The organism is Sinorhizobium terangae, assembly GCF_009601505.1.
In the GTDB taxonomy this organism is placed as follows: Bacteria; Pseudomonadota; Alphaproteobacteria; order Rhizobiales; family Rhizobiaceae; genus Sinorhizobium; species Sinorhizobium terangae.
In genome coordinates, this window is the sequence record NZ_WITC01000061.1 from 1 (window position 1) to 57551 (window position 57551).

The following is a 57551-nucleotide window of genomic DNA, read 5'->3' on the forward strand; positions in this document are numbered from 1 at the left end:
TTGCCAATCTCCCCCCTTGTGGGGGAGATGCCCGGCAGGGCAGAGGGGGATGGGCCACCGGCAGTTCTCCTACGCGCCCTTGAGCAACGATCGGATCAGATGCCCCTGCTGCCTTCCTCTCCTCACCCCGCCGGAAACGCCACCACGACTTTCAATCCGCGCCCGCCCTCGCCGTCCTCCAGGCGCGTCGTCCCGCCGTAAAGCGTGGCGATCTCCTCGACGATCGGCAGGCCGAGCCCGGTGCCCGGCGCCTCGTCGCCACCGCGCCGGAAACGCTTGAGCACCGCTTCGCGCAATTCCGGCCGGATTCCCGGTCCATTGTCCTCGACTTCGAGCACGACGGCATCGTCGCGCCCTTCGACGCGCACCGTGACCTCGGCGCCCCGCCCGGCATAAAGAAGCGCGTTCCCGATAAGGTTCTTCAGAAGTTCGCCGACGAGCAACGGCTCGGCGCGGATCCAATGTTCACCTTCGCCGGCGAAGCCGAGGTCGATGCCGGCTTCGCCGGCCGCCGGCACGTGATCGGCGGTGATCTCACGCGCGAGTCCGGCAAGTTCGATGCGCTCCAAACCGCGCGCCTCGTCCTTGCCCGCCGCGTCGATTTTCGCCATCAGCAGCAGTTGCGCGAGAATGCGCTCTGCATTCGCCACCGCTTCATCCGCCTTGCGCGCGGCCGCCTTCGTCTCTTCGAGCGAACCCGCTCTTTGCGCGAGCGCCAGCTGCGTGCGGATGATCGCGAGCGGCGTTCGCAACTGATGGCTAGCATTGCCGGTAAAATGGCGCAGCGCGTCGAGGGCCGATTGCAGCCGCACCATGAACGAGTTGACGGTGTCGACCAGGCCCTGAACCTCGCTCGGCACCCGCTCGCCGATCGGATGGAGGTCGTCGGGGCTGCGTTCGGCAATAGCGTCGCCAAGCCGATACAGTGGTCTCAGCGAAAAGGTGACGGCGATCCAGACGATCATGGCCGCGCCGGCGATCATCATGCCCAAGCGCAGGGCCGAGCGCAGAAGGATCGTCTGCGTCAGCTGCCGCCTCGCGATCGTCGTTTCGGCAACAGTGACGACGAAGGGAACAGAACTGACTCCGGTCGAGGCGGAACGCCGGAGTGCCGCAATGCGAATGCGTTCACCGCGGAAGACGGCATCGCCGAACGTTGCCGACTGGTCCTGACCCTCGCTCAGCGAGGGCAGCGTCTGGTAGCCGGTGATGAATTGGCCAGGCGGCCCGTCCACCCGGTAGAAGACCCGGTCCTGCGCTGCCGACGTCAGCATCTCCAGCGCGACGTAGGGAATGTCGACCTGAAGCGAGCCGTCCTCGGCGACGACAACGCGCTCGGCGATCGCGAGCGCCGAACCGGCAAGCACGCGGTCCGAGACGACGTTCGCCGTCTTGACCGCCTCCCGGTATGTGTCGGTCAGCGCCACCACGCCGATCACGGCGGTGGAGATCAGGAGCCAGCCGAGCAGCCTGCGCCGCAGCGAATAGACGACCGTCCTCATTCGGGGCTGGCCGTCTTGTCGAGGTAATAGCCGATGCCGCGCGCGGTGCGCACTGTCAGGCCGTACGGCGCCAAGCGCTTGCGGAGCCTGCTCACATATTGCTCGATCGCATTGGGGCTGAGATCGTCATCGAGGCCGGTGAGCGACTGGACGATCGCCTCCTTGGCGACGACCTTGCCGGCGCGCATGAACAGAAGTTCGAGCAGCCCGAGCTCCCGGGCGGGAATTTCGATCGGTACACCGCCTGCAGAAAAGCTGCGTGCCGTCAGGTCCAGTGTGACGTTGCCATAGCTGACGACCGATGCCCGCAGTCCTGCCTGACGGCGCAGCAGCACCCGCACCCGCGCCTCGAACTCGCTGATGTCGAAAGGCTTGATCATGTAATCATCGGCGCCGAGGTCGAGACCCTTCACCCGCTCCTCCGGGGTGCCGCGCGCAGTCAGGATCAGGACCGCCGCCCGGTTCTGTCGAGCCCGCATGGCACGCAGCACGTCGAGGCCATCCATTTCCGGCAGGTTCAGATCGAGGATTACCAGATCGAAGCTTTCCGCAGCGGCAACGGCATGCGCCGAGGCACCGTCGCTGACGACGTCGACCGCGTAACCGCTTCCGCGCAGGATCGCGGATAGGCCCTCCGCCAGGGCCTGATTGTCTTCAACGAGCAAGATTCGCAATGTCGCTCTCCCCCGAGCATTTTATCGGCCGCAAGCTCGCTTGTGAACGGCAGGCGGCTACTGCATAATTCCCTAAATCGCAATTGATTTAGGGAGAAAAACATGCAGCACTTCAAGCTGTTACGGCGTCTCTTGCGTGTCTGAACCGACGCGCGGCGCTGTAAGGCATTGTGGAATTATGCGATACCTGATCTCCCTGCTTCTCTGTCTCCTTCTTCCCGGGTTGTCGCATTCGGCGCCCGTATTCTTCCCGGCCCTCTCCGGAGACGACAAGGCCGCGGTTCTGGTGGTCTACTCCTCGCTCGACGAACCGCTCGCGAGGCCGATGATCCTCGGCTTTCAGAAGGCCAATCCGGACGTAGCGGTTCGCTACGAGGATATGCTGACGGGCGAGATCTACGACCGGATCGTCAAGGAGACGGATGCTGGCCAGAAGACGGCTGACTTCGCCTTCTCCTCGGCCATGGACCTGCAGGTCAAGCTCAGCAACGACGGCTATGCGCAACGCAGCGACCTGCCGATGAGCGGCCGCTGGCCGGTCTGGGCGAACTGGCGCAACACCGCCTATGCACTGACCTTCGAACCGGCCGTCTTCGTCTACCATAAGCCAAGCTTCAAGACCGAGCCGCCGCCTGCAACACGCGCGGAATTCGTCGACTATCTGAAGCGGAAGGGCAGCGCCGTCTTCGGCCGGATCGGCACCTATGATATCGAGCGCTCGGGCGTCGGTTTCCTCTTCATGTCGCGCGACCAGGAGCAGTTCGGCGACATCTGGAGCGTCATCCAGGCGATGGGGTCCGCGGGCGTAAAACTCTATTCGACCAGCCAGGCGATCGTCGAACGGGTCGCCGATGGCCGGTTCGTTCTGGGCTACAATATCCTCGGATCCTATGCCGCCGACTGGGCCTCGCGCCATCCCGATGTCGGGATCGTGCTTCCAAAGGACTATACAGTGGTGATGTCGCGCATCGGGCTGGTGCCACAGGCGGCCGCCTCTCCTGACCTCGGCCGCCGGTATCTCGAATTCTTCATGTCGAAGGAAGGCCAGACCATCATGGCGCGCGAACTGCAGATCCCGGCCGTCAGCCCGGATGTCGCGGGCGAGAACACTGCCAACACCATGCAGGAGATGCTCGGCGGGCAATTGCGGCCCGTTCCGGTCAGCCCGGGGCTGATGGTCTATCTCGACCAGGTCAAGCGCGCCCGCCTGATCGCGCGCTGGAACGAGGTGCTGAGGCTCCACTGAAATTTCGGCAGGCAGAACAAACCATTTACGCAATGCCGACTTGATGTCAGGTTAATGTCAGCTTTCTATGGTGGCTTAGGGATCGCTGATGATCCGTGGAGGCGGGCCGTCAGCAGCGCTTCGGGAGGAAATCACCACCACGGTCAGCGGCTGGCGCGCAAAAAACCAGCCACGCGTTTCTCCCGTACGCGACGATAATCAACGCACGCGCGATTGAACGCGCCCTACGGAGGACCGACCTTGAAACACTTCTTCCTGGCATCCATTCTCGTTGGCGCCCTGGCGCTTCCGGCATATGCCGCCGACTATACGATCATCGCGCCGGCCAACCCCGGCGGCGGCTGGGACCAGACGGCCCGTTCGCTGCAGACCGTCATGCAGCAGGAAGGCATTTCCGGCAATGTCCAGGTGCAAAACGTTCCCGGCGCCGGCGGCACCATCGGGCTTGCACAGTTCGCCAGCCAGCAGAAGGGCAACCCGAACGCCCTCCTCGTCGGCGGCTACGTCATGGTGGGCGCCATCCTCACCAACAATTCGCCCGTGACCCTCAAGGACGTGACGCCGATCGCCCGTCTTACCGGCGAGTATGAAGCGATCGTCGTCCCGGCCGCTTCCGAGATCAAGACTATGGGCGACCTCGTCGAGGCGCTGAAGAAGGATCCGGGCGCCGTCTCCTGGGCTGGCGGCTCCGCTGGCGGCACCGACCACATCGCCGTCGGCCTGATTGCCAAGGCGGCCGGCGTCGATCCGACGAAGATCAACTACATCGCCTATTCCGGCGGTGGTGAAGCGCTCGCCGCCATCCTGGGCAGCCAGGTGACCGCAGGCATTTCCGGCTATGGCGAATTCGAATCGCAGGTGAAGGCTGGGACGCTCCGCCTTCTTGCGGTCTCAAGCGCCGAACGCCTCCCAGGCATCGATGCACCGACGCTGAAGGAATCCGGTGTCGACGTCGTGGTTGAAAACTGGCGCATGGTCGCAGCCGCTCCCGGCCTCACCGATGAGCAGAAGGCAGCCGTTTCCGCCGACATCGAAAAGCTCGCCAAGTCCGCAGGCTGGCAGGAAGTCCTGAAGACGAAGGGCTGGCAGGACACCTACCTCGCCGGCGACGCCTTCAACGAGCAGCTCGCGAAGGACGTTTCCGCAACCGAAACTGTCCTCAAGGACATCGGACTGGTCAAATGAACAGGGGAAATCACCCTTCCGTCGAAACGCGCCGCCCTGACAGGGCGGCGCTCATCATCGCCGTCGTTCTGGCGCTCATCGCCGGCCTGATCTTCTGGGACGTTTCGCGCCTGGCCGGGCTCGCCGGCTATTCACAGATCGGCCCGACGACGGTTCCCTATGTGATCGCCTGCTGTCTCATCGGCCTCGCAATCTGGACCGCCGTCGAAGCAGTGAGGGGCGACTTCGGTCACGAGCGAGAGCACCAGGAGTTCGGCCCCGTATTCTGGATCGTCGGTGGGCTGGCCGCCCAGATGCTGCTCTTGAACACGCTCGGCTTTTCGATCGCAACCGGCATTCTCTTCGGCCTGACTGCACGCGGCTTCGGCAAGCGCAAGCTGTGGCTCACAATTCCGGTTGGAATTGCCTTCAGCTTCATCGTCTGGGTGATCTTCGCCAAGCTCCTGCAACTGTCGCTGCCCGCAGGGCCGCTTGAACGCCTGTTCTTCTGAGGGGGCCGACGACTATGGCTACTTTCGACTTCCTGCTCCAGGGGCTGCTCGTCGCCGCCCAGCCGATGAACCTGCTCTACGCTCTCATCGGCGTGACGCTCGGCACCGCCGTCGGCGTTCTGCCCGGGATCGGGCCGGCGCTCACGGTCGCGCTCCTCTTGCCCGTCACCTACAGGCTCGATCCGGGCGGCTCGCTCATCATGTTCGCCGGCATCTATTATGGCGGCATGTATGGCGGCTCGACCACCTCGATCCTGCTCAACACGCCGGGCGAAAGCTCGTCGATCGTCACCGCACTCGAGGGCAACAAGATGGCGCGCGCCGGACGCGGCGGCCCGGCATTGGCGACCGCTGCGATCGGCTCCTTCGTCGCCGGTCTCATCGCGACCCTGGCGCTCGCCTTCATCGCCCCCTATATCGTCAAGCTCGCGCTGGTCTTCGGTCCGCGCGAATATTTCGCGCTGATGGTGCTGGCCTTCGTCACGGTTTCGTCCGCCTTTGGAGACTCGACGCTTCGCGGCCTGACCTCGCTTTTCGTTGGCCTCACCCTCGCCTGCATCGGCATCGACCAGTTGACCGGCCAGACGCGCCTTTCCTTCGGCGTGCCAGATCTGCTCGACGGTATCGAGGTGACGACGCTTGCGGTCGCCATGTTCGCGATCGGAGAAACCCTTTACATCGCTGCCCAGGGCGATCGCGGCCCGGACAAGGTCGAAGCCGTCAAGGGCTCGGTCTGGATGAGCGCGATGGACTGGGCACGCTCTTGGAAGCCCTGGCTTCGCGGCACTGTCATCGGCTTCCCGATCGGGGCGATGCCAGCAGGCGGCGCCGAAATCGGCACCTTCCTCTCCTATGCGGCTGAGAAGCGCCTGACCAAACATCCGGAAGAGTTCGGCAATGGCGCGATCGAAGGCGTGGCCGGACCGGAAGCGGCCAACAACGCCTCGGCCGCCGGCACGCTGGTGCCGCTGCTCACCCTCGGCCTGCCGACGACGGCGACGGCGGCAATCATGCTGGCCGGCTTCCAGCAATATGGCCTCCAGCCCGGACCGCTGCTGTTTGCCACCAACCCGCAGCTCGTCTGGGGTCTGATCGCGAGCCTTCTGATCGCCAACTTCATGCTGCTGGTCCTGAACCTGCCGCTGATTGGTCTCTGGGTGAAGCTCCTGACCATCCCGAAGCCGTGGCTTTACGCGGGCATTCTTCTGTTCGCGACGCTCGGCACCATCGGCGCCAACCCGTCGGTATTCGAGCTCGGCATGCTGCTCGCCTTCGGACTGCTAGGTTACGTCATGCGCGTCTTCGGCTACCCGATCGCCCCGGTCGTGGTCGGCCTGATCCTCGGGCCTCTCGCCGAACAACAACTGCGCCGGGCGCTTTCGATCAGCCAGGGTGACTTCACCGTGCTCTTCACCTCGCCGATCGCGGCCGTGCTTCTGGTGATCGCGGCCCTCGCCCTTATCGTACCGCTCATTCTGAGAGCGCGTGGGCGCGGCCAGGTCTTGGCACAACTCGCCGCCAGCGAGGACTGACCCTTTCGCCTCCCAAGGCGGTTCACGGAGCGGGAAGAGGGAGGGGCAGCCCTCTTTCCGCTCCACTTTTTTCTTCCCCAATCTTTAAAAGCGCTCCCCTCATCGCGGTCTTGCTTGCGCTGCATGGCTGGGGTGAGCTTTTGTGCATTGCAAAAATACCCACTCGGACCCATCTTTTGCTCATCGGATAGAAAACGAAAGCGAGCAAAGAGATGACTGCCACCAGCAAAAACCGCATGGGTTTCATTGGCCGCGCCTTCGCCGTTCTCGGTGCTGCGAACGCTGCCGCCGCCGCCGTCGAAGGCCACCGCCGCCCGAACGCGCGCGACCTGCGCACCCTCGGCATCGACCCGGCGAACTTCCCGGATATGCGGCGCGGCTAACGCGCGCCGGCAGACACAAGTACGATCTTGGAGCGGTCTCGTTTGAGACCGCTAAAATTTTGCCCTGACGGAGCCGAGGACCGTGCGGCCCGGGCCGGGAATACCGAGAGCCAGGTCGAAGTCATTGTCGAATGCGTTCAGCAACTGCAAACCGACTTCCAGATGGCCGCTTGGAGACTCCCAGGTGATCGCGGCATCGGTGGTCGTATATGATTCCAAATCAATGCCGAAGGGCGCACCGACTCGCTCCCCGACAAATGTCTGCGCCACCGTCGCCCTGACGCGCGAAGGATGTACGACCGTCAGCCCCACTTGCCCACGATAATCCGGCACAAGCGGTACGGCGAATTCTCCCCCGCTCCCAGGTGTCAGATCGACACTATGGTTCCAGGTGAACGAACCAAAGGCACCCAGCCCATCGCCAATCCAATAGTTTGCGCTGACATGGACACGATCGATTTCACCACTCGTCGTGTCGAAGCTGCCGAGCAACTCAGGGATGTCCAGGGAGAGGCCGTCAAAGCGCTGATGTTGGTACTCGACCGAGGTGAAGAAGCGTTCCGACCATTCGGCTTCCCAACGCAGTGCCGCGGTTTTCACGTTGCCCCCGATGAACAAAGGCAGGTCGAGAGGCGTGAGCCCTACTGTCGAGACCGGGGCAAGCGTGTAGCGTGATGAAAACTGCGTGTCTTCGCGATAGAACGCGCGGAGCCAGTGATTTTCCACGGGCGACCAGGCAACGCCGATGCGCGGATCGACGCACGGGCAGTCGTCGGCCACATCTTCCAACCAATTCCCATAAACGCCACCCTGGAACTGGAGATCTTCCGACACGTCCCATGTGGCGTCGGTGTAGACCCGCGTTGCATTGCCTTCGTCGGAAAACCGATCGACGAAGAACACCCCTCCAGTGAGCAGATCCGTATAGACTGCCGAATCGCGCGTAGTAAACCGACCGGTCTCGGCCCCATAGCGAAGGGTGACGGGTCCGATTCCATACAGATGGCTTACGCCGATCGTCGCAGTTTCCTCTTCCGTTTCTTGCTCAACGCGATACGGGCCGATGCGGTCCACCAAATCGATGCTCTGGTCTACGTCCGTGTCGCCGATGACGCCGAACGCCTGCAGAAGATTGCGCTCGCCAAACGTGTGACTCCAGCCGATCCCAAGGTTGGAGGATCGAGTTTCTCTCGTGTCGAACGGCGTCGGCGACCACGTCTGCCCCGGAAAGCCGGTGTCGAGATCTATCATATCTCCGAACAGGTAGACATTGTCCTCCAAGGTCGGATGCATTCCGACGGCGAATGTCGCGCCGGTGATGTCATCGCGATCGTTCGTGCGCGGACTATCGGGCCGCAGTGCCTCCGCCTGAAGATAGTAGCTGATCGGCAGCGACGCGTAGCTCGTACCCTGCACAAGGACATCGCTCTTCCAGCCAAGCTCGCCCTCCTGCATGATCAGGCCGCCGCCGATGGCGGCTTCGAAAAAGCTGGTTCGTTCGAGTGAATTGCGGATCGTCGGCGACGCGACCGCAAGCGGATCAAGCAGAACGGCCTGCAGGTTAGAGGAAACGGTGGAACCTCCTGCCTGTGTGCGCTCGCTTGGAGAAAGCAGCGGTGCGAATCCTTCGAATGGACTGACCCGGCCCGCCGCAGCCTCATCGAGATAGGTAGTTGATCTGAAGGGATCGTAGGAACGATCTGCGTAGTATTGACTCCACTCGTTCAGGCCAACATTGTCGAGCGCAATTCCCAGGAAGGAGGAAACCTGGCGGTTGGCATCGTAGCCGCCATAGTAGCCGCCACGCGCCTGCCGACGGCGCAGGGCCTCGCGGGCCTCCACAATCGCTTCGTCGGCGCGGTACTGGTCAAGGGCGATGCCGGAGCGGATCAAGGGGATCGACGGATTATCCGGATCGAATCTATCCGCGTTGTCGAGCGCCTGAGCCGCCTCCTCGTCGGCACCCAACTGGTAGCTGCCAATCGCCAGGCCTATAAGGCTGTCCCCGTAGGTCGGGTTGACGGCGGAAGCTTCGAGCAGCGCCTTCTCGCCTTCCTCGGTCCTGCCGATCCGCAAGAGATAACGCCCCTTGGCCGCGAGAACAGCGTAGGAACGGGGGTCCAGCGCCTCGGCTCTGTCGATCGCGGCCTTGGCCGCCGCGATCTGGTCGTTGTCCATCAGGAAGCGCGCGTAGTTTGCATGGAGCGCCGCATTTTCCGGGTTCAGCTCGATCGCGCGGCGATGGGCAGCATCCGCCTCTCTGATCGCGCTGCGATCGCTTTGAACGATGCCCAGCTCGTTCCAGGCGGCATCGTCACCGGGCGCGATCTTGGTCGCACGCTTCAGATCCGCGAGCGCGCCGTCGAGATCGCTGGATACGGTTGCACGGAAGCGCGCGTTTGCGAGGAGATAGGCTGGCTCCTCCGGATCGATTGCTTTGGCGCGGGCAAGAGCCTCCCTCACCTCGTCTCGACGATCGAGCTGGAAAGCGAGATCGGCCCGCATCGCCGGCAGTCGCGCATCGTTCGGGAAGCGCTCTTCGGCCGCCTTCAGGATTTTTATCGCTTCCGCCTGTCCAAGGATGTGGGCGGCGGCGGTGGCGCGTGCCATCACAGCCACCGGGTCGTCGGCATAGGCGCTGGTCGCCGGCGGTGGCGTCTCTCGATCCGGATGTTCCAGGGCGCTCGCAAACCATCGGCCGAAGGCTGCGGCCGCCCGGCGGTTGCGCGGCAGGTGCGGCATGGCGGCAGCAAACAAGCGGCTTGCCTCGGCGTAGTGCAGCTCCTGTCCCGCAATCATCGCTTCGACGAGTTTCGCCCGCGCCTCCAGCCCGGCCGGCAAAGGGCGGCGGAGATGCGCAAGCGCATCCTTTGCGGCCGCGCGCCCATCGCTCGAAAGCATTGCTTCGGCGAGCGCAACCCAGTCCTCGCTGCTTCGCTGCGCGGGCGCGATGGCCAAAATGGCATCACGCCTGGCACGCGTCTCGCGACCGCCCACCCCACTCAGCGGCAGAGTGGCAAAAGCGCCGCGCAGTTCGGTGTATAGCAGGATCTGCTCGCGCTCCTCCAGATTGACGAGGATGTATTTGCGCGGTGCCTGTCCAATTGCTGCAAACGCGCCCTCGCCCTGATTGACGGTTACCGATCCTTGGGCGTTCTTGAGCTCCACTCTGCCCTCGAGCACGGAGAGCGTCGTATCGCCGTTACCGGTGATCCGAAGAGTCCAATCCGTGCCGCGAATGGCCGCGGTTGCCGCCGGCGTGTCGATGGTCAGTCCGCTGCCGCCACGCTTGGCACGCGCCCAGACGACGCCGGATTGAAGGCTGAGTTCGCCGTCGGAGTTTTCACCTATCTTCTTAATGAGCAGTGTCGTGTTGCGCCCCATGCGCATCTGCGTGTCGTCGGCAAACAAAAGCGCCAAGCTGCCGGTTGCATTGGTGCGGAGCACATCGCCGGCAAGAAGGTCCTGGTTGACCTCTACCGTGCGCCAGTCATCCACCTCAATGAAGCGAATTTCCTCGCCGGACTTGCGCGCAATGACCGAGCCCTCTGGAGACGACGCGCGCGAAAACACCTCGGCTGCCGACGGCAACACGCTTCCCAGCACCGCGAACGCGGCAACCGCGAATTTCAGTTTGCGCATGGTGACTTTGCTGATCCCCTGATCCCCACCGCACTATGCGTGCGACATGGAACCGAAGTCAATTTCTGGTGGCTCGAAATGCCACAAGAAAATGCGCGCGGAAACGCGCGGATAGTGGCAAGATCGCCGCTTTACGACAATGAGCCCCAACGCACCGTCGGGAGCCACACAGCTTGCGAACTTGACCCCGCGCGCCTCCGTGTCATCCTGCGACGATGATCAGCGGTGTGCTTCTGGATCTCGCTGGCGTCATCTATGACGGCGACGTGGCTGTGCCTGGCGCGACGGAGGCGGTTCTGCGCCTGCGCGACGCCGGTCTTCCCATCCGCTTCGTCAGCAACACCACCCGCTCGACGAAGTCAGCCGTTCTTGACCGGCTTGCCCGGCTGGGCCTTTCCGTGACAGCAGACGAAGTCTTCACGCCGGCTGAGGCAGCGCGCCAATGGCTTGCCGAACATGGCCGATCGCCGCATCTGCTTGTCCATCCCAATCTCGTGCAGGAATTCGACGATCTGAGAAGCGGTCTGCCGAAGGCCGTCGTTGTCGGTGACGCGGGCGAGGCTTTCGATTACCGGACGCTCAACACGGCGTTTCGTGAATTGATTGCCGGCGCGGAATTGCTGGCGCTCGCCCCAAACCGGACTTTCAAGGATGCCGATGGAAAACTCAGCCTCGACGCCGGAGCCTTCGTAATCGGACTGGAATTCGCCAGTCAGAAGAGCGCGATCGTGCTCGGCAAGCCGTCGCAGGCCTTCTTTCGGTCTGCGCTCGCGACGATGAGTTGTGCGGACGCTCAAGCCGTCATGGTGGGTGACGACGCCGAAACAGATGTGGCGGGCGCGCTGGCGGCAGGCTTGGCGCACGCCCTGCTGGTGCGCACTGGCAAGTACCGCGAAGGCGACGAGAAGCGTTTCGAGCCCGCACCGACGGCGACGGTTCGCGATATTTCCGAAGCGGTCGACTGGGTCATCGACGCAAGCAAACGGTGAAGGCGGGAATGGGAGCCGCTGACGGTGGCAACAGCCATCGGCGTCCGCGAATTCCCGGGAGGATCGTACAGACCAGGAAAAGGGACACGGCGCCGACATTCGCGTCGGCGCCGCGGGGAGTGTTTATGCGACTTTCGCGACGCTGCCTTCGGTCGGAACGGTCGAGATGGTCTTCAGCACCTGCGAAGCGATCTGGTAGGGGCAGCCTTGGGAGTTCGGGCGCCGATCTTCGAGATAGCCGCGATAGCCGTTGTTGACGAAGCTGTGCGGAACGCGGATCGATGCACCGCGGTCGGCAACGCCGTAGCTGAACTTGTTCCACGGTGCCGTCTCATGCTTGCCGGTCAGGCGCATGTGGTTGTCGGGGCCGTAGACGGCGATGTGCTCGTGCAGGTTCTTCTCGAAGGCAGCCATCAGCGCTTCGAAATACTCCTTGCCGCCGACTTCGCGCATGTAGGCGGTCGAGAAGTTGCAGTGCATTCCCGAACCGTTCCAGTCGGTGTCGCCGAGCGGCTTGCAGTGCCACTCGATGTCGATGCCGTACTTTTCCGTCAGGCGCTGCAGCAGGTAGCGAGCCAGCCAGACTTCGTCGGCGGCCTTCTTGGAGCCCTTGCCGAAGATCTGGAATTCCCACTGGCCCTTGGCGACTTCGGCATTGATACCTTCATGGTTGATGCCGGCAGCCAGGCAGATGTCGAGATGATCTTCGACGATCTGGCGTGCGATGTCGCCGACGTTCTTGTAACCGACGCCGGTGTAGTAAGGGCCCTGCGGTGCCGGATAGCCCTGCTCCGGGAAGCCGAGCGGGCGGCCGTTCTTATAGAAGAAGTATTCCTGCTCGAAACCGAACCAGGCGCCCTCGTCGTCGAGGATCGTCGCGCGGCTGTTCGACGGGTGCGGGGTCTTGCCGTCCGGCATCATGACTTCGCACATGACCAGTACGCCGTTGGTGCGAACCGGGTCCGGATAGACCGCGACCGGCTTCAGCACGCAGTCGGAGCTGCGGCCTTCGGCCTGCATCGTCGAGCTGCCATCGAATCCCCAGAGCGGGAGCTGCTCGAGCGTCGGGAATGCATCGAATTCCTTGATCTGCGTCTTTCCGCGCAGGTTCGGGACCGGGGTGTAGCCGTCGAGCCAGATATACTCGAGCTTATACTTTGTCATTGCGAATCTCTCATAACGTGGTTGCGAGGCTTTGAGCAATCCTGACGGACCGACACGCTTCAAGCGCCGACCGCCAAGGGATCCGGAACTGCTCAAGCATTTTGCGTGCCAGTTCGGCCATTACGGCCCGCCGATAGCGGAATAATTGACTGGCTGCCGGTTCCTCGTCCGTGCGCGCAAACCATCCACCCGCCGCTGGTGCCGCTCGAACGTTGCAATAGAGTCAACCGGTTAGTTGATTGCGGTACAGGCTCCGCCCCGCAACAGGCAACTCACCCGCCGCGCCAAACGATGCCGTCAAAAACGCGTACACCGGGACCCCGGGATCAACATGGGATTGGAGTGCATGGCCGTAAAATTGCGACGACGCCGTCTAAATTTTCATCGCGCGAAAGCGCGTGCCCACAAATACGGCACGCAATTGATTGCGTTTTCATCATTTCGCGCAAACCATGTGCAAACCGGATGCGATGCGCTATGCTCCCTGACAGAACTCAAGGGAGACCAGACGATGGCCGAGAGTTTATACCGCAGGTCGGCGACGATTTATCCTTTCCCCGTGAAACCCTTCAAAAGGGTGGAGAATCGCCGGGAAGAGAAGCCGGGACCCGGTGCGCAGGAGGTTTGCGCGGCCGCAATAGACGGTTGCTGGTACCACGAAGAGGCCGTTCGCGCCGAAGCCGAAGAGCATCCGGGCATTCCGGGCAAAATGAATTAGCGCGAACGCAACGCCTATTTTTTGATCATCTGCATGAATTGCGGGCGATGCCCGCTTGTCGCCGACACGACTACCCTTTGACGGCACCCGACGTCAGGCCAGCGACGATCTTGCGCTGGAAAATCAGTACCAGCACCAACAGCGGCAACGTGACGGTCACCGACGCGGCCATGATCTGGCCGAACGGATATTCGTAGCGGCTGCTGCCGGTAAGCAGGCCGATCGCAACCGGCACGGTCCGGTTCTCGTCGGTCAGGATAAAGGTGAGCGCGAAGAGGAATTCGTTCCACGCCAGAATGAACGAGAGCAGCCCGGTGCTGGCAATCGCGGGCCCCATCAGCGGCAGCAGCACATGCGTCAGGACCCTCAGCCGCGAACAACCGTCGATGAGCGCCGCCTCCTCCAGCTCCGTCGGCAGATCGCGGATGAAGCTCGTCAGGATCCAGGTGGTGAACGGCAGCGTAAGGATAAGATAGGAAACGATGAGTGCCGACGGGCGGTTATAGAGCCCAAGCCAGCCGATCACCTCGAACATTCCCGAGAGCACGACCACCTGCGGGAAAATCGAGATCATCAGGACGGCGATCAAAATAATCCGGCCTGGCGAAAAATGCAGCCGCCCGAGCGCATAGGCCGCGAGAATGCCGATCACCAGCGAGATCATCGTGCTCGCGAAAGCGACGAGGCCAGAGTTGACGAGCGCGCCCATGAACACGGGGTTGTGGAACAGCTGCCAATAGTTGCTGAAGTCCGGCGATGGCAGGAGACTGAACTGATAGAGCGCCTGGCCGGATTTCGTGGACGATACGATCGCCCAGTAATAGGGGAATAGCATGTAGACGAGTACGGCCGCCACGCCGACATAGAGACCGAAAGTCCTCACACGCCGGATCGTGCGATAGGTGCTGTTGGAATAGCGTCTTGCAGGGGCAGTCGTCGTCATTGCCATTATCGTCACCCTGTCGTCCGATCGAGGCGCAGGGCGCCAACAATGACGATCGCGATCAGCCCGATGATCATGAACACCCAGGTCGAGGCCGCCGAGCCGAGGCCGAGGTCCTGGAAGCTGATCAGCTGGTCGCGTGCATAGATCGACATCGTCATGGTGTTTTCGTTGTTGGCGGCAAGCACATAGCTGAGGTCGAACATCCTGAGCGCATCGAGCGTGCGAAACAGCATCGCAACGCCGATCGCGGGTGTCGCGAGCGGCAGCGTTATCGACCAGAAGCGCTTCCAGTGCGGCACGCCGGAAACTTCCGCGGCCTCGTAAATCTCCTCCGGAATCAACTGGAGCCCGGCGAGGATAAGCAGCACCATGAACGGCGTCGTCACCCAGACATCGATGAAGATCACGGTATAGAGGATGAGCGAGGGTTCGGCCGTCCAGGCGATGCCCTTCTCGACGAGGCCCAGCGTCACGAGCAGCTCGTTGACGAGGCCGAACTGGTCGTTGAGCATCCACTCCCATATCCGTGTCGAGACGACCATGGGCATCGCCCAGGGAACGAGAATGGCAGCCCTGACGATGCCCCGGCCGACGAAAGCCCGGTGGAGCAAAAGCGCGATCGCCAGCCCCAGAAGCGTCTCCAGGCCGACGGATATGACGGTGAAAAACAGCGTGTTCTTGACCGCGCGCCAGAATACCGGATCTTCGGCGACGGCTATGAAATTGTCGATCCCGACAAAGCCGTAGTTCGCCGGCGCATCGAGAAAGGCGTCCGTGAAGGAAAAGAAGATGCTGCGCGCGAGCGGCCAGATGGCGACACCAAAGAGCGCGATTATCAGTGGCAGCAGAAACAGCCACGCGGTTCGGTTCTGCTGCCGTTGCATCCTCTCGGCCGCACTCACAGCGAAGCTCCCGATGCCAGTTGTACGGCGCCGTCGTGCTCGATCCGTCTCCCGTCTTCGCCGAAGAGATAGAGATTTTCGGGCTGCCAGCCGAGGCCGACCACCTCGCCCTCTGCGAATGCAGGCGGGCTTCCGGTCGAGCGTACCGTCCAGACCAGCGTCTCGCTGAGCCGCACATAGCAGACATATTCGTAGCCGAGGTCTTCCATGCGCTCGAACGTTCCGCGGATCGTGCCCTTGGTCTCGGCGCTGACCAGCTTGAGGGCTTCGGGCCTGAGTCCGATCTCGACGGGGATGTCGGCGCCGGCAAACTCAGTGGCATGATAAAAACCGCCGACGCCCCGGAGCACGCCGCCCGACGAGGCGGCGCGGTCGAGCGGCGCGAAGTTCATGCGCGGACTACCGAGAAAACCGGCAACGAACCTGTTTGCTGGCCGGTCGTAAAGCTCCCTCGGCCGGCCGACCTGTTCTATCCGCCCCCAATTGAGGATGACGATCCGATCGGCGAGCGTCATCGCCTCGGTCTGGTCATGCGTCACATAGATCATCGTCGTCTTCACGTCGGCATGCAGCTTTGCGATCTCGAAGCGCATTTCCATGCGCAGATCGGCGTCGAGATTGGACAGCGGTTCGTCGAAAAGGAAAACCTCGGGCTGGCCGACAAGCGCGCGGCCGATCGCCACGCGCTGCCGCTGGCCGCCGGAAAGCTGACGCGGACGCCGATCGAGCAGATGGCTGATTTTCAGCATCTCCGCGACCTTGGTCACGCGGCGGCGGATTTCGTCCTTGCCTAGGCGCGCGGTTTCGAGCGCGAAGCTGATATTGCGCGACACGTTCATATGCGGGTAGAGCGCATATGACTGGAAGACGAAGGCAAGCCCGCGCTTCGACGCCGGCACGTCGGTCACCTGCTCGCCACCGATGAACACGTCGCCTTCGCAAACCGGGACAAGCCCGGCGATCAGGCGCAAAAGCGTCGACTTCCCACAACCCGACGGGCCGACGAACACCATGAACTCGCCGTCCTCAATTTCCAGATCGATCGACCGGATGACATCGTAGGCGCCGAAGCTCTTGCTGACGTTTTTCAAGGTGACTGAAGCCATTACGCTGTCCTTCAAAGGCCCGCCGCGGCGCGGTCGGCCAGGATGTCTCTGTCGCTGCATTCGAGCACGATGGCCGCGGACCAGTCGGCGTCAAAGTTGCCAGCCGTCACTCTGCGCCTCAGCGCTTCCTGCTGCCGCCCCTCAAATGTAGCCTGCACTTGCGCGCCTCGCTGATCGTCCTGAGCCCGACACTATCCCTTGCGCCGGCACCTCGTCGCTTCACCATCGGAAACGCGTCGCGTCGAACCGCAAATTTGCAAAAAGGCACCTCCGCAGGATCCCCTCGGAGGTGCCGCTTTGATCATTCGCCGGCTCTCACGTCGCGCTGCAGGCGTCGTTCCAGATCGGCAAGTTCCTTGGCCACATCGTCCTTGCCGGAGATGATGTCATGAACGGCCCGGTAGAACGTGCGGGAAATGCGATTGTAGTTCTTGCCGGTGGCAGCGGAGGGACGGGCAACCGACTCCTCGAAGGCCGTCTTTGCCATGCCGAGGAAGGGGATTTTCGCCAGCACGTCGGCATCCTCGTAAAGCGCCGCGACGGTCGGATTGTAGCCGCCTTCGATGGCACGCATCTTCTGGTCCTCGAAGCCGACCATGTAGCGCAGCAGGTCCGTCGCAAGCTCCTGCTTCTCGGAATATTTGGAGACCCCGAGATAGGCCGTGCCGAGCGTTCCGCTCGACTTCTGCCCTTCCGCACCGAGCGGCAGAGCGGAGACGCCGACCTTGCCGACGAGCTTGCCGCCTTCCGCCTGCGACGTGCCCCAGACATAGGGCCAGTTGCGGTGGAACACGGCATTGCCACTTTCAAAAAGGGTTCGTGAATTTTCCTCGTCGTAGTTGAGCACGCCCTCGGGCGAAATCGTGCCGATCCAGCCGCGCGCACGGGTCAGCGCCGCTTCCGTCACGGGGCTGTTGATGGTGACCTCGCCGTTGTCGGAAATGATCGTGCCGCCGCCGGCCGAGGCGATCCATTCCAGCGCGTCGCAGGTCAGGCCCTCATAGCTGCGGCCCTGCCAGGCATAGCCCCACATGTCCGGGTTTCCGGCCTTGCGCTCCGCGTCCTGGATCTCCTTCGCGGTCGCCGTCATTTCATCCCAGGTCTTCGGCGGCTCTTTGCCGTATTTTTCGAGCAGGTCCTTGCGATAGAACATCAGCCCGGTGTCGATATAGAAGGGCATCGCCAGAAGCTTGCCGTCGAGGCGCGCGGCGTCTGTCGCGGACGCAAAATGCGCCTTCACCTCGTCCTCCGGGATCATCGATGTGACGTCGAGCAGATGATCCTTGAACATGCCGAGCCAGATGACGTCGATATAGAGCACGTCGATGTCCGACGATTGGGCGGCAAAGAGCTGCTGGTAGATCGGGATCGCATCATCGAGGTTCTGCGGCATCCGGTTGAGCTTCACCTCGTTGCCGGTCTTCTCCGACCACTTGGCGACTGCCTTTTCACACAATTCGTAGTCGGTCGCGGAGCAGAACATCGAGACCGTTTCGGCATTTGCCGGAAGTGAGGATGCGATGGTCACCACGGCCATGCCGGCCAGCATTTTCAGTTTGTGTTTCATGTCGTTCCCTCATTCGTTCTCTTGTGAACGTCGCTATATCGCGGCCTCCCGCCGCCGATATTTCGTAAGATCTTTTTGAAAAGGCAGATTGCGGCCGCCATACCCGGTCACCGCAAGCGATCCACAGATGACGGCAATTTCGATCGCGCCGCGCAATTCCGGCTCAGTGAGCAGCCCGTGGACGAAGCCCGCGTTGAAGCAGTCGCCAGCCCCGGTCGTGTCGAACACGTCGACGGCGAGCGCCGGCACGCGGCAGATCTCTCCCTTCGACATGGCGATGGCGCCGTCGGCGCCGCATTTGACGACGACGGTCGGGCAGAAGCGGGCGATCGAGGCGAGCGCGCGCTCGACGTCATCCTCGCCCGTCAACGCCTTCGCTTCGGAGGAATTCGGCAGGAAGACGTCAATCAAACTCAGCATCTCTTCGATGCCGGGCGTCGAAAGCGTGTAGTCCACGTGCTGCAAGTCGGAGCAGACCATGATGCCGAGATCACGCGCCGCCTGGATGAGCGCGCGCCGCTCCTCGTCGAGCGAGAACCCCTGAAGCAGAAGAATGCGCGGCCTGAGGCGCTCGAGATCCTCCGGCTTCGGCAGCGGGTCCGGCTGCTCGGCATAACTGATGAAGCCGCGGTCATGCGCGAACGAAAATGCCGCGCTCACCCGGCGCAACGGTTTGTCGAGATGAATGAAGAGGCCGTCGTCGATATTCTCCCGCCGTGCCTCATCGATGATCATGCGACTGAAGATGTCGTTGCCGAAGGTGCACCACCACCCCGCTCTGGTGCCAAGGCGGGCAAGTGCCAGCGCGGTCGAATAGGCAGCGCCCGGCACCCACTCGAACTCTTCGGCCCAGAGGTCGGCACTGACCTTCGGCACATCCGGGAGACCGCGAAAGATCAGGTCGAAGTAGTATTCTCCGACCACCATCACGTCGCAGCGGGAGCCGGGTGCCTCACTCACGACCAGTCACCTGCATATTGTGCGTGCGCCGCCAGATATTCGTCGACCAACGTCACGGCACGCGAATAGGAGAGCACGAGCGGATGCGCCATCAGCGCCTCGACGGCGAGTTCGCGGCTCCGCTCCTTGATCGCGCGGACGGCCAGCCGCTCGTAGCGCTTGACGTTCTGGACGAGCTGCGCCTGGGCTTCGGGCATGGCGCCCATCTTGAGCGGCCTGATGCCGCTCTTGTCGACCACGCAGCCCACCTCCACGACATCGTCTGGACGTAGACCGTCGATTGCACCTTCATTGCGGACGTTGAGACCCGTGTAGCAAGGCTTTCCGGTCTGCAGCGCATCGACAAGGTTGAGCGCGACCCCGGCATACCCTTCCCCTTCTTCCCCGGTCTCGCCGGCCGCGACGCTTTCGACAAACTTGTCCGCCTCTTCCATGCTTGGCGCATCCGCCAGCGCGTAATGCATGTAGGTCGCGTTGCGCCGCCGCTCATAGGCATAGTAGGCGGCCAATGCTCCCTCGGCATCGGCATCGAGATCGATCGTGGCGAGCTTGGCGATCAACGCCGCGTTCAGGTCCTTCACCTCTTCGCCGCGGGTGCGCTCGTCAGACTTGAGCGCTTCGACGGCCCTTTCCGCATAGTAGTAGTAATAGAGATATTCATTGATCCAGTTGCGCTGGTGGCGGATCAGCTTGCTGTCGAACATGCGCTGCGACGTCGCGCGGATGAAGGCGTCGTCGTCAAGCAGCGGCTGAAGCACTTCCTTGCCGTCGATCTTTGCACTCCTGGTAAAGGAGAGGTGGTTGAGACCATAGACCTCGGCATGCACATCATTCTGCGGCACCTTGTACCAGCGCGCCAAGGCTTCCTGGGCGCCATTCGCGCCATCGCAGATGCCGACTGTGCGGTGATAGCCTTCGTTCTGCAGCGCTTGCGCAACCAGGCCGGCCGGGTTGGTGAAGTTGAACAGCCAGGCGTCGGGGCTGACCTTCTTCAGGATTTCCGCGTATTTGAGGATGACGGGAATGCTGCGAAGCGCCATCGCAAAGCCGCCCGGACCGGTGGTCTCCTGACCCAGCACGCCATGGGCGAGCGCGATGCGTTCGTCCTTGATCCGCCCTTCTTCGTTGCCGGGCCGGACCGTGGTCACGACGTAGCTTGCCCCTTCCAGCGCCCGCTCGGCATCGACTGACATCGTGATCCTGACCGGGGACTGCATGCGCCGCGCCAGTTCCTGGCTGATCCGGCCGAAAAGATCGAGCTTCTGCTCATTGATATCCTGCAGGCAGATCTCGCTCAGACCGCTTCTTTCCGCGCGCCGCAGGGCAGATCCGACAAACAGGGGTGCCCGGACTCCGCCGCCGCCAATCAAGGTCAGTTTCATTCTTTACTCCGCCGTTCCGATTGTGATATCGCTACTGGATATAACCAGTTATGTCAATTCGATCTGCAGACGCTTTTCTCACGGTCCACACGGCGGAGCGAAACCGATGTGCGGGGGGCCGAGCCAAGTGTATGTCCCCAGAAAGTGCACACCGGTTTCGGGCGACGACATGCATGAAACCAAAGACCTAAAGCGCGTCGCATCGCGCCGATTGAATGCGACGCGCTTTAGCTGGGGGCGGAAAATGGGGCGGGCTCTTGTCTTCAATCTTGCCAGGTGCAATGCAGAAGGGCATCCGGCAACTGGCCGCTGAAACGAACGACTGATGGCACGACACGCAAATCTTCCGGACGAGAATTCCATCGACCGCAACCACCCGGATGCGCTCTACGTGCAGCTGCGAAACCTGCTCAAAGGCATGATCGAAAGACGGGAACTTGCGGTCAATGACAAGCTTCCGTCAGAGCGGGAGCTTGTCGCGGCCTATGGCGTCAGCCGCATTACGGTGCGCCAGGCCGTGAAGGATCTCGAGAACATCGGCTATCTGCAGACGCGGCCCGGCAAGGGCATCTATGTCACCGAACCGAAGCCGATCTATGAACTCGAGGTCGTGCGAAGCTTCACCCAGACGGCCTACGCCAACAATCGCAAGCCCGGTATGCGCCTTCTCGCCGGCAAGGTCATCCGTGCCGACGCCGAAGTCGCGCGGCCGCTATCCCTGCCGACCGGCGCGGACGTCGTTTTCCTTGAAAGATTGCGCCTCCTCGATGACGTACCGGTGGTCATCCAGCGGGACTGGTTCTCCGCCTCGCTCGCGCCGGGCATTCTCGACATCGACTGGACGGTCGAGAACCGATCGCTCTATGCGGAGTTCGAGAACCGCTACGGCATCATTCCGTCGCGCGGCCAATCGACCGTGAGTGCCAGGCTCGCCACCGATACGGAGGCGTCGTTCCTCCAGCTCGATGTTCCTGCTGCGGTCCTGACGCTGGACCAAATCGCCTATGACACGCACAACCGCACGGTCAATGTGAGCGCCGCTGCCTACCATCCGGCCCGCTATCCGCTGTCGTTGACCCAGTCCCACAGACGGCTGTGATTCGTCCTCATCCGGGCGCCTTTCCCTGCAACCATAGATCTGCGTATCGATCCGGGAATCTACCCGTTTGGTCTGTTCCCGCGGAAACACAAAACCCTCTCGGACTCGTCAATATATGGCAGCGAGAACGGCAGGGAACGTTCTTCAGGTCACGCAATACCGCGTGACTTGCGAGGGGTTCGACTGGGGAGACACTCCATGAAACGGCGCCGCATCTAGTCTATTCGACGCCGTGTCGCTCGCGACGATGAGCGACCGCCCGCCATGGGCGCTCTTCCAAAAAAACCATCCATCACCACGCCGAGGCAGCCGCCTCTGCGAACAGCGACGCATGTCCCGATGCACAGAAACAAGGAAACACATATGGCGAATATTTTCGGAACTGTCGGCAAGGACATTTTGACCGGCAGCGATCTTGAAGGCGATTTCATCATGGCGCTTGCCGGCGACGACATCGTCGATGGCGGCATGGGCAGTGATACGGTGAACGCCGACGAGGGCAACGACACTGTCAGCGGCTCGTTCCAGAATGACAGCCTCATGGGCGGCGACGGCAATGACACGCTGAACGGCAACAGCGGAAGCGACACGCTGAGCGGCGGAGCCGGACAGGACAAGCTCAACGGCGGCAGCGGCCGGGATATGATCACCGCCTTTGAGCTCAGCGACGTCTCCGGTGATGTGGTCGACGGCGGCTCCGGCACCGACATGGTCATGCTTGATTATTCGGATCATGGGGCAAAGCTCAATATCGCGATCAAGGATTGGATCGCACCGCAAACACTGACCGGAGGCATCCAGACGACAAATGTCGAGTCGTTCAGCATCACCGGAACGGCCTTCGATGACGTCGTTACCGGCGGCAACTATTCCGACATGTTGACGGGGGGATTGGGCCATGACCGACTTTCGGGCGGGCGCGGCCATGACATACTCCAGGGCGGAGACGGTAACGATACGCTCATCGGCGGCTACGGCCTTGACTTTGTGAACGGCGACGCCGGCAATGACACCCTGTACGGTGACGCCGGCAGCGACTATCTGAGTGGCGGTGACGGCGACGACAAGGTCTACGGTGGCGACGGCGCGGATTCCCTCGCGGGGGATGCCGGCAACGACCAGCTTTCCGGCGGCAACGACGGCGATGTCGTTTCCGGTGGTGCGGGTATCGATAGCCTGGCAGGCGACGCCGGTAATGACTCGCTCGATGGCGGCATCGGTGACGACAGGCTTGAGGGCGGCACTGGCGACGACACTCTCAACTACACCTACGGCCAAGGCAAAGACACGATCACCGACGTGAGCGGCAGCGATCGACTGGTCGTCCGCAACTTCTCCGGAAACTTTACGGCGAAGGCAGCCACCGAAGTCAATACGCTTGCCGGCGGCACGACGTTCACGGGCATCGAGCACTACTCGATCTACGCGACCGGTTCGACGGTCAACAAGGTCGTGACCGGCAGTGGCAATGATTATGTCGACGCCGCAGCCGGTGACGACTACGTCGACGGCGGTGCCGGCAATGACACGCTGCTTGCCGGAATTGGTCGTGACACCGTCAATGGCGGCATCGGCAACGACGCCGTGACCCTGGGCGACGGTGGCGCAGACAAGGGCGACGGCGGCACCGGCACCGACTCCGTTGCGGTCGACCGCCGCTCGCTGACAACCGCACAGACCTTTTCCGCGACCGGGGCCAACGCAACGCTATCGGACGGAACAAGCCTCAACAACTTCGAGCGTTATCGCGTCGAATTCGGCTCCGGCAATGACGTGGTGAAGTCCGTCGGTTCCGCACTGAGCGTTGCCTTCTATGGTTACGGCGGTAACGATACGCTGATCGGCACCAACGGCAACGACACGCTCGACGGCGGAGAGGGAAGCGACACGCTCAACTCCGGCGCCGGCAACGATGTCATCCGCGACTTCGGTGGCAAGAACTCGATCACTGCCGGCGACGGCAATGACGTGGTCAATGTCGGCGACAGCGCGACGGGAGCGGCCAGCTACAACACGGTCAATCTCGGAACAGGCGACGACAGCTTCACGCGCACCGCCTCGACCGGCACGCTGGTCGTTGACGGCGGCACGGGCACCGATTTCGCCTCCATCAACTTCAGCAAGTACACCCAGGGCATCACCTTCAAGCTTGCTGCCTCGGTGACGGCCACGAACGCGCCCGTCACGGTGAAAAACGTCGAACGCGTCGCGCTCGTCGGCGGAACGGGCAACGACATCTTCGCCGGTGGAAGCCTCAATGACGATCTGCGCGGCGGCGCCGGTCACGACAGTCTCAGCGCCGGGGCGGGCAACGATCTCCTGTCCGGCGATGCGGGCAACGATACGATCCGTGCCGGAACGGGCAACGACACCATCTACGGTGATACCGCGACCACCACCGGCGGCAGGGATGTGATCTACGCCGAGGATGGCAATGACAAGGTCTATGCCGGCATCGGCGACCGTTCCGACGGTGGCACGGGCACGGACGTGATCAGGCTGAACGTCTCCGAGCAGACGAAGGATATCACCTTCAACTTCTCGACCGGCACGGTCAACGTCGATACGGCGACATCCTTCAACGCCTTCGAAGCGCTCGACTATGTCGGCAGCAAGGGCAAGGACACGGTTACGGGCGGTACCCTCAACGACATCCTCGACGGCATGTCCGGCAACGATGTCCTCAGGGGCGGCAACGGCAACGACACGCTGCGTGACGGCGCCGGTGACGACCAGCTCTTCGGCGACGCCGGGAATGACGTTCTCACCCGCACCGTTCATTCCGGCAAGGACCTCTTCGATGGCGGCGTCGGTATCGATACGCTGAGCTTCGCGGAGGGGGCGACGTCGGTCGTGCTCGACCTGACGACCCAGGCCAAGAACAAGGGGCTGGCGCTCGGCCTCACCGTCAAGAATTTCGAAACCATCATCGGCAGCGCAGCCGATGACGATATTCGCGGTGATGCGACCGCCAACACGTTCTATGGCAAGGGCGCCGACGATATCCTTGATGGCCGTGACGGCAACGACATCCTGATCGGCGGCGCAGGAGACGATTGGTTGACGGGCGGTACCGGCAACGACCGGTTCGTCTTCGACCGCGAGGGACGTGACGGTGAAGGCGATGTCATCACCGACTTTGTCCGCGGCCAGGACAAGCTCGTCATCGATCGCGCCGCCTTCGGCATCGCCGCCAGCGATACGACGGTGACGCTTGCCACCGGCACGGACCCGGTCGCGACAAGCAGCAAGGGCACGTTCCTGTTCGAGACCGACAATGGCCGCCTCTGGTACGATGCCGACGGCAATGCCGCAACGGCGGATCTGGAGCTGGTCGCGATCCTGCAGAACGTCAAGGCACTTTCCACGAGCGACTTCTCCTTCCTCTAAGAAGAGCGTTCCAGGATGCGCCCGTCCCGCGAAAGCGGGGCGGGCCTTTTACTGCGTCCGAGCTAGACTATTTGCGCCGTGTCGATGCTGGTTTTCCGGAGCTGCGGCTTGGCCCCCGGTTTTTCGATCCCCGGGATGAGCCCGATTTGCTCGCTGAGAAAGTCGACCAGCAGCCGCACCCGCGCAACGCCGGCGCGCTCCGGAACGATCAGCATGCTCAGCGGAACGGCCGGAAGCGAATAGTCGGGCAAGATCGCGGTCAACCTTCCGGTCGCCAGGAGATCGTCGACCAGCCATTGATGCGCTGGCGCAATGCCGCGGCCGGCGACAAGAGCTTCGCGGGCTGCAAGCCCGTGATCGACCCGAAACCGTCCCCCGAAGGGCACGGAATAGGGCTCTCCGCTCTGCCCCTGCAAGGTGAGGATGTCGCTTCCCGCCACATTCGACATCCGGATACCCTCATGGCCTGAGAGATCCTGCGGGACAGCCGGTATACCCCGCACCGCCAGATAGCCCGGCGCTGCCACCAGCAGTCGCCGGGACTGGCCGACCGCTCTAAGTTTGATGGAGCTGTCGGCGAGCGGACCCAGGCGAAGCGCGATATCGACCCCCTCGCGCACGAGGTCGATCCGCTCGTCGGTGAGGCTGAGGTCGACCCCGACATCGGGATAACGATCCTGGAAAGCGAAAATCAGCCGACTGACATGCATCACGCCGAAGGCGGCCGTGCAGGATAGGCGGACCGTGCCGGCTGGCGCGCCACGGGTGCCGCGTGCCTCGTCGACGGCCTGCTCAACGAGGCGAAGTACGTGAACGCTGCTGGCGTAATAGCGGCTGCCCTCATCGGTCATGGTGACGCGCCGCGTGGTCCTGCTGAGCAAAGGCACGCCGACGGCCTCCTCGAGTTCTCTGAGATGCCGCGTAACCGTCGACTGACCCACTCCGAGCTCTCGCGCAACAGCCGACAGGCTCCCGCGTTCGGCCACCCGGACGAAGGTGCGCATGCGTTCCAGCGTGACGTCAGACTTATCCATTATTCGGCAAAATCATATCCATTACCTACATCTACCGGATCACCGCCGCGTTGGCTACCTAAGCATCGATTTTGCTATGGAAGGCCTACGTCATGAAAGTTCTGCTCGTCTTCGCCCATCCCGAGCCGCGTTCGCTCAACGCCGCCCTCCGCGATATCGCCGTCAAGGAGCTGGAGGCCCAGGGCCACGAGGTCCGCGTGTCGGACCTTTATGCCGACCGCTGGAAATCCGAGGTCGATCACGCCGATTTTCGATCGCTTGCCCCTGACGCGCGTTTGAAGGTGGCGAGGGCCTCGGGAGAAGCTTTCGCGGCCGACGCCCTGACCGAAGACGTAAAGGCCGAACACGAGAAGCTCCTGTGGGCCGACGTCCTGATCCTGCAGTTCCCGCTGTGGTGGTACAGCATGCCTGCAATCCTCAAGGGCTGGGTGGACCGGGTCTACGCCTACGGCTTCGCCTATGGTGTCGGCGAGCACAGCGACAGATATTGGGGCAGCCGCTTCGGCGAAGGAACCTTCGCGGGCAAACGCGCGATGTTGCTCGTGACCACCGGCGGCTGGGAGGAGCATTACTCCGCCCGCGGGATCAACGGTCCGATCGACGACATCCTGTTCCCGATCAATCACGGGGTCCTCTTTTATCCGGGGTACGACGTGCTTCCGCCGTTCGTCGCCTATCGAGTCGATCGTCTCGATGAGGCCGGTTTCCATGCCGTCGCCGAGCGCCTGCGCGAGAGGATGCGCACACTCGGCTCCACACCACCCATTCCCTACCGGCAGCAGAATGGCGGAGACTATGTGATCCCGAGCCTTCAGCTTCGACCTGGTCTGGGCGATCCGGGCGCGAACGGCTTCGCTCTTCACTTGAACGGCACGGATAGCAGATGAGATCCTGCGGAATCGAAGTGTTAGATCGTCCCTTGTGCGTTCATTCGAACGCGCGGCGCTCTCTGTCGCGTATTCATAGATTTGGTTCTGTAAGCGCGCCTCGCTGAACGTTCGCTTCGCTTGGAGCGATCCAATCATTGCGTCGCTGCGAAATGACGCGAGGTGTCATTTGCTGCCGCAAGCAACTCGTACGACACCGATACGGCCAGTGTCGTACGAAGCAGCGATCGACCAGTTGTTCAAACGCATGCGGCCGTCTCGTTCGGCCCTAACCCAACAAGCGGTCAGTAGTCCCACCAGGCCGGTACCCAACGAAAGAGGTTGCCGGCGGCCGCGACATGGCCGACGGACGGGAACGGTATGTGCGTGGACACCAGTGACGAGCCGGTCTCCGCCAGCTCCCGCATAAGGCGGAGCCTAACACGGGTTGCCTCCTCGGGGTCGTGTTCGAAACCGTTGTGCCACTCGGGGTGGTCGAAAGAAACCGGAAACAGGGCGTCGCCGGCGAACATCAGCCGGCTACCGCCAGACTTCATGCGGACAACGCTGTGCCCAGGCGTGTGGCCGCCGGTGCGAGTGACGACCACGCCCGGTGCCACCTCGGCCTCCTCCTTGAACGTCCGCAGATGGTTGCGGTACTCGTCCAGGAATTGCAAGGACGCTCGCCGGGCCAGATCCGCAAGCGCCGGCGGCATGGCGGTGCGGGAGAAATCGGGGGACTCCCAGAACTTGGTCTCTGCGGCGGACACATGGACCCGCAGATCCGGGCGCAGCCGCTCCTTCACGCCGTCGACGAGCAGCCCGCCGACGTGGTCAAAGTGCATGTGGGTCAGCACCACGTCGGTCACGGACGCAAGATCAACGCCAGCGGCCTCCAATCGATGGACAAACTGCCCGGCCCGCGGGAAGTCCGGGTACTCCTCCCCTAGGCCACTGTCGATGAGTATCGTCTGGCCGCCGCTGCGCACCACGACCGCGTTCAGTGCCCAATCGAAGGCGTCGTGCGACAGGAACATGTCATCCAGCCAGGCCGCCCGGATGGCCGGGTCGGCGTTGGTGGCCATTGACTCGGCTGGCGGGGTTAGCACTCCATCGCTGATCACCAGCACGTCAATCTCGCCGACCGGCACCGCGTAGCGCGACGGAACCAACTCGTCCAGGGCCGGTTTACCTGGGTGTGAAGTGTTGTCCAAGCTCATGTTCGTCTCCTGCTCACCAATCCTGGGGGATTTGCTTCTGCCTGCGACATGATGCGCTCGTGTTCTGCGTGATCGAGACGTGTCGGTCACGAGCCACGTCGCGGACTCTATGATGAGCCAGGTTGGCGATCGAGCTACACCTAAGGATGGGTAGCCTGCGTGGACCGCAGCGAAGATATGCCGGTGAAGAGGCTGGCATGAAGAGCAGACGCTCTCGCCCGCCGAACGGTGCCCGCGCTCAGCGTTGACTCGAGCCCGCTCGGCGCACTCAATATCCGCGACAGTCTCGAGGCGCTCTTTCGAGCAGGAAAGATGTCAGGACGGGCTGCCATTCAACGGCGTCGACCGCCCGCCGCGGCCGCGCCTCGTGGTCGGCGTCCGCCGCCGAACTCAGAACTGCAGCGCCGCAAGGATATCGCGCGCTGGAGTGCGGCGAATTGTTCCTGAAGCGTGTCGCGCTGCAAATCGTGACCGACTTTCCCGCCCCCAAAGTTCGGGCTCCGCTTCTTGACGAGCGCGTTCCGTCGCGCAGCCAAATCGTTCTGTCTTGCCGAACTCCGTGTTTGTGACTCCGCCGCATCACAAATTCTCTTTCCGGACTATAAGTCTCTGGTGTGAGCAGTCGGTCTCCTTTTGGCTCCAGCCCCCTCGCAGCTGCTTCACAAACGAGCGCGGCGCTCGCCGGGCTCCGACTCTCAGCCTCCTCGGGACGTCGGAGCCCGTTTTTTCGGGGCACCATAGAGCGCGAACGAGAAGACCTCGCCTGGGTCGACAGGATTCTCCGACACCGTCGTCGGTTGATTGTTCGCCTAAAGGAAACACCGGTTTCGCAATGGCTGCCTCATTGGGACCTGGCAGATTTGCTAAGAGTTCAAAGGCCCGATTGCTTTAACAAGCTCCTCCACAAATGATCTCAACACATGGGCAAGGGCTATGCAGATCACAACAGATCGAAGGGAGAAGACATGGCTAGCGAACCAATCCGCGATCCTTCCAAGGACCGCCTCCTCACCCCGCAGAATGCTGCGTTTATCATCATCGACTATCAGCCGGTTCAGGTGAACTCGATCGCCTCGATGGACCGGCAGCTGCTGCTCAACAATATCGTCGGCTGCTCGAAGGCGGCCGTCGCCTATGGCCTGCCGATTGTCCATTCGACGGTCAACGTAAAGACCGGCCTCAACAAGCCGCCTGTACCGCATATCCGAAAGGCGCTCGCCGATTACCCGACCTATGACCGCACCAGCATCAACAGCTGGGAGGATGTCGAATTCCGCAAAGCGGTCGAGGATACCGGCCGCAAGAAGCTCGTCATGACGGCGCTCTGGACCGAAGCCTGCCTTACCTTCCCAGCGATCGACGCTCTCGCCGAAGGTTATGAGGTCTATGTCCCCGTTGACGCCGTCGGTGGCACCTCGGTCGCGGCGCATGAGGCGGCGCTGCGGCGCATCGAACAGGCGGGCGCAAAGCTCATTTCCACCGTACAGCTCTTCTGCGAGCTCCAGCGCGACTGGAAGCGAAGTGAGACCGTGCCCGCCTTCATGAACCTCTTCATCGAGACCGGTGGCACCGCGGGTATCCAGTTCTCCTACGATCGCTCCGAATAGTCGTATACTGGTCAGCGTCGTCACGCGACGACGCTGGCCAGATCATTTACGCTTCGAAATCCTCCTCATTCTGCTGGTGGCAGCGGTCGCGCTTGAAGCGTTCGCCACACGTTCTCGCCTCTCGCGGAGCTCCCTGGCTTGGCATTTGATCCGCCAGCGCCTCTCCTGCAACTCGCGACCGGCGCAGTTGTCCTCACCACACCATCATCGCTGTCACTTCACGAGCCCCGCCGACCTCATTACTGTTCGCGCGACCCGCCATTCGCGCGTAATGTTTCTGGGTGGAGCAGCGCTCGAAGGCCGCTACCGGAGTTGGAATTCCTCAGCGCGGGCGCGAGCCGCAGGCGGACCCAAACATAACGGACTCAGGGAGAAGCCTATGTTCGCTACAACGAGGTGGCGCTTTGATGACATACTCACGTTTATCCGCGTGATGGAATCGGGAAGCATTACCGCTGCAGCGGAACGCCTGAACCTGTCCAAATCCGTGATCAGCAAGCGCATAAGCGACTTGGAGGCGGCGCTGGGCGTGGAACTCTTCCAGCGCTCGACGCGTCAGGTCAGACCGACCGAGAATGGCGATGCTTTCTACGAACGCATGGTGCCTCTGATAAACGAGATCAACCAGACCGCAGAAAGCCTTTCAGCCGAGCGTATAAAGACCCTTCGCGGCCAGTTGCGCGTCACGACACCAATGTCGTTCGGCGCCATGTACCTGGGGCCGGTCATTGCGGAGTTCGCGCGACGACATCCGGACCTGGAACTGGCGGTCGACTATGAAGATCGATTGGTCGACCTCGTCCAGGGCGGCTACGATATTGGCATTCGCATCGGCCATCTGCGCGACTCCAACCTGCGCGCCCGAACATTATGCGAATGCCCGCGTGTTGTCGTCTGCAGTCCCGAATACATCAAGGCGCACGGACAGCCCAAGACGGTCGCCGAACTCGCCAATCACCAGTGCATCGACTACGCCTATGTTCATGCCAACCGTCTTTGGCAGTTCGAAGCGGCGGCGAAGGGTGGCCCCCCTGTCAGCGTCTCCATGCGCAGCCGCATCGTGATCAATAATGGCGGGGCGTTAAGGGATATGGCGATAGCGGGTCTGGGAATCGCCTCGTTGCCATTGTTCCTCGCAGCCGATGCGCTGCGGCAGGGTGCCCTTGTCCAGATTCTTCGAGGATATCGACAGCCCCCTTACACGATCTCCGCCATCTATCCGCCGACGCATCACGTCTCGACGAAGGTGCGAACCTTTATCGACTTTTTGGTCGAGTTCTTTGTTCCCCCGCTGCCCTGGGAGGATGATTCCGAAGCCGCGCGGAATTCTGCACTGTCAAGGCTTCGCACCATAAAGCTGCCCTATGATGCATGAAGGCGCGATGGGCTGCGCGGCAACAGTTGAGCATTCCGTCATGCCAAGTGCGAGCGACTGTTCGTGCCAGCCTGACACGGAGTTCTCAAGAGTCCACTCGTTCGCTCATCGAAAATTCCCTACACTCAAACCGCCACCATCTTCCCGAGTGGCGACGATCTTGGGCGCGAAATGGAGATCGACGGACTGGTGCATTAATCCGTCATGCTTTCGCAGCTATCTACGAGGCTGCGGAGGCCCCGCCGGCATCCAGTTCTCCTACGATCGGGCGGAGTAAGCGCGAACGCGGGCACGGCGACCTGCCATGCCCGCAGCGATGAGGGGGAACAATGCCTGAAATCCACGTTGTTGCTGTGCTCTACGCCAAGCAAGGCACTGAAGACGAGGTTCGCCGCGATCTGACCGTTGTCGCCGAAACCTCGCGGAAGGAAGACGGAAACCTGCGATACGAACTCTTCGCCGACCAAAATGACCCAAGACGGTTCGTCATCGTCGAACACTGGCGCGACGAGGGCGCACAGGAAAGACACCATCACCATTCCGACCACATACGCCACTTCCATGAAAACGGCGATCGGAACGTTGAGCGTCGCGAAGGCGTGTATGTCCTTGAGAAAGTAGTCTGAGCGATGAACGCGGCGCGCCAATGACGCCTGCCAAATCGATGCCATGGTCGTGACCAGCCACGGGCAGTCGACACTGCTGAGACCAACGGCAGCGACGGGCGGAGAGCGTGGCTTCATCGCCGACCGCCATAGCAGGTAGGTTCAATCGGGGGAGTTCGTGATGACCTGCGATTACCGCAAGGCCGCTCTTCTGGGCGTTCTGGTCGTCATATCCTTTCCGGGCCTCCTGCACGCTCAAGACCTGCAGGCACATCAGAACACGCGACCAACGATCCACTCGGACCGGTGGCAAGAGGACTGGTCGGCGCTGGCTGATCCGGACCTTCGCACGCAGCCACTCGATCTGCTCAAATATGTCCCGCTCAGCCCATGGGATCCGGAGAGTTACCTGTCTTTCGGCGTGACCCTTCGCGAGCGATTCGAATCAAACGACGCACCTGCGTTCGGAACCAGTGGCCTCGAGGGCGATGAATATCTTCTGCAGCGGCTCCAGTTTCATGTCGATCTTCACCTCTTTGACACGTGGCAGGTCTTCACCCAGTTCGAGGATGTGCGCGCACCTGGGAAAGAGATAATGGGCCCGGCCGACGAAAATGAACTCGATCTGCGCATTGCATTCCTTGGCTACAAGCAGACATTCGACGAAGGCACGCTGTTGGCGCGGCTTGGCCGTCAGGAGATCGCCTTCGATCTGCAACGGTTCGTCTCCTCGCGCGACGGACCAAACGTGCGTCAGGCTTTTGATGCATTTTGGGCCGAATGGGATGCGACGCCCTGGCGTGTCAAGGGTTTCATCAGTCAGCCGGTTCAGTATCGAGACGTTGAGCCATTCGATGACATCTCCAACGACAACATCCGCTTCGGTGCGTTGCGCGTTGAACACGATATTGAGGATAGCACCCTGTCCGGCTACTACGCGCTCTATCACCGAAGGAATGCCGTCTTTCTTGATGCCACCGGCGACGAGGAGCGTCATGCCATAGACGCCCGCCTTTCAGGTCGGGGCAGTGGCTTTGATTGGGATGCGGAGGCAATGGGGCAGTTTGGCACCGTCGGGTCCAAGGACATCCGTGCCTGGGCGGCGGGGACACGGTTCGGATACACCTTCGACGGCCTTCAATGGAAACCGCGATTTGGCCTGCAACTGGATGCCGCCTCTGGTGACAGCCGAGCCGGCGATGAGACTGTCGGCACGTTCAATGGCCTGTTTGCGAATGGCTCCTATTTCTCGCTTGCCGGTTACACTGCCTATGCAAACCTGCTGCACGTCAAGCCGTCGGTCACCGTATACCCGACGGAGAAGCTGTCATTGACGGGCGCTGTCGGCCTGCAATGGCGACAGACAACGGCGGATGCTGTCTATGTGTCGCCCAACATACCGATTGCGGGTACTTCCGGCAAAGGAGACCGCTGGACGGGCTACTATGCACAACTGAGAATGGATTACGCGGTCACGCCCAATCTATCGGCCGCTGCTGAGTTCGTGCATTTCGACGTCGGCGAGAGCCTCCGCCGCGCGGGAGGCCACGACAGCGACTACTTCGGTGCGGAATTGAAACTTGCGTGGTAGCCTTGCTCAACTGACATTCGCCGTAGAGCTGCAGCCTGCTTGACATGCATTAGTCCTCCCGGAATGCGTGCCGCATCTGGTCGGTCAGCGGCTTCGTCAGGTAGGAGATCACCGTGCGGTCGGCGATCTTGATGAACACCTCGGCCGGCATGCCGGGATAGAGCGAGAGCCCCTTGAGCCTGGCGAGGCTCTCTTTCTTCGGCCGGATCCGCAAGGGGTAGTAGCTGGCGCCGGTGCGCTCGTCGGTCACGAGGTCCGGCGCGATGGTCGCCACCTCCGCCTCGACCTCGGGCGTCGTGCGCTGATTGAAGGCGCTGAAGCGGATTTCGACCGGCTGGCCGACATGGATCTGGTCGATGTCGTGGGTCGCAACGCGGGCCTCCACCGTCAGGTCGTCGGCCTGGGGCACAACGAGCATCAGCGTCTCGCCGGGATTGACCACACCGTTTACCGTGTGCACGGCGAGCTGATAGACGCGGCCCGAAAGCGGCGCCGTGATATCGAGCCGACGCAATTGGTCGGATGCGGCGGTCCGCCGCTCCTCGTATTCGGCGATCTTCGCCTCGACATCCGTCAGATCCTTGGAGATTTCCGTCCGCCGATCCTCGTCGAGCTGGAGAATCTGCAGGTCGATCTCGCTCGACTTGCCGCGTGCCTGGGCGCGGGCGGCGATGCGCTGTCCGCGGTCGCCCTCCAGTTCCGCGCGCTGGCGCTTCAGCGTCGTCACACGCTGCATCGGCACCAGGCCCTGCCCGTAGAGCGAATCGACGCCGGTCAGTTCCTCCGCGATCAGCTTGAGCGCGTCCTCGATCGCCTGCAATTGGACGGTGAGCCCCTCGATCTCGTCGCCCAACTGCGCCTTCCGGGAGGCAAGCTGGTCCTTCATGCCGATGAGCGCCGACCGCCGGCTGGCAAAGAGCCTCTCCTCGCCATCGACGAGCTTCGTCGCCGCGGCGCTGGAGATGAATGTGTCGAGATCCTTGTCGACCTCGAAAGAGTCGGCGCCGATGCGTTCGGCCTGAAGCCGGGCGCGGCGGGCATAGAGTTGCGCCAGCGTGCTTTCGACAATCGCCAGGTTGGCGCGAACGGTGGTGCCGTCGAGACGGATCAGCACCTGCCCGGCATGGACCCGGTCTCCCTCGCGCACCAGCAGTTCGCCGACGATCCCCCCGGTGAGGTGCTGGACCTTCTTGACATTGTCGTCGACCACGACGACGCCGCCGGCAACGATCGCGCTCGACAGCTCGGTCGTTGCCGCCCAGCCGCCCACGCCGACAACAAGCGCGATAGCCAGCGTGGAGACCGCAATCATATGGCGCCCAAGCGAGCGGCGGGCGCTCAACATCTGCTTCTTCGCCTCGCTCACTTCGCCACCTCCTGGCCGTCGCCGACAATCTTGAGCGGCGCCGGCCGTTCCGCCTGCTGCACGCGTTCCCTGCGCAGCACCTTGCCGAGCACCTCATCCTTTGGACCGAAGGCCTGCATGCGCCCGTCCTGCATCATCAGGACGAGGTCGGTGCTCGCAAGCGCACTCGGCCGATGTGCGATAACGATGACGACGCCGCCGCGGGCGCGAACGCCCATGATCGCTTCGCTGAGCGCGTGCTCGCCTTCGGCGTCGAGATTGGAATTGGGCTCGTCGAGCACGACGAGGAAGGGATCTCCATAAAGCGCTCTGGCGAGCGCTATGCGCTGGCGCTGTCCGGCCGAAAGCGCTGTGCCCCCCTCGCCGATCTCGGTTTCATAGCCGTTCGGAAGGCGAAGGATGAGGTCGCTGACGCGCGCCGCCGCGGCAGCCGCGACGATCGCCTCGGGCGTCGCATCGTCGGCGAAGCGGCTGATATTTTGCGCAACCGTTCCCGCGAATAGCTCCACGTCCTGCGGCAGGTAGCCGATGTGCTTGCCGAGAGCATCGCTGTCCCACTGGTCGAGAGCCGCGCCGTCAAGGCGCACGGAACCGCGATAGGCCGGCCAAACGCCAAGGATGGCACGGGCGAGCGACGACTTGCCCGAAGCGCTCGGACCGATGACCCCGAGCGCGCTGCCGGCACGAACGGTGAAACTGATATCGGTGAAGATCAACCGCTGGGCCGCCGGCGGTCCGCTCGCCAGCCCCTCGACGCTCAGGCGGTCGCGCGGGGCCGGCAGTGCCAGCGGTGCCACGGCCTCCGGCAGCGCCTTGAGCAGTTCCTTCAGCCGTTGCCAGCTCTGCCTCGCGGCGACGAGACCACGCCAGTTGCCGATGGCGAGTTCCACGGGCGCAAGAGCGCGGGCGGTCAGGATGGAGCCGGCGATGATGATGCCCGGCGAGGCCTGGCCCTTGATCACGAGAACTGCGCCCGCCGCCAGCACACCCGACTGCAACGCCATGCGGAAGACCTTGGAAACCGCGCCGTAACCGTTGCCGATATCGGAGGTGCGACGGTTCTCCAGGCGGAACTCCTCGTTTCGCCGCTCCCAGAGGTCGGTGAGCCGCCCGGCCATGCCCATGGCCTGAACGACCTCGGCATTGCGCTGCGACGCCTGGGCGAAGGCATTGCGCAGGCCTCCCGCCTCCGCCGCTTTTTTGGCCGGCGCCTGGGTGCCGCTATTGGTGAGATAGGTCAGAAGCGTGAGGATCAGCCCTCCGCCGATCGCTATGAAGCCGATGACGGGATGGAAGAGAAAGCAGATGGCGATATAGAAGGGCAGCCACGGCAGGTCGAAAAGGGCGGCCGGACCGGCGCCCGAGAGGTAGGACCGAACCTGGTCGAAATCACGCAATGCCTGCAGACCATCGCCTTGGATCTTCAGCTTCAACGGTGCCTTGACCAGCGCCCGATAGATCCGCCCGCTCATGTTTTCGTCGAGGGCGCCGGCGATGCGCACAAGCATGCGGCCGCGGATCAGCTCGAACGCGCCCTGGAAGCCGTAGAGCAGCAACGCCAGGAACGAGAGTGCGATCAGCGAGGGAACGCTTCTGCTCGGAAGAACCCGGTCGTAGACTTCAAGCATGAAGAACGACCCGGTGAGATAGAGGACGTTGACGAGCGCACTGGCGATACCAACGCCGATGAAGGCCGCGCGACAGTCGCGCAACGCTTCCGCGGGATCGATGCTCGTTCGATTTGATGATGCTTTTGAATTAGGCACTGACTGAAATCTCCGCGCCGGCCCATCGGGGCCGCTTAAATTCTGCTGCCCGATCTATCCAGAGGCAGCAATGTAAAGTTGTTCCCCGGGAAACAATGATCCCTTCGAAAGCTTAAATATTGACTGCTACCGAGCCGGGCGTGTTTGTCCGCGCCGCTCCACCGCAATCGCGCGCACCCAGCCAATAGAAGGCCGTTCCCTGGCCCTGGCAGATACAACCTGGCATCGCCGACAAAATGCCCCTTCTATTTTTCCGCACGCAGTGCACTCCTTGGTATGTCCCCGTTGCGCATGCACGCTGATAACATCATACCAAATGCGAGGTTGGACGGACAGCGGCACCGATCCTGTGCTATCGGATGAATCGCACATCCCATCTGCCAATCCGACACTTTTCGGAACCATCGACCGAACATGAAATACTATCTCCGCAACCTGACCGCAAAGGAACGCAACGAGGCGACCGACCACCATCTCGCTTTCTATCTGACATTCGTCGCCGGGGCTGCCAATGCCGGCGGCTTCATGGCTGTACATCAATATACGTCGCATATGTCGGGCATCGTCTCGGCGATCGCGGACAACATCGTCCTCGGTAATATTGCATTGGTTGTAGTCGGCCTTTCCGCGCTCTTTTCGTTCGTTGCCGGCGCCGCCACCTCCGCAATCCTCATCAACTGGGGCCGGCGGCTGGATCTGCAGGCGGAATATGCGCTTCCGCTGCTGTTCGAGGCAGTTCTGCTTATCTGCTTCGCAATAACCGGGGACCACCTCAGCGAACGTGTCGCCGTTTCGGCGACGATCATGCTTCTCTGCTTCATCATGGGGCTGCAGAACGCCATCATCACGAAGCTCTCCGGCGCAAGAATCCGCACGACCCATGTGACCGGCCTGGTGACCGACACGGGCATCGAGATCGGCAAGCTGATCTACTGGAACCGCGACAGCGCCAAGAACTCCAGGCTGCATGTCCGCGCCGATCGCCGGAAGTTGCGCCTTCTCACGTCCTTGATCGGCCTTTTTCTGGTTGGCGGCGTTTGCGGCGCCCTTCTCTTCAACAAACTGGGCATTTCTGCGGCGCTTTTTCTCGCCGCTCCCTTGATGCTCATAGCGGCGCTCCCCGTGATCGAGGACGTCCGGTCTGCCTTGAACCGATAATGCGATCGCCCTACTGCGCCGGGCATCGCGCAAAGGGGCACTTCAATCCAAGGACAATTGGAAATCCGGAAATGGGACGACCTTGGCCGTAGCCGCTTCCAACGCAAGCTGCTGGCTTTCGATGTTGCCGCCCCTGCCCCAGGTCGCGGCAAGGCTCATCAATTCATCCATCTCCTTCCTCAGCTTGTGCCACGCCAGAATGTCCTCGGCGTGGGTCGCATTCGTTCGCGGGTCGTAGAACCGGCTGATGTCCTCAGCAACGTCCTTGCGCGCGGCCTCCAGACGGGCCTTCAGGGCATTGACTTCGTCCTTCACCAGGAAATAGCGCCGCATCACTGCAAGAAGCGCAAGATCATTTGGATTGACGCTCAAGGATATCCCCCCGTGTCATGACTGCCGACCTACAGCGCCGCGCGTCTTGTCAGATGCGCAAGGGACGCCGTAGCACTTTGAGTTGCTGCATGTTTTTATCCTTAAACATGCAGCAGGTCGGACGGCTCGGTACCCCCGCAGCCGCCCCCGGGCCCGCACTCCATCACGCGAAACTTTGACGCTTTTCCGGCAGCGGGCAAAAAAATCCCGGCGTGGTGACACACCGGGCCGAAAACCTGCTGGAAAGCTGGAGAAAATCGTGTCGCCTTGACCGCTTCGCTCGCTACTTTTTCCTGTAGATGAGCACTGGGATCGTCGAATGGGTCAGGACCTTCGCGGCGACGCTGCCGAGCACCAGGGCGCCGACGCCGCCACGGCCGTGCGACGCCATGATGATGAGATCGGCGCCGATATCGTCCGCTTTCTTGATGATCGCACGATAGACCTCATGGCTGCGGGCGTGATCCGTTTCGCACGGCACGCCGGCACGCTCAGATTTCACCACGGCGGCAGCAAGTATTTCCCCGGCGTGCTGACGGGCCAGCGCTTCATAATCTTCCCTCGTGCTGGCGAGTTGTTCCGTGTCGGTCGAAAAGAGGTGGAACGGCTCCGTCACGGTCAACACCGCGATCTTCGCTCCGGCCTCCTTTGCAAAGGCGATACCGGCGTCCAAGGCGAGTGTGGCAAGCGGCGAACCATCGGTGGGAATGAGAATGTTGCGGAACATGAAAACCTCCCGTTGACTTCGCAATTCAAGCTAACCGCACCTCCGCCAGTCACATTGACCCAGATCAATGGTGTAAGCATCGCTCGTTCAAATAGCATCAGGCCACAGCAAGACGGCCCGGCGGAAATCCCGCCGGGCCGTCTCTGTTCTAACGCTTGGCCTCGCTCTCAGGCCTCGACGCGAAACCGCGCGTCGCGCTCATCCCCACCGGCCTCCGCCTTGCGCCGGTTGTGACGGATCGACGACCACAGCGACAGACCGATGAGGCCGGCGCCGCCGAGACCGGTAATGACCTCGGGAATGTGGAACAGCGTCTGGAAATACATCACCACCGACAGGATCAGGATCGCATAGAAGGCGCCGTGCTCCAGATAGCGATATTCGTTGAGCGTGCCCTTCTCGACGAGCATGATGGTCATCGAGCGGACATACATGGCGCCAATGCCGAGACCAATCGCGATGATGAACAGGTTCTGCGTCAAGGCGAAGGCACCGATGACTCCGTCGAACGAGAAGCTGGCATCGAGCACTTCCAGGTAGAGGAATGCACCGAAACCGCCCTTCGCCGCCGCGCTCATCGTCTGCTGCGAAGCATCGAGCAGACCGCCGACGACCTCGACGATGAGGAAGGTGAGCAGGCCATAGATGCTGGCATAGACGAAGGTGTGCACGTGCTCGGCTTCGAGCAAGGTCGAGAACGCCAGGATGACGCTCAGGACGAGAGCAATTTCGATTCCCTTGATCGTCGCGAAGCGCGCCATCTTGCGCTCCAGCCAGGCGATCCAGTGCACATCCTTCTCCTGGTCGAAGAAGTAGGTGAGACCGACCATCATCAGGAACGTGCCGCCAAAGGCGGCGATCGGCAGATGCGCGTCGTTCATGATGCGGGCGTATTCTTCGGGGCGGATTGCCGCAAGGATGACCGCGTCGATCGGCCCGATATTGGCGGCGATCACGACGATCAGCAGCGGAAAGACGATACGCATGCCGAACACGGCAATGATGATGCCCCAGGTCAGAAACCGATGCTGCCAGACCGGCGTCATGTCCTTGAGCTTGTTGGCGTTGACGATGGCGTTGTCGAAGGAGAGCGAAATTTCGAGGACAGCGAGCACCGCACAGATGAAGAAGACGGTCATCGTGCCGCTGAATGTACCGGTCGATTGCCATCCGAGCCAGACGCCAAGCAGCAGACCGAGGGCCGTCACGATGAAGGCCCACCTGAAATAACCGAGTGCGGTCGTGTGTGAACGGGGCTGGATCATGGGCGATCCTCCCCGGCACGATGTGCCTCGGCGACTACGAACGAGAGATCCTCAGTAAGGAAAAAGCGCACAGCCGAAGAGGCACATGCGTTGGGCATGGGTTGGGTTTTCATGGTAGCTAATCCGCCGGCTCATTTGCTGGCGGTACCGACATCACGAGAGCGCCGTAAAACTCTCGCCAGAGGGGCCCGGCACCAAAGTTCATCCCGCGGTTCGATGTCTAAAAGGCGGGACGCCTTTTTACTTAGCGATGCGAAACGTCTCGTCAAGGGTGGACGCACAGCCGGCGCGCTGTGCCGCCCCGTACCAAGGCGTGCACGCAGTTCTTGAGTGCGCGATAATATGCGCGCCGTTCTGGCGTCTGGATGGAACCAAAGGCGGCTCGAACGGGTTTGAATTTCAGCAATAACAACTCTGTGAGGCAATGCCATGCACAGCTTCTGGTGGGACAAGAGCGTCCAGTTGGAACTCGGCAACGCAGGCAAATATCGCGACGTGAAGAGCACGCGCGAGGCCGTCGAGTGTCTGATGCTGCGGTGGCCCCATCAGGACGGGCGCGCCCTTGCCGCCGCAAAACGCGTTTGCCTGCAGGCGCTTGAGGGCAAAGTCAAGACCGAGAAAGCCCGAAGAGCATTTATCAAGGCAGCCGAAGAGGCGCACCTCTCCATCCGGAGCCAATAGGCCTTCGCCACTCGGAAGCCTGTGGCTCCGTCACACAAGAGCGTCAGCCCGAAAGTCAAATTCGACCCTCGGAAAACATGATGCCACAAGTTGTTAAAAGTCGTTCGGCGTAGTCCGGCAGCAGCCGGTCCAAAGGCATTCGGGCCCAACGGGCCAAACCATTTCCAGCACGCGGGATGCGCGGAAACCCATTCGCTCGTTCCTCACCCCGCGCCTATGCCCCGCTCGGGCAGGAAAGGAAAGCGATGTACGAAATTCCGTGGAAGGCGCCGGTCAGTATCAGCATGCTGGACGGGAAATGTCGCACGGTCATCGGTCCGCTCGACGCAATGAAGTGTCTGCAGAGCGAGTGGCCCGTTCGAGGCGGCGCCTATTACAGCTATGCGGTGCGCACCTGCGAGGCGGCACTTAAACGCCAGAAAAGCCCAAGCGAAGCACGCGCGGCCTTCATTTGCGCCTCGCGGGAGGCCTTTCTGACGATCCTCGCAGGTCAGGCGCCGGAGGACGGAAGCAGTGAATACCGGCCCTTGGAATGAATGCGCTCCCATCGGCTCGCCCAATGAGACGGTGCAAATCCCCTGAACTGGGCCGCCTGGATCGTGAGCGGCTTACCCTGCTGCAACGCGAGGGGGGACCAATCAGGCCGGGTGATGCAGGACGCTGAGGCCGCCATCCACCGTCAGGCAGGTGGCATTCATGAAGGTGCACTCGTCGGAAATCATGAACAGGGCGGCGCGGGCAATTTCTTCGGCCGTGGCGATGCGGCCGCCCGGATGCAGCTTCATCGTTTCCGCTTCGGCCGCTGCCGGATCGGGGAAGCTGTTCCAGTAGTCGATCACCTTCCGGGTCCGCACGTAGCCCGGAGCCAGAGCGTTCACGCGGATTCCCTTCGATGCATATTCGATCCCAAGCGACTTCGTCATGCCGATCAGTGCGTGCTTGGCAACGGGATAGGGGAAGGTTTGCGGGATGATGGTGAAGGCATGCGTCGAGGCGATGTTGAGGATGACCCCACCGCCCGCCTCGATCATGCCCGGGAGCGCGGCCTTGCAGCAATTCCAGGCGCCTTTCAAGTTTACGTCGAAGCAGCGCTGCCAGTCCTCCTCGCCCGTCGCCAGCGGTTCCGCGAACACGTTGACGCCGGCATTGTTGACCAGCGCGTTGGGGCGACCGATGGTTTTCTCCGCCCTGGCAAACGCGGCGGCGATCGCATCGGCATCGGTAATATCGGCCACCGCCGATGAGACCGTGCCGCCCTCGGCCTGGAGCCTTGTTGCCTCCCTTTCCAGGAGCGGCCCATCACGATCGATCAGGAACAGGCTGGCACCCTCGCCCTGGAAGACCTCGGCCATGGCAAGGCCAATACCCTGGGCGGCGCCCGTTATGACGATGCGTTTGCCAGCGAGCCGGTTGCCCATGATCGTTCCTCCTTCCTGTCGATCTGGCCGTTGTCGCGTCACCATTCGGCGACGCTGCCATCCTCGTGGCGCCAGACCGGATTGCGCCAGCGATGGCCTTCACGCGCACGCTCGATGACATAGGCCTCGTCGACCTCGACACCGAGGCCGGGCCCCTGCGGGATCGACACGAAGCCATCCTGGTAGCGGAACACCTCCTTGTTGGAGATGTAATCGAGGATGTCGTTGCCAGCATTGTAATGGATGCCGAGGCTCTGCTCCTGGATGAAGGCGTTGTAGCTGACGGCATCGACCTGAAGGCAGGCAGCAAGCGCGATCGGCCCCAGCGGGCAATGCGGCGCGAGCGCCACGTCATAGGCTTCCGCCATCGCCGCGATCTTGCGGCACTCGGTGATGCCGCCCGCATGCGAAAGATCCGGCTGGATGATGTCGACATAGCCATCGGCCAGGACAGACTTGAAGTCCCAGCGGGAATAGAGGCGCTCGCCCAGCGCAATCGGTGTCGACGAATGATTGGCGATCTCCTTCAGCGCTTCCCGGTTTTCCGACAGCACCGGCTCCTCGATGAACATCAGCTTGAACTGCTCGAGTTCCTTGGCTAGCACCTTGGCCATCGGCCGATGCACGCGACCATGGAAGTCGACGCCGATGCCGACATGCGGGCCGATCGCGTCGCGGATGGTGCCGATGGTCGAAACGGCCTTGTCGATCTTCTCGTTGCTGTCGACGATCTGCAGTTCTTCGCAGCCGTTGAGCTTGATCGCCTTGAAGCCGCGGGCGACGACGTCCCTGGCATTGCGCGCAACGTCGCTCGGCCGATCGCCGCCGATCCAGGAATAGACCTTGATCCTGTCGCGGCATTGGCCGCCGAGCAACTGGTGGATCGGCTGGCCGAGAGCCTTGCCCTTGATGTCCCATAGCGCCTGATCGATGCCGGCAAGAGCGCTCATGTGCAACGCGCCGCCGCGATAGAAGCCACCGCGATACATCACGTTCCAGTGGTCCTCGATCAGGAACGGATCCTTGCCGACAAGATAGTCGGCGAGTTCGTGCACCGCCGCCTCGACGGTCAGCGCGCGGCCTTCAACCACCGGCTCGCCCCAGCCGACAATGCCCTCGTCGGTTTCGATCTTGAGGAACAGCCAGCGCGGCGGAACAATATGGGTGGTGAGCTTGGTAATCTTCATGACGTGATGTCCATTGGAGGAAAGGCAAACGGGCGGGCTGCCCGTTTCAGGGGTTGTTCAGGGGGCGGCGCCTGAGGATCGGTGCCGTTTGACGGCCGCGGCGAGATCGCGCGCCGCAAGATCCAGCATGCGCATCGAGCAGTCGCGCGCGCCCACCTTGTCGCGCATGCGCAACGCCTCCACGAGTTCGCCATGTATGTCGATCGCCTCGTCCCGGCGTTCGGCGGCCTCGTTCGAAGCGTGCAGCGCGAACTTGAGCGCCGTCTGGATGATGCCGACGAGTTGCAGGAAGACCTGGTTGTGGCTCGCCTTCAGAAGGCAAGTGTGAAACGCGACGTCGGCCTCGGTGAAGCCCGCGACGTCGCGCTCGCCGTCACGCATGCCCCGCCAGGCGCGTTCAAGGTCGGCGATTTCCTGTACCGTCGCGCGCTCGGCGGCGAATTCCGCCGCCGCCGGCTCGATCGCCCGGCGCGCCTCCAGGATGCAGTTCAGCAGATCGAATTCGAAGATGCGTTCGCCGATCCACTCCAGAACCTGCGAATCGAGGATGTTCCACTCTTCCTTGTTGCAGACGACCGTGCCGACGCGGGAGCGGCCGCGCACCATGCCCTTCGATTCGAGGATCTTCAGTGATTCGCGGATCACGGTGCGGCTGACGCCATAGCGCTCGCAGAGATCGTTTTCGCGAGGCAGGAACGTGCCGACGGGAAAGATCTCGGCGCAGATGTCGGAGGCAATGGCGCGCGTGATGTTCTTCTGGACGCGCGGACGGCGTTGCAGCCGTTCTGCCACAATACCCTGGTGCTCCTGCCCTTCCGCTGCCATCGCCATCCTCACTCTGATCAGATCGATGCTCCATAGCGCAGATCGCCGCAGCCGGCGACAGCGCGCCGAAGCACGCGTTTATAGTCATACATCACTATCTCATTCATCATACAAAGGCAATTGACGAATATGATGATTCATCATACACAAATGCCAACTGCAGGAGGCAGTTCACCAGGGAGACACATCATGCGCTTCATCAAGGCAGCCATTCTGGCTGGTACCGTCGCCGTATTCGCCGCCACTTCGGCATTGGCCGCCGACGTCAAGATCGGCTTCATCGTCAAACAGCCCGAGGAGCCGTGGTTCCAGGACGAATGGAAATTCGCGGACGCCGCCGCCAAGGAAAAAGGCTTCACGCTGGTCAAGATTGGTGCCGAAGACGGCGAGAAGGTTCAGTCGGCCATCGACAATCTCGGGGCCCAGGGCGCACAGGGCTTCATCGTCTGCACGCCTGACGTCAAGCTCGGCCCGGGCATCGTCGCGAAGGCTGCCGCCAACGATCTCAAGCTGATGACTGTCGACGACCGCCTGGTCAACGCCGACGGCACCCCGATCGAAGACGTTCCGCACATGGGGATTTCGGCCACCAAGATCGGCGAGGCCGTCGGCCAGGCGATCGTGGACGAGATCAAGAAGCGCGGCTGGGACATGAAGGAGGTTGGCGCGATCCGTGTCTCCTACGACCAGTTGCCGACCGCGGTCGACCGCGTCGAAGGCGCCCTTTCCGTTCTCAAGGCCAACGGCTTCCCTGAAGCCAACATCTTCGACGCGCCGCAGGCAAAGACCGATACCGAAGCCGCCCTCAACGCCTCGACGATCGTGCTCAACAAGAACGCCGGCATCAAGAAATGGGTCGCTGTCGGTCTCAATGACGAAGCGGTACTCGGCGCCGTGCGCGCAACCGAAAGCGTGGGTATTGCCGCCGACAGCGTGATCGGCGTCGGTATCGGCGGCGCGGAGTCGGCGATCAACGAATTCAAGAAGCCGGCTGCGACCGGCTTCTTCGGCACCGTCATCATCTCGCCGAAGCGGCACGGCTACGAAACCGCGCTCAACATGTACGACTGGATTGCCAACGACAAAGAGCCGGAGAAGCTGATCCTGACCGCCGGCCAGCTGGCGCTCCGCGACAACTACGAAGCCGTCCGCAAGGAACTCGGTATCGAGTAATCGTCTCTGACGACGACATCGAGCCCGGCGGCCTTCATCCGCCGGGCAATTCTCTTCGGAGCAGCGCATGCAAGATTTCCTCGAATTCCGGTCGATTTCGAAAGGCTACCCCGGCGTCCAGGCGCTATCGAATGTCTCCTTTGCTGTCCGCAAGGGCGCCGTTCACGGGCTCATGGGCGAGAACGGCGCCGGCAAGTCGACGCTGATCCGCGTTCTGTCCGGCGATCAATCGGCCGATGAGGGCGAGATCCGCATCGATGGCGAGGTTCAGCAGTATCGCTCCGTGCGCGACGCCTTCCATGCCGGCGTCATCGTCATTCACCAGGAACTGCAGCTCGTCCCGGAGCTGACGGTTGCCGAAAACCTTTGGCTCGGCCATTTCCCCGGCAAAGGCGGTGTGATCGACCGCCGCAAACTCATCGGCGTCGTCTCTGAAAAGCTGGCCGAGATCGGCATCAATGTCGACCCAGCCGCCAAGGTTGCGTCGCTTTCGATCGGCGAGCGCCAGATGGTCGAGATCGCCAAGGCGGTGATGCTTGACGCGCGCGTGATCGCTCTCGACGAGCCGACCTCCTCGCTGTCCTCGCGCGAGAGCGAAATCCTCTTTGCTCTCATCGATCGCCTGCGCGCGAACGGCACCGTCATTCTCTACGTCTCGCATCGCCTCGACGAGATCTTCCGGCTTTGCGACAGCCTCACGGTGCTGCGCGACGGCAAGCTCGCCGCCCATCATCAGGAGATTTCCAGGGTTACGCGCGACCAGATCATTTCCGAGATGGTCGGGCGCGAGATCGCAAATATCTGGGGCTGGCGCGGGCGCAGCTTCGGCGCCGAACGGCTGCGGGTCGAAAGTATTGCAGGGCCAAAACTGAAGATCCCGTTGAGCTTCTCCGTCAGGCGCGGCGAGATCGTCGGCTTCTTCGGCCTGATCGGCGCCGGCCGCAGCGAGATGGCGCGGCTCATCTATGGAGCCGATGCGCGCAGCCAGGGCGACGTGTCGGTCGACGGCGCAATCGTGCCGGCAGACAGCCCGCCGAAGTCGATCCGGGCCGGCATCGTCCTCTGCCCGGAGGACCGCAAGTTCGATGGCATCGTTCAGGGCCGGTCGATCGAAGAGAACATGACGATCTCCTCGCGCCGCCACTTTTCTCGCCTCGGCATCATCAATCCGAAGAAGGAAAGCGAACTCGCCGACAAATTCATCGCCAGGCTTCGCGTGCGAACACCGTCCCGCCGTCAGGACATCGTCAACCTCTCGGGCGGCAACCAGCAGAAGGTCATCCTCGGGCGCTGGCTGTCGGAGGAAGGCATCAAGGTTCTCATCGTCGACGAGCCGACGCGCGGCATCGACGTCGGCGCGAAATCCGAGATCTACGAAATCCTTTACGGGCTTGCCGAGCAGGGCATGGCGATCGTCGTCATCTCCAGCGAGCTACCAGAGGTGATGGGCATCGCGGACCGTATCATCGTGATGTGCGAGGGTCGGCTGGCGGCCGACATGCCGCGTGTGGAATTCGATGAGCGGCGGATCCTCGCGGCAGCCCTTCCCGACATCAAGAACAGCAAAGAGCTTCCCCTCACGCAGGTATGGTGACGATGACCCATCTGAAAAAAATTCTTCTCGGCGAACAGGGCCTCGTCGTCATCTTCGCAGTCGCCTTCGTCATCGTGTCGATGACGGTTCCGAATTTCTTGAGCGAGCGCAATATGCTCGGCCTGCTGCAGTCGGTCGTGACGATCGGCATTATCGCCTGCACGATGATGTTCTGCCTCGCCTCGCGCGATTTCGACCTTTCAGTCGGCTCGACGGTGGCATTTTCCGGCATGGTGGCGGTCATGGCCTCGAACGCCACTGGCTCGATCCTGCTCGGGCTGCTGGCTGCCGTCATTTGCGGCGCGGTCGTCGGCACCATCAACGGCGTCGTCATCGCCCGCTTCCGCATCAATGCGCTGATCACAACGCTTGCGACCATGCAGATCGTCCGCGGTTTCGCGCTGATCGCCTCGGATGGTCGCGCCGTCGGCATCAACGATCCCGGCTTTTATCAGCTCGCGTTGTCGCGCTTTCTCGGCGTCCCGACACCGATCTGGGTGATGGGCCTGTTCTTCATCGTCTTCGGCTTTGTGTTGAACCGAACCGTCTTCGGCAAGAACACGCTGGCGATCGGCGGCAATCCGGAGGCTTCGCGTCTTGCGGGCGTCGACGTCGCCCGCATGCGCATCTGGATCTTCGCGCTGCAAGGCATCGTCTGCGCCGTCGCAGGCGTGCTGCTTGCCTCGCGCATCACCTCCGGTCAGCCCAATGCCGCGACGGGACTCGAGCTTTCGGTCATCTCGGCCTGCGTGCTCGGCGGCGTATCGCTTGCCGGCGGCCGCGCGGCGATGACTGGCGTCATCGTCGGCGTTTTGATCATGGGCATCGCCGAGAATGTCATGAACCTGCTCAACATCCAGGCCTTTTATCAGTACGTGGTGCGCGGCCTGATCCTGTTGCTGGCGGTGCTGCTCGACAATCTGCGCTCGGTCGCGGGCCGACAGCGCGTCTGACCGGCAATGTCAAACGATGTCCTGCACCTTAAGAACAACGAGCTCTCGGTCGAACTGAGCCGTTTCGGCGGCTCGCTCCTCGCTGCCACCTGGCGCGGCATCCCGTTCCTGAAGCCGACTGCGACCGCCGGGATCGCGACGCAGCGCTTCGGCGCCGAAGCGAGCTTCCCGCTCGTCCCCTTCGGCAACAGGATCGAAGGCAACAGCTTCACCTTCGAGGGGGAGCGCTTCACCCTCGAGCCGAATACATCGGGCGATCCATTCTGCCTGCATGGGGATGGATGGCTCAGCGAGTGGGAGCTGAAGTCGCACAGCGGGGAACGGGCGACCCTTTCCTATGTGCACGCCGAGCGGGCGGGAAGCCCCTATGCCTACGAGGCCGTGCAGGATGTGCGGCTGGAAGGCAGCACGCTGCTTCTCTCCCTGGCCGTCACGAACACGTCGACTCGTCTGTTACCCTTTGGATTGGGGCATCATCCCTACTTTCCACGCACGGCCGGGACCCGGCTCAGAGCGAGGGCGAAACGCATCTGGGGTGAGAGGGCTGGACATCTGCCCGACGCTCCCGGCGCGATTCTCCGAATGGTCGATTTCGCCGAGGGCAACAGGCTCCCCGCTCGCTGGATGAACAATGCCTATGACGGCTGGGACGGAGAGGCTGCAATCGAATGGCCCGAACGTCAGCTTGCCTTAAGGCTTGAGGCCGAGGGTTCGTTCGAGTGCTTCATGATCTACTCACCGGGTGCGGATGCGGACTTCTTCTGTTTCGAGCCGATGACGCATCTGCCCAATGCTCACAACATGCCGAACGAAGCCGGCGGCCTCGTTGCGTTGAAGCCCGGTAAGAGCCTTGCAGGCACGATCAGGTTCCGTCTGGCGCCATTGAGCCCAGGCTTTTAATAAGTCAGGAGCGAACGGCCGGTTCTCGACGCTTACTGCATGATTCCTTAAATCGGAATCGATTAAGGACAAAATCATGCAGCAATTCAAAGTGCTACAGCGACGTTTGCGCGTCCGATTGGACGCGCGGCGCTGTAGGCGCAAAGAAAAAGCGCCCGCTGGGAGGTGCAGGCGCTTGAACAGACCTACGTCAGTTCTGACGTGGCGTACTCGTCGATCGAGCCTTTAGCGGCCGACAGCGGCGCGGGCGACGCGATGGATGTCGGCACGGGCGATGCCGAGATCATCGAGTTCACGGGTCGACATACGGCCCAGTTCGGTGACCGTCTGACGGTACTTGCGCCAGTTGTTAAAAGAGCGTGCTACGTTCATTTTGATCCCCCTTTCATGGGCTTTCGAAGCCTGGCTGCCAGTCCGTGGCGCCTCGTTGCTTCGATGCGCAACATATACTGCCGAACTTCGGGGGATTGCAGCGCTCATATGTCAGCGCACCCATGCGTCAAATGCATGGATGCGGGCGGTCATGGTAAGCCCTCCGGCGCGTGGAGGGCGGGAATTCAGACTAGCCTTGCGGCTATGAGGGGCCGACCACTCACCGCCGACCGGCAGAGGCGGAGATTTGCGCCGCCGACCGGGGAACGGAGCCGATCTCGTCCTCGAAAAGCTCGGGCATCAGATCGGCAAGCCGGACCAGCTTGCCCGTGCGCGAGCTCTGGAGTGCCGCGATGCCGCAGAGGACCGACATCGCCCCGGCGCGCGCGCCTGCCCGCTGCCCCAACGGGTCCGTCGCGCCCGGCTTGAAAAGCATGTTCCGCAGGCGGTCGTCGCCGCCATAGTGCCCGCCGGACGAATGGGGCACGGCGATGCGCTCGACTCCCGGGCGCCCTTTCGGGAAATTGCGGACAAGCAGAATGACGTCTTCCTCCGGCATCTCCCATGGCTGGTCCTCGTACTGTCGAAGTTCGATTCTGCCCTTCGTTCCATTGAAGGCGACGTGGTGCCCCTCGATCGGCTGGAAGGTGTTCAGCGAATAGGAGACGTGGACATTGTTGCGGTAGCGTATGTTCGCGACCATCGTGTCGGGAATATCGATGTCCTCGCGGAAGACGCAGCCGTCGCGGAAATAGCCGTCGATCTCGGAGGGGTCCTCGTAGAGCGCGTCGAGGAACGGATCGGCTTCCAGATCCAGGTAGAAGTCGCATTCATTCTTATGGGGACAGAGCTTGCAGCGCGGCGCGCGGAAGGGACCCTTGCGCCCGTACATCTGCAGGTCGGCGAAGGCCGTGACGGCATCCGGATCACTGTCGAGATACCAGTTCAACAGATCGAAATGATGGGTCGCCTTGTGCACGAATAGGCTGCCGGACTTTTCCGTATAAGCGTGCCAGCGGCGAAAATAGTCGGCGCCGTGTCTGGTATCGAGGTACCAATGAAAGTCGACGGAAGTCACCCGGCCGATTTCGCCCGAATTCAACAGTTCCTTGATGCGCGCCGCAGTCGGCGCAAAGCGGTAGTTGAAGGAGACGTCCACCCGCCGGCCGGTGCGCTTCTCGGCGTCCAGAATGCGGCGGATCTTTTCGACGGTGGTTGACATCGGCTTTTCGGTGATGACATCGGCGCCGGCCTCAAGCGCGCGGACGACGATATCGTCATGGGTGCTATCCGGTGTGCAGACGATCACGAGATCGGGCCGCGCTTCGGCAAGCATCATGTCGACATTGCCGTAGATGGGCGCATTGGTGGCAATCATCGTGCGGGCGCGTTCGGCTCTGAGCGCATTCGTGTCGGCTATGGCGATGAGATCCACCTGGCCGCGCCAACCGGCGAGCAGATCCTTGCCCCACATCGTGGTGCCGCGGTTGCCGGTTCCGACCAGCGCAAAACGACGTTTGTTATCCATCTTCCTCACGCAATCCTGTCTGGAGTGAAGCCGCGCGACCGGCGGCAATGACTATTACAACATGTAAACTCAACATACATGCTAGTGGCTGAAATCCGCGAGCGTCAAGGTATTTCCCACCCGCTCTTGTCAACAACTTGTAAGAACCATGATCGAGCAACCCATCTCAGCAGCAGCTTCGATAGCGCTCCACGCAAGTTGCGATCACCTCCTCGGCCGGCCGCTTCCACCAGTTCTCGGCCGAGAAGATTTCGACCTCCTGCGCCCCATAGAAGCCCGCTGCCTCGATCCGGCGCCGGATTCCCTTCAAATCGATGACGCCATCGCCCATCATGCCGCGATCCGTCAGCATGTCCCTGGTCGGGACCAGCCAATCGCAGATGTGATGGGCGAGGATCGCCTTCTTTTCACCCGCCCGCGCGATCTGGTTGGCGAGATCAGGGTCCCACCAGACATGATAGACGTCGATCGCGACGCCGACGCCGGGGCCGAGCGCCTCGCACATGTCGAGCGCCTGGCCGAGCGTGTTCACGCAGGCCCGGTCGGCGGCATACATCGGATGCAGGGGCTCGATCGCAAGCGGCACGCTGGCAGCGCGCGCATGCCGCAGCACCGTGGCAATGCCGTCCTCGACCATCCGGCGGGCCGCATCGATATTCTTCGAGCCTCCCGGCAGACCGCCGACGACCAGAACCAGGCAATCGGCACCGAGCGCCGCCGCCTCGTCGATCGCGCGCCTGTTGTCGTCGATGGCCTTCTCGCGGCCCGCTGCGTCTGCCGCCGGGAAGAAACCGCCACGGCAGAGGCCGGTGAGCTTCAGCCCGTTGGACTTGACGATGCGGACCGCCTCATCGAGCCCGACCGCCGCCACCTGATCCCGCCAGGGAGCGATCGCCGTGATGCCGTATTTCAGGCAGAGGTCCACGGCCTCCGCAAAGCCGCATTGCTCGCGGATCGTCGCGAGATTGATGGAAAGCCCCTCGACCTGCATGTTGTCCTCCTCCCACATTCGTTTTGTGCATTGGGCGAGATGCACTAGCTCGCCGTCATCGACGTCCAGTCCGGCTCGACTGATGAGCCAAGGCCGATCGCTCTCAAGGCAGTTTCAAAAGTGAGCTCGCCCCCCTTGATGGCGAGCCGCGCCCGCCCGGATGCCCCGTCGTAAAGATCGCCATGCGCGGCCAGATAGGACGCCTGCTCGCCCGCCGGGGCCTGCGCCATGCCGTCAACATAGTGGTGGCCGTTGCGTTCGACATGGCCGGCGCCGACAAGCGCCGCCAGAACGAGGTCCTGCTGGAGCGCCAGGCCCGATTGTGTCGTCAGGTCCTCGGCGGACATGAAATAGTGGGAAGCACCCGCCTCGCGGTTCCATTTCTCGACGCGTGCGCGGTTGATCAGAGCCCGGTAGAAACCCTTGCAGGATTTCGAGGAGATGCCGGCATAGCCGAGTTCGCGGGCGCGCGGAAACGCGCCGATATCGCCGTCGGACTCGTCGATTTCGAGCGCCATGCGCTGCGCGAGCCTCGCGACCGATTTCGACAGCGCCTCAGCACGCGCGATCGGCTGTTCGAAGAAGAGAATGGACCGGCGCAGCCGCGCGAGGCGCGGCTCCTTCTGCAGGCAATCGAGAAGGTCGGCCGCCGCATCGGCGCTTTCGAACTGTTCGTTGCCATCGAGCGTCGCGCGATAGCGGTCAGCCATGCGATCGAGCACTGCGGCGATGGCTATCAGGCGCTCGAGGACTTCGGTGGGGCGTCCGGAAACCTTGATCTTGAAATAACGGTGACCGTAGGCGGCAATCACCTCTTCAAGCGTCTGCGGCAGGCCGTCCTCGAGCCGCTGCTCCGGCGCGAGCTCGGCGGCCGTCAGCGCATCGGCGAGCCCGATCGTATGGCGTACGGCAAGCCGCGGCGAAAGCTCCAGTTGTAAGAAAAAGTCTTTGAAATCAAAGCCAGCAAGGTCCGGTGCAGTGACATCGGTGATGCCGAGCAGGTCGCGCCGGACGGCGTCGACTGCGCTCACGCCTTTCATTCGGCACAGCGCATCGATGATGGCACGATCGATGAGCGCCAGCCCGTAAGACGCCACGAGCGGCGGGAGGCCTCGGCCCGCAGCCGCCCGGTGATGATCGGCCTCAGCGCGGGCATGCAGCCCGAAGGGCGTCGCCGCCCCCGTCGCCCGCAAGCCTTCGATCGCCAGATGCAGCGACGCGCGAAGTTGCGCAATGTTGTCATCCGGCGAAAGGGCGGGATTCTTGTCGAACCATTTCGGCATCATCATCTCGGCCGACCAACCGGTCGCCTCCTGGCCGCCTTCGTCCGCGATCTTCACCCGGACGAAGGCCTGCGGCGCGCTCTCGACGCGCGCCGCCCCGAACCGGAAGGGAAAGCGGAAGCCAACTTGCCGCTCGAAGATGTCCGCCTCTATGAGCCTGACGATGGGAGCCTCGGTCATGGCGGCCTCAGTCGATGCCGTGGACAGCAAGGACACGCCGCATGCGCGAGACCGCCAGTTCCGGATCGGCAAGGGCGCCGGCCCTGTCCGCCAGACGGAAGAGTTCGGCGATATGGGCAAGCGAGCGCGCGCTCTGTTGTCCGCCGATCATCACGAAATGATCCTGCAGGCCGTTCAGATAGGCGAGAAAGACGACGCCGGTCTTGTAGAAGCGCGTTGGTGCCTTGAAGATGTGGCGCGACAGCGGCACGGTCGGCTCGAGCAGCTCAAAGAACTCCCCGTTCCGCCCCTCGCCGAGCGCCTCAAGCGCCGCCGACGCCACCGGCGCGATCGCATCGAAGATGCCGAGCAGCGCGTCGGAGTATCCTCTTTCATCGCCGGCGATGAGTTCGGCATAGTTGAAGTCGTCGCCGGTATACATGCGCACGCCTTTCGGAAGCCGGCGCCGCATTGCGATTTCTTTTTCCTTAGAGAGGAGCGATATCTTGATCCCGTCGACCTTCTCGGCATGCGCCTCGATGACCGCAAGTGAGGTCTTCATCGCCTCCATGTGGTCGCCGTTGCCCCAATAGCCTTCGAGTGCCGGGTCGAACATCTCGCCGAGCCAATGGATGATCACCGGGTCCTTCACCTGCGAAAGGATGCGATCGTAGACGCGGATATAGTCTTCCGGCCCTTTCGCCGCTGCCGCGAGCGCCCGGCTCGCCATCAGGATGATCCGCCCACCTTCCGCTTCGATCGCTTCGATCTGGCTCTCATAGGCCTTGAGAATATCGTCGATCGAGACATCGGGGCCTGGCGCCAGGTGATCTGTGCCGGCACCGCAGGCGATCAGCGCGCCGGAGCGCCCGCGCGCCTCGGCAAGCGCACGGCGGATGAGCTCGCGCGCTTCCGGCCAACCGAGGCCCATGCCGCGCTGCGCCGTGTCCATCGCTTCGGCGACGCCAAGGCCCAGATCCCAGAGCCGGTGGCGGAAGGCGAGCGTGCGCTCCCAATCGATCGCCGGCGTCAGCCACGGATCATTGTCCGCGAGCGGGTCGGCGACGACGTGCGCCGCCGCAAAGGCAACTCTGGAAAACGCTGCCGCCTCGCGCTGCTTGAGCGGGACCGGCCGGCCCGTCAGTTCGTAACGGGCGAGCCGGCCTTCCCGGGGGAGATCGATGCTGACCATGGCTCAGAACTCCAATGCCGGGACATCGAGCCAGCGGCGCTCGGCCCAGGATTTCAGCCCCAGCTCGGCAAGCTGCACGCCCTTGGCGCCGGCCTCCAGTCCGTAGGGCCAGGGGCTGTCGTCGGCAACATGGCGCAGGAACATTTCCCACTGCGCCTTGAAGCCGTTGTCGAAGACCTGCGTGTCCGGCACCTCGTCCCAGGTCTTGTAGAAATCGATGGTCTGCGGCTGATCCGGGTTCCAGACCGGCTTTGGTGTGTTGACGCGGTGTTGGGTCCAGCATTTCGTCAGCCCGGCAACGGCCGAGCCGTGCGTGCCGTCGACCTGGAAGGTCACGAGATCGTCGCGGCGCACCCGCACGGTCCAGGAGGAATTGATCTGCGCAATGATGCCGCCGTCGAGCTCGAAGGTCGCATAGGCCGCATCGTCCGTATCGCAGTCATAGGCCCGGCCCTGCTCGTCGACGCGGATTGGAATGTGGGTGGCGCCGAGGCAGGAGACGGCGCGCACTTCGCCGAAGAGGTTGTCCAGCACGTAGCGCCAGTGGCAGAGCATATCGAGAATGATGCCGCCGCCGTCGCCCTTGCGGTAATTCCATGAGGGACGCTGGGCAGGCACACCCCAATCGCCTTCAAAGACCCAGTAACCGAATTCGCCACGCACCGAAAGGATCTTTCCGAAGAAGCCGGAGTCCCTAAGGAGAGCCAGCTTGCGAAGCCCGGGCAGGAACAGCTTGTCCTGGACGACACCGTGCTTGAGGCCGGAAGCGCGCGCCTTTCGCGCCAGCTTCACTGCCGTCCTGAGATCGTCGGAAATCGGCTTCTCACAATAGACATGCTTGCCGGCGTCGAGCGCCCTGCCTATGAGCTCGGCGCGCATCAGCGTCGTACCGGCATCGAAAAAGATCTGGTCGTTCGGATCGGCAAGCGCGGCATCGAGATCGGTCGACCAGCGAGCGATGTTATGACGTTTCGCCAGTTGCTCCATCTTATCGCGGTTGCGGCCGACGATGATCGGGTCGATCTCCAGCCGTTCGCCGGACCTGAGCGTGATCCCGCCCTGATCGCGAATGGCCAGTATCGAGCGCACCAGGTGCTGGTTGTAGCCCATCCGGCCCGTGACGCCGTGCAATATGATCCCCAAACGTGGCATGCGGTCTCCTCCCTGCCGGGCCTCGTGGGAGCGGACCAGCCCTCCCAAGCCAGTAACTAAACAGTTACTTTGTGGCAGACAAAAAGCGTACCTGTCAACAAAAAAAACGACATGTCGAAGATTCAGCGCCTGATCGAAGCCAAAGTCACATGAACGATGTGGCGCTCCCAGCCCTCGAGATTGTCTCTTTCCGCGAGATCACGGCCGAAGATCGTTGAGAGCGTGTACTGGTTCGAGAGGTAGAAATAGCCGAGTGCGGCCATCGTCAGATAGAGGTGCAACGGGTCGACATCCTCCCGGAAGAGGCCCTTTGCCCTGCCTCGCTCGAGCAGGTCGGAAAGCTTGCCCATGAGTTGCGAATGCAGCTCCTTGAGCCGGGTCGATTGACGCAGCCAGCGGGCGCGATGAAGGTTCTCGGTGCCAAGCAAGCTCAGGAACTCCGGATGCTCAAGGAAGTATCTCCATGTGAACATCGCCAGCTCTGCGATGCCCTGCTCCGGCTCCAAGTCCCTGAGATTGATCGATTTTTCCGCCGTTCTTATGCCGATATAGGCCTCTTCCAGGACCGCGAGATAGAGCTGCTCCTTGTCGCCGAAATAATGATAGAGCATGCGCTTGTTGATGCCGGCGCGTTCGGCGATGGCATCGACGCGCGCGCCGCCCATGCCGTTCTCCGCGAACTCCCTGGTGGCGGCCGCGAGGATGGAGGCACGTGTCCGCTCGGGATCGCGCTGCGCGGAGCGCTCGGCACGCTCGCCGCTTCCATTCCTTCCTCTCGCGCCCGCCTGCCCCTTCTCCATCACATCACCTCCGGCACCTCTTGCCTTCGGCGGCATTCGATGCGAAATCGTAAAGATAATTTACAAGACGATGACAGCATTTCACACAACTGCTTGACACGATCTTTGCTTGCCCCTAGTTTGTAACCAATTAGTTATTTAATGCAAGAGGACTCAACAAGACGACGATGACACGGAGCGTTGTGGAGGCGCTCCCGAGGGAGGAGGAACTAATGACGCATCGCATCAGCAGACGCAGTGTGCTTGCAGGAGGAGCAGCACTTCTTTCATATGCGGCCTTCGCGCCGCGCGCCTTTTCCGAGGAGGCGCGGCTGCGCTTGCTCTGGTGGGGATCGCAGACGCGAGCCGACCGCACCAACAAGGTCAGCGAGCTTTTCAAGGCAGCCAATCCGGGGGTTTCCATCAACGGCGAATTCCTCGGCTGGAGCGACTACTGGCCGCGCCTTGCGACCCAGGTCGCAGGGGGCAACGCGCCCGACATCATCCAGATGGATTACCGCTACATCGTCGAATATGCCCGGCGCGGCGCGCTTGCGCCGCTCGACAGCTATCTCGGCTCGGTGCTCAAGGTCGAGGATTTCGACCAGGTGCAGATCAAGGGCGGCAGCGTCGACGGCAAGCTCTACGGCATCAGTCTCGGCGCCAATTCGACGGCGATGATGGTCAACACGGTCGCCTTCGAGGAAGCCGGCGTCGACCTGCCGACGCCAGCCACCACCTGGGACGAGCTCGCTCGCATGGGTATCGAGATCACCAAGGCCGGCACGCGCAAGGGCTATTACGGCCTTTCGGACGGCAGCGGCGTGGAGCCGCTCCTCGAAAACTGGCTGCGCCAGCGCGGCAAGGCCCTCTTCACCGCGGACGGCAAGATCGCCTATGACGCGAATGACGGGGCCGAATGGTTTGCCATGTGGCAGAAGATGCGCGACGACAAGGCCTGCGTGCCGGCGGATATACAGGCGCTCGACCAGTTCAATATCGAGACGAGTCCTTTGTCGCTCGGAAAGGCGGCGACGTCCTATGCCCATTCCAACCAGCTCGTCGGCTATCAGGCGATCAACAAAGACAAGATCGTGCTGAGGAGCCATGCGCTGATCGGCAAGGATGCCAAGGGCGGCCATTACCGCAAGCCATCGATGTTCTTCTCGGTGTCGGCCAAGAGCAGCGATCCGGAACTCGGCGCGAAATATGTCAACTTCTTCGTCAAGGATCCGGACGCGGCCAAGGTCCTCGGCGTCGAACGGGGTGTGCCGGAATCGGCGTCCGTGCGCGACGCGCTCGCACCATCGCTCGATGACCTCGGGCGGGCAGCGCTCGAATATGTCTCCGGGCTCGGCGCGCTCGCCGGCGAACTGCCGCCACCGCCGCCGTCCGGCGCCGGCGAGGCGGAGCTGGCCCTGCGCAGGGTCGCCGAGCAGGTAGCCTTCGGCCAGCTCGACGCCAAACAGGGCGGCGAGACGCTGGTAGACGAGGTCACACAGATCCTGTCGCGAGGCTAAGGGGATGGCGGCCG

Annotated in this window: 51 protein-coding genes (1 of these 51 running past the window's edge); 23 read left to right on the forward strand and 28 right to left on the reverse strand. The window is 62.3% G+C overall.

The window, feature by feature from the left end; translation table 11 throughout:
* Positions 1-122: 122 nt before the first annotated feature.
* The gene (locus tag GHK62_RS16400) at positions 123-1502 is read right to left on the reverse strand and encodes a sensor histidine kinase (RefSeq protein WP_153440222.1); all 1380 of its coding nucleotides are present in this window, start codon (positions 1500-1502) and stop codon (positions 123-125) included.
* Positions 1499-2176 carry a response regulator gene (locus GHK62_RS16405; RefSeq protein ID WP_153440223.1) on the reverse strand — a complete coding sequence of 226 codons (678 nt, stop codon included), beginning with the start codon at positions 2174-2176 and terminating at the stop codon, positions 1499-1501. Before GHK62_RS16405 ends, GHK62_RS16400 begins: the two co-directional genes overlap by 4 nt.
* Positions 2177-2354: 178 nt before the next feature.
* Between GHK62_RS16405 and GHK62_RS16410 the strand changes: the two genes are divergently transcribed.
* The 5 genes from GHK62_RS16410 (at position 2355) to GHK62_RS16430 (ending at position 7013) form a co-directional block, all read left to right on the forward strand.
* Positions 2355-3422, forward strand: coding sequence for an ABC transporter substrate-binding protein (locus GHK62_RS16410; protein WP_153440224.1), 1068 nt, complete (start codon positions 2355-2357; stop codon positions 3420-3422).
* 240 nt (positions 3423-3662) lie between these two features.
* The gene (locus GHK62_RS16415) at positions 3663-4607 is read left to right on the forward strand and encodes a Bug family tripartite tricarboxylate transporter substrate binding protein (protein ID WP_153440225.1); all 945 of its coding nucleotides are present in this window, start codon (positions 3663-3665) and stop codon (positions 4605-4607) included.
* The gene (locus tag GHK62_RS16420) at positions 4604-5098 is read left to right on the forward strand and encodes a tripartite tricarboxylate transporter TctB family protein (protein WP_153440226.1); all 495 of its coding nucleotides are present in this window, start codon (positions 4604-4606) and stop codon (positions 5096-5098) included. The genes GHK62_RS16415 and GHK62_RS16420 overlap by 4 nt, the downstream gene beginning before the upstream one ends.
* A gap of 14 nt (positions 5099-5112) precedes the next feature.
* Entirely contained in the window at positions 5113-6630 is a 1518-nt protein-coding gene (locus GHK62_RS16425; RefSeq protein WP_153440227.1) for a tripartite tricarboxylate transporter permease, read from the forward strand.
* A 212-nt stretch (positions 6631-6842) separates the two neighbouring features.
* Positions 6843-7013, forward strand: coding sequence for a hypothetical protein (locus tag GHK62_RS16430; protein ID WP_153440228.1), 171 nt, complete (start codon positions 6843-6845; stop codon positions 7011-7013).
* Between the two features lie 51 nt (positions 7014-7064).
* On the opposite strand, the gene GHK62_RS16435 is transcribed toward GHK62_RS16430, so the two are convergent.
* Positions 7065-10655 carry a FecR domain-containing protein gene (locus tag GHK62_RS16435; protein WP_153440229.1) on the reverse strand — a complete coding sequence of 1197 codons (3591 nt, stop codon included), beginning with the start codon at positions 10653-10655 and terminating at the stop codon, positions 7065-7067.
* Positions 10656-10870: 215 nt separating this feature from the next.
* Here GHK62_RS16435 and GHK62_RS16440 point away from each other — a divergent pair, with 215 nt between their 5' ends.
* On the forward strand, positions 10871-11644 hold the full coding sequence (locus tag GHK62_RS16440) for a TIGR01458 family HAD-type hydrolase (RefSeq protein WP_153440230.1): 774 nt from the start codon (positions 10871-10873) through the stop codon (positions 11642-11644).
* Positions 11645-11767: 123 nt separating this feature from the next.
* Here GHK62_RS16440 and GHK62_RS16445 read toward each other — a convergent pair whose 3' ends face one another.
* A complete protein-coding gene (locus tag GHK62_RS16445) occupies positions 11768-12808 on the reverse strand; it encodes a glutamine synthetase beta-grasp domain-containing protein (RefSeq protein ID WP_153440231.1) in 1041 nt (346 codons plus the stop codon).
* Positions 12809-13154: 346 nt separating this feature from the next.
* On the opposite strand from GHK62_RS16445, the gene GHK62_RS34330 reads away from it, so the two are divergent.
* Positions 13155-13526 carry a DUF2735 domain-containing protein gene (locus GHK62_RS34330; RefSeq protein WP_234886924.1) on the forward strand — a complete coding sequence of 124 codons (372 nt, stop codon included), beginning with the start codon at positions 13155-13157 and terminating at the stop codon, positions 13524-13526.
* Between the two features lie 70 nt (positions 13527-13596).
* Here the strand turns inward: GHK62_RS34330 and GHK62_RS16455 are convergent, their stop codons facing one another.
* The 7 genes from GHK62_RS16455 to GHK62_RS16485 form a co-directional block, all read right to left on the reverse strand.
* Positions 13597-14484 (reverse strand): carbohydrate ABC transporter permease, encoded by an 888-nt coding sequence (locus tag GHK62_RS16455; RefSeq protein WP_184108467.1) that lies wholly within the window; start codon positions 14482-14484, stop codon positions 13597-13599.
* The gene (locus tag GHK62_RS16460; protein ID WP_184108468.1) at positions 14481-15374 is read right to left on the reverse strand and encodes a carbohydrate ABC transporter permease; all 894 of its coding nucleotides are present in this window, start codon (positions 15372-15374) and stop codon (positions 14481-14483) included. The genes GHK62_RS16455 and GHK62_RS16460 overlap by 4 nt, the downstream gene beginning before the upstream one ends.
* Entirely contained in the window at positions 15371-16480 is a 1110-nt protein-coding gene (locus GHK62_RS16465) for an ABC transporter ATP-binding protein (RefSeq protein ID WP_153440233.1), read from the reverse strand. The genes GHK62_RS16460 and GHK62_RS16465 overlap by 4 nt, the downstream gene beginning before the upstream one ends.
* Before the next feature lie 11 nt (positions 16481-16491).
* Positions 16492-16638, reverse strand: a complete 147-nt coding sequence (locus GHK62_RS16470; RefSeq protein ID WP_153440234.1) for a hypothetical protein — start codon at positions 16636-16638, stop codon at positions 16492-16494.
* Positions 16639-16781: 143 nt separating this feature from the next.
* On the reverse strand, positions 16782-18047 hold the full coding sequence (locus GHK62_RS16475; protein ID WP_153440235.1) for an ABC transporter substrate-binding protein: 1266 nt from the start codon (positions 18045-18047) through the stop codon (positions 16782-16784).
* A 33-nt stretch (positions 18048-18080) separates the two neighbouring features.
* On the reverse strand, positions 18081-18974 hold the full coding sequence (locus GHK62_RS16480) for a carbohydrate kinase family protein (protein ID WP_234886933.1): 894 nt from the start codon (positions 18972-18974) through the stop codon (positions 18081-18083).
* A gap of 29 nt (positions 18975-19003) precedes the next feature.
* Entirely contained in the window at positions 19004-20389 is a 1386-nt protein-coding gene (locus GHK62_RS16485) for a family 4 glycosyl hydrolase (RefSeq protein ID WP_153440237.1), read from the reverse strand.
* 325 nt (positions 20390-20714) lie between these two features.
* Between GHK62_RS16485 and GHK62_RS16490 the strand changes: the two genes are divergently transcribed.
* Positions 20715-21488, forward strand: a complete 774-nt coding sequence (locus tag GHK62_RS16490; RefSeq protein ID WP_153440238.1) for a GntR family transcriptional regulator — start codon at positions 20715-20717, stop codon at positions 21486-21488.
* 363 nt (positions 21489-21851) lie between these two features.
* A complete protein-coding gene (locus tag GHK62_RS16495) occupies positions 21852-24878 on the forward strand; it encodes a calcium-binding protein (RefSeq protein ID WP_153440239.1) in 3027 nt (1008 codons plus the stop codon).
* 62 nt (positions 24879-24940) lie between these two features.
* On the opposite strand, the gene GHK62_RS16500 is transcribed toward GHK62_RS16495, so the two are convergent.
* Positions 24941-25912 carry a LysR family transcriptional regulator gene (locus GHK62_RS16500; protein WP_153440240.1) on the reverse strand — a complete coding sequence of 324 codons (972 nt, stop codon included), beginning with the start codon at positions 25910-25912 and terminating at the stop codon, positions 24941-24943.
* Between the two features lie 92 nt (positions 25913-26004).
* Between GHK62_RS16500 and GHK62_RS16505 the strand changes: the two genes are divergently transcribed.
* Positions 26005-26799 (forward strand): NAD(P)H-dependent oxidoreductase, encoded by a 795-nt coding sequence (locus GHK62_RS16505; protein WP_153440241.1) that lies wholly within the window; start codon positions 26005-26007, stop codon positions 26797-26799.
* Positions 26800-27083: 284 nt separating this feature from the next.
* On the opposite strand, the gene GHK62_RS16510 is transcribed toward GHK62_RS16505, so the two are convergent.
* On the reverse strand, positions 27084-27998 hold the full coding sequence (locus GHK62_RS16510; protein ID WP_153440242.1) for an MBL fold metallo-hydrolase: 915 nt from the start codon (positions 27996-27998) through the stop codon (positions 27084-27086).
* Positions 27999-28963: 965 nt separating this feature from the next.
* Between GHK62_RS16510 and GHK62_RS16515 the strand changes: the two genes are divergently transcribed.
* From GHK62_RS16515 to GHK62_RS16530, 4 genes are all read left to right on the forward strand, one after another.
* Complete coding sequence (locus GHK62_RS16515; RefSeq protein ID WP_153440243.1) at positions 28964-29605, forward strand: hydrolase; 642 nt, start codon at positions 28964-28966, stop codon at positions 29603-29605.
* A 379-nt stretch (positions 29606-29984) separates the two neighbouring features.
* Positions 29985-30980, forward strand: a complete 996-nt coding sequence (locus tag GHK62_RS16520) for a LysR family transcriptional regulator (RefSeq protein ID WP_153440244.1) — start codon at positions 29985-29987, stop codon at positions 30978-30980.
* 329 nt (positions 30981-31309) lie between these two features.
* The gene (locus GHK62_RS16525; RefSeq protein ID WP_153440245.1) at positions 31310-31606 is read left to right on the forward strand and encodes a putative quinol monooxygenase; all 297 of its coding nucleotides are present in this window, start codon (positions 31310-31312) and stop codon (positions 31604-31606) included.
* A gap of 160 nt (positions 31607-31766) precedes the next feature.
* Positions 31767-33176, forward strand: coding sequence for an alginate export family protein (locus GHK62_RS16530; protein WP_153440246.1), 1410 nt, complete (start codon positions 31767-31769; stop codon positions 33174-33176).
* Positions 33177-33225: 49 nt separating this feature from the next.
* On the opposite strand, the gene GHK62_RS16535 is transcribed toward GHK62_RS16530, so the two are convergent.
* Both GHK62_RS16535 and GHK62_RS16540 read right to left on the reverse strand, forming a co-directional pair.
* Positions 33226-34521: an HlyD family type I secretion periplasmic adaptor subunit gene (locus tag GHK62_RS16535; RefSeq protein WP_153440425.1), complete on the reverse strand. Its 1296-nt coding sequence runs from the start codon at positions 34519-34521 to the stop codon at positions 33226-33228.
* 17 nt (positions 34522-34538) lie between these two features.
* Positions 34539-36308 carry a type I secretion system permease/ATPase gene (locus GHK62_RS16540; RefSeq protein WP_184108469.1) on the reverse strand — a complete coding sequence of 590 codons (1770 nt, stop codon included), beginning with the start codon at positions 36306-36308 and terminating at the stop codon, positions 34539-34541.
* A gap of 414 nt (positions 36309-36722) precedes the next feature.
* Between GHK62_RS16540 and GHK62_RS16545 the strand changes: the two genes are divergently transcribed.
* Complete coding sequence (locus GHK62_RS16545; protein WP_153440247.1) at positions 36723-37466, forward strand: YoaK family protein; 744 nt, start codon at positions 36723-36725, stop codon at positions 37464-37466.
* 42 nt (positions 37467-37508) lie between these two features.
* Here the strand turns inward: GHK62_RS16545 and GHK62_RS16550 are convergent, their stop codons facing one another.
* The 3 genes from GHK62_RS16550 to GHK62_RS16560 all read right to left on the reverse strand — a co-directional run bounded on the left by GHK62_RS16550 (position 37509) and on the right by GHK62_RS16560 (position 39830).
* Positions 37509-37799, reverse strand: coding sequence for a hypothetical protein (locus GHK62_RS16550; protein ID WP_380787160.1), 291 nt, complete (start codon positions 37797-37799; stop codon positions 37509-37511).
* A gap of 322 nt (positions 37800-38121) precedes the next feature.
* On the reverse strand, positions 38122-38565 hold the full coding sequence (locus GHK62_RS16555; protein ID WP_153440249.1) for a universal stress protein: 444 nt from the start codon (positions 38563-38565) through the stop codon (positions 38122-38124).
* 167 nt (positions 38566-38732) lie between these two features.
* Positions 38733-39830, reverse strand: coding sequence for a DUF475 domain-containing protein (locus GHK62_RS16560; RefSeq protein ID WP_153440250.1), 1098 nt, complete (start codon positions 39828-39830; stop codon positions 38733-38735).
* Between the two features lie 429 nt (positions 39831-40259).
* Between GHK62_RS16560 and GHK62_RS16565 the strand changes: the two genes are divergently transcribed.
* Both GHK62_RS16565 and GHK62_RS16570 read left to right on the forward strand, forming a co-directional pair.
* Positions 40260-40511 (forward strand): DUF982 domain-containing protein, encoded by a 252-nt coding sequence (locus GHK62_RS16565; protein WP_153440251.1) that lies wholly within the window; start codon positions 40260-40262, stop codon positions 40509-40511.
* Positions 40512-40756: 245 nt separating this feature from the next.
* Positions 40757-41047 (forward strand): DUF982 domain-containing protein, encoded by a 291-nt coding sequence (locus GHK62_RS16570; protein ID WP_153440252.1) that lies wholly within the window; start codon positions 40757-40759, stop codon positions 41045-41047.
* A gap of 102 nt (positions 41048-41149) precedes the next feature.
* Here GHK62_RS16570 and GHK62_RS16575 read toward each other — a convergent pair whose 3' ends face one another.
* The 3 genes from GHK62_RS16575 to GHK62_RS16585 are packed head-to-tail and all read right to left on the reverse strand — an operon-like array spanning position 41150 to position 43947.
* Positions 41150-41929 carry an SDR family oxidoreductase gene (locus GHK62_RS16575; RefSeq protein WP_153440253.1) on the reverse strand — a complete coding sequence of 260 codons (780 nt, stop codon included), beginning with the start codon at positions 41927-41929 and terminating at the stop codon, positions 41150-41152.
* Between the two features lie 38 nt (positions 41930-41967).
* Entirely contained in the window at positions 41968-43116 is a 1149-nt protein-coding gene (gene dgoD, locus GHK62_RS16580) for a galactonate dehydratase (RefSeq protein ID WP_153440254.1), read from the reverse strand.
* Positions 43117-43173: 57 nt separating this feature from the next.
* Positions 43174-43947 carry a FadR/GntR family transcriptional regulator gene (locus tag GHK62_RS16585; RefSeq protein ID WP_153440255.1) on the reverse strand — a complete coding sequence of 258 codons (774 nt, stop codon included), beginning with the start codon at positions 43945-43947 and terminating at the stop codon, positions 43174-43176.
* Positions 43948-44130: 183 nt separating this feature from the next.
* On the opposite strand from GHK62_RS16585, the gene GHK62_RS16590 reads away from it, so the two are divergent.
* The 4 genes from GHK62_RS16590 (at position 44131) to GHK62_RS16605 (ending at position 48561) form a co-directional block, all read left to right on the forward strand.
* Positions 44131-45114, forward strand: coding sequence for an arabinose ABC transporter substrate-binding protein (locus tag GHK62_RS16590; RefSeq protein ID WP_153440256.1), 984 nt, complete (start codon positions 44131-44133; stop codon positions 45112-45114).
* A gap of 67 nt (positions 45115-45181) precedes the next feature.
* Complete coding sequence (gene araG / locus GHK62_RS16595) at positions 45182-46708, forward strand: L-arabinose ABC transporter ATP-binding protein AraG (protein WP_153440257.1); 1527 nt, start codon at positions 45182-45184, stop codon at positions 46706-46708.
* Between the two features lie 2 nt (positions 46709-46710).
* Positions 46711-47661, forward strand: a complete 951-nt coding sequence (gene araH, locus GHK62_RS16600; RefSeq protein ID WP_234886925.1) for an L-arabinose ABC transporter permease AraH — start codon at positions 46711-46713, stop codon at positions 47659-47661.
* 6 nt (positions 47662-47667) lie between these two features.
* Positions 47668-48561, forward strand: a complete 894-nt coding sequence (locus GHK62_RS16605; protein ID WP_153440259.1) for an aldose 1-epimerase — start codon at positions 47668-47670, stop codon at positions 48559-48561.
* A 225-nt stretch (positions 48562-48786) separates the two neighbouring features.
* Here GHK62_RS16605 and GHK62_RS16610 read toward each other — a convergent pair whose 3' ends face one another.
* The 7 genes from GHK62_RS16610 to GHK62_RS16640 all read right to left on the reverse strand — a co-directional run bounded on the left by GHK62_RS16610 (position 48787) and on the right by GHK62_RS16640 (position 56038).
* The gene (locus tag GHK62_RS16610) at positions 48787-48933 is read right to left on the reverse strand and encodes a DUF1127 domain-containing protein (RefSeq protein WP_153440260.1); all 147 of its coding nucleotides are present in this window, start codon (positions 48931-48933) and stop codon (positions 48787-48789) included.
* Between the two features lie 220 nt (positions 48934-49153).
* Positions 49154-50461, reverse strand: a complete 1308-nt coding sequence (locus tag GHK62_RS16615; protein WP_153440261.1) for a Gfo/Idh/MocA family protein — start codon at positions 50459-50461, stop codon at positions 49154-49156.
* 166 nt (positions 50462-50627) lie between these two features.
* A complete protein-coding gene (locus GHK62_RS16620; RefSeq protein ID WP_153440262.1) occupies positions 50628-51452 on the reverse strand; it encodes a sugar phosphate isomerase/epimerase family protein in 825 nt (274 codons plus the stop codon).
* Between the two features lie 44 nt (positions 51453-51496).
* On the reverse strand, positions 51497-52915 hold the full coding sequence (locus GHK62_RS16625) for an enolase-like domain-containing protein (RefSeq protein ID WP_153440263.1): 1419 nt from the start codon (positions 52913-52915) through the stop codon (positions 51497-51499).
* A 7-nt stretch (positions 52916-52922) separates the two neighbouring features.
* A complete protein-coding gene (locus tag GHK62_RS16630) occupies positions 52923-54086 on the reverse strand; it encodes a dihydrodipicolinate synthase family protein (RefSeq protein ID WP_153440264.1) in 1164 nt (387 codons plus the stop codon).
* Positions 54087-54089: 3 nt separating this feature from the next.
* Positions 54090-55238, reverse strand: coding sequence for a Gfo/Idh/MocA family protein (locus GHK62_RS16635; protein WP_153440265.1), 1149 nt, complete (start codon positions 55236-55238; stop codon positions 54090-54092).
* Between the two features lie 122 nt (positions 55239-55360).
* Entirely contained in the window at positions 55361-56038 is a 678-nt protein-coding gene (locus GHK62_RS16640; protein WP_153440266.1) for a TetR/AcrR family transcriptional regulator, read from the reverse strand.
* A gap of 212 nt (positions 56039-56250) precedes the next feature.
* On the opposite strand from GHK62_RS16640, the gene GHK62_RS16645 reads away from it, so the two are divergent.
* Positions 56251-57537, forward strand: a complete 1287-nt coding sequence (locus GHK62_RS16645) for an ABC transporter substrate-binding protein (RefSeq protein WP_153440267.1) — start codon at positions 56251-56253, stop codon at positions 57535-57537.
* A 4-nt stretch (positions 57538-57541) separates the two neighbouring features.
* Positions 57542-57551, forward strand: the start of a protein-coding gene (locus tag GHK62_RS16650; RefSeq protein ID WP_153440268.1) for a carbohydrate ABC transporter permease. 947 nt of this gene lie beyond the right edge of the window; the window shows 10 of its 957 coding nt (coding positions 1-10); the start codon lies at positions 57542-57544; its stop codon lies beyond the right edge, outside the window.

Bases quoted from the DNA above. Each gene is read 5' to 3' on its own strand.
- GHK62_RS16565 (WP_153440251.1), top strand. From the start codon at position 40,260: ATGCACAGCTTCTGGTGGGACAAGAGCGTCCAGTTGGAACTCGGCAAC.
- GHK62_RS16480 (WP_234886933.1), bottom strand. From the start codon at position 18,974: ATGGTGGTCGGAGAATACTACTTCGACCTGATCTTTCGCGGTCTCCCG.
- GHK62_RS16585 (WP_153440255.1), bottom strand. From the start codon at position 43,947: ATGGCGATGGCAGCGGAAGGGCAGGAGCACCAGGGTATTGTGGCAGAA.
- dgoD (WP_153440254.1), bottom strand. From the start codon at position 43,116: ATGAAGATTACCAAGCTCACCACCCATATTGTTCCGCCGCGCTGGCTG.
- GHK62_RS16420 (WP_153440226.1), top strand. From the start codon at position 4,604: ATGAACAGGGGAAATCACCCTTCCGTCGAAACGCGCCGCCCTGACAGG.
- GHK62_RS16500 (WP_153440240.1), bottom strand. From the start codon at position 25,912: ATGGATAAGTCTGACGTCACGCTGGAACGCATGCGCACCTTCGTCCGG.
- GHK62_RS34330 (WP_234886924.1), top strand. From the start codon at position 13,155: ATGGCCGTAAAATTGCGACGACGCCGTCTAAATTTTCATCGCGCGAAA.
- GHK62_RS16400 (WP_153440222.1), bottom strand. From the start codon at position 1,502: ATGAGGACGGTCGTCTATTCGCTGCGGCGCAGGCTGCTCGGCTGGCTC.
- GHK62_RS16550 (WP_380787160.1), bottom strand. From the start codon at position 37,799: ATGCGGCGCTATTTCCTGGTGAAGGACGAAGTCAATGCCCTGAAGGCC.
- GHK62_RS16475 (WP_153440235.1), bottom strand. From the start codon at position 18,047: ATGAAACACAAACTGAAAATGCTGGCCGGCATGGCCGTGGTGACCATC.
- GHK62_RS16545 (WP_153440247.1), top strand. From the start codon at position 36,723: ATGAAATACTATCTCCGCAACCTGACCGCAAAGGAACGCAACGAGGCG.
- GHK62_RS16425 (WP_153440227.1), top strand. From the start codon at position 5,113: ATGGCTACTTTCGACTTCCTGCTCCAGGGGCTGCTCGTCGCCGCCCAG.
- GHK62_RS16560 (WP_153440250.1), bottom strand. From the start codon at position 39,830: ATGATCCAGCCCCGTTCACACACGACCGCACTCGGTTATTTCAGGTGG.
- GHK62_RS16605 (WP_153440259.1), top strand. From the start codon at position 47,668: ATGTCAAACGATGTCCTGCACCTTAAGAACAACGAGCTCTCGGTCGAA.
- GHK62_RS16575 (WP_153440253.1), bottom strand. From the start codon at position 41,929: ATGGGCAACCGGCTCGCTGGCAAACGCATCGTCATAACGGGCGCCGCC.
- GHK62_RS16510 (WP_153440242.1), bottom strand. From the start codon at position 27,998: ATGAGCTTGGACAACACTTCACACCCAGGTAAACCGGCCCTGGACGAG.
- GHK62_RS16620 (WP_153440262.1), bottom strand. From the start codon at position 51,452: ATGCAGGTCGAGGGGCTTTCCATCAATCTCGCGACGATCCGCGAGCAA.
- GHK62_RS16570 (WP_153440252.1), top strand. From the start codon at position 40,757: ATGTACGAAATTCCGTGGAAGGCGCCGGTCAGTATCAGCATGCTGGAC.
- GHK62_RS16520 (WP_153440244.1), top strand. From the start codon at position 29,985: ATGTTCGCTACAACGAGGTGGCGCTTTGATGACATACTCACGTTTATC.
- GHK62_RS16435 (WP_153440229.1), bottom strand. From the start codon at position 10,655: ATGCGCAAACTGAAATTCGCGGTTGCCGCGTTCGCGGTGCTGGGAAGC.
- GHK62_RS16410 (WP_153440224.1), top strand. From the start codon at position 2,355: ATGCGATACCTGATCTCCCTGCTTCTCTGTCTCCTTCTTCCCGGGTTG.
- araH (WP_234886925.1), top strand. From the start codon at position 46,711: ATGACCCATCTGAAAAAAATTCTTCTCGGCGAACAGGGCCTCGTCGTC.
- GHK62_RS16465 (WP_153440233.1), bottom strand. From the start codon at position 16,480: ATGGCTTCAGTCACCTTGAAAAACGTCAGCAAGAGCTTCGGCGCCTAC.
- GHK62_RS16635 (WP_153440265.1), bottom strand. From the start codon at position 55,238: ATGCCACGTTTGGGGATCATATTGCACGGCGTCACGGGCCGGATGGGC.
- GHK62_RS16630 (WP_153440264.1), bottom strand. From the start codon at position 54,086: ATGGTCAGCATCGATCTCCCCCGGGAAGGCCGGCTCGCCCGTTACGAA.
- GHK62_RS16485 (WP_153440237.1), bottom strand. From the start codon at position 20,389: ATGAAACTGACCTTGATTGGCGGCGGCGGAGTCCGGGCACCCCTGTTT.
- GHK62_RS16535 (WP_153440425.1), bottom strand. From the start codon at position 34,521: ATGTTGAGCGCCCGCCGCTCGCTTGGGCGCCATATGATTGCGGTCTCC.
- GHK62_RS16590 (WP_153440256.1), top strand. From the start codon at position 44,131: ATGCGCTTCATCAAGGCAGCCATTCTGGCTGGTACCGTCGCCGTATTC.
- GHK62_RS16610 (WP_153440260.1), bottom strand. From the start codon at position 48,933: ATGAACGTAGCACGCTCTTTTAACAACTGGCGCAAGTACCGTCAGACG.
- GHK62_RS16440 (WP_153440230.1), top strand. From the start codon at position 10,871: ATGATCAGCGGTGTGCTTCTGGATCTCGCTGGCGTCATCTATGACGGC.
- GHK62_RS16430 (WP_153440228.1), top strand. From the start codon at position 6,843: ATGACTGCCACCAGCAAAAACCGCATGGGTTTCATTGGCCGCGCCTTC.
- GHK62_RS16615 (WP_153440261.1), bottom strand. From the start codon at position 50,461: ATGGATAACAAACGTCGTTTTGCGCTGGTCGGAACCGGCAACCGCGGC.
- GHK62_RS16525 (WP_153440245.1), top strand. From the start codon at position 31,310: ATGCCTGAAATCCACGTTGTTGCTGTGCTCTACGCCAAGCAAGGCACT.
- GHK62_RS16645 (WP_153440267.1), top strand. From the start codon at position 56,251: ATGACGCATCGCATCAGCAGACGCAGTGTGCTTGCAGGAGGAGCAGCA.
- GHK62_RS16505 (WP_153440241.1), top strand. From the start codon at position 26,005: ATGAAAGTTCTGCTCGTCTTCGCCCATCCCGAGCCGCGTTCGCTCAAC.
- araG (WP_153440257.1), top strand. From the start codon at position 45,182: ATGCAAGATTTCCTCGAATTCCGGTCGATTTCGAAAGGCTACCCCGGC.
- GHK62_RS16495 (WP_153440239.1), top strand. From the start codon at position 21,852: ATGGCGAATATTTTCGGAACTGTCGGCAAGGACATTTTGACCGGCAGC.
- GHK62_RS16490 (WP_153440238.1), top strand. From the start codon at position 20,715: ATGGCACGACACGCAAATCTTCCGGACGAGAATTCCATCGACCGCAAC.
- GHK62_RS16555 (WP_153440249.1), bottom strand. From the start codon at position 38,565: ATGTTCCGCAACATTCTCATTCCCACCGATGGTTCGCCGCTTGCCACA.
- GHK62_RS16515 (WP_153440243.1), top strand. From the start codon at position 28,964: ATGGCTAGCGAACCAATCCGCGATCCTTCCAAGGACCGCCTCCTCACC.
- GHK62_RS16445 (WP_153440231.1), bottom strand. From the start codon at position 12,808: ATGACAAAGTATAAGCTCGAGTATATCTGGCTCGACGGCTACACCCCG.
- GHK62_RS16530 (WP_153440246.1), top strand. From the start codon at position 31,767: ATGACCTGCGATTACCGCAAGGCCGCTCTTCTGGGCGTTCTGGTCGTC.
- GHK62_RS16640 (WP_153440266.1), bottom strand. From the start codon at position 56,038: ATGGAGAAGGGGCAGGCGGGCGCGAGAGGAAGGAATGGAAGCGGCGAG.
- GHK62_RS16625 (WP_153440263.1), bottom strand. From the start codon at position 52,915: ATGACCGAGGCTCCCATCGTCAGGCTCATAGAGGCGGACATCTTCGAG.